The 57,671-nt window shown below is 60.8% G+C and carries 50 protein-coding genes and 2 pseudogenes (2 of these 52 running past the window's edge); 23 read left to right on the top strand and 29 right to left on the bottom strand.

Translation table 11 applies throughout. The features are described from left to right. The 8 genes from PSH84_RS06810 to PSH84_RS06775 form a co-directional block, all read right to left on the bottom strand. A protein-coding gene (locus PSH84_RS06810; RefSeq protein ID WP_305482428.1) for an AAA family ATPase crosses the window boundary here: on the bottom strand, positions 1-806 show its 5' portion. 778 nt of this gene lie to the left of the window's left edge; 806 of the gene's 1,584 nt are visible here — the first part of the coding sequence; the start codon lies at positions 804-806; the stop codon falls past the left edge of the window. 10 nt (positions 807-816) lie between these two features. Then, positions 817-1,917, bottom strand: coding sequence for a 3-dehydroquinate synthase (gene aroB / locus PSH84_RS06805; RefSeq protein ID WP_305469357.1), 1,101 nt, complete (start codon positions 1,915-1,917; stop codon positions 817-819). 148 nt (positions 1,918-2,065) lie between these two features. After that, on the bottom strand, positions 2,066-2,584 hold the full coding sequence (gene aroK / locus PSH84_RS06800) for a shikimate kinase AroK (RefSeq protein ID WP_122565305.1): 519 nt from the start codon (positions 2,582-2,584) through the stop codon (positions 2,066-2,068). Between the two features lie 4 nt (positions 2,585-2,588). After that, on the bottom strand, positions 2,589-4,676 hold the full coding sequence (locus tag PSH84_RS06795; RefSeq protein ID WP_305469355.1) for a type IV pilus secretin PilQ: 2,088 nt from the start codon (positions 4,674-4,676) through the stop codon (positions 2,589-2,591). Positions 4,677-4,689: 13 nt separating this feature from the next. Then, complete coding sequence (locus PSH84_RS06790; protein ID WP_305469354.1) at positions 4,690-5,220, bottom strand: pilus assembly protein PilP; 531 nt, start codon at positions 5,218-5,220, stop codon at positions 4,690-4,692. Further along, a complete protein-coding gene (pilO, locus tag PSH84_RS06785; RefSeq protein WP_122565302.1) occupies positions 5,217-5,840 on the bottom strand; it encodes a type 4a pilus biogenesis protein PilO in 624 nt (207 codons plus the stop codon). Before pilO ends, PSH84_RS06790 begins: the two co-directional genes overlap by 4 nt. Beyond that, on the bottom strand, positions 5,837-6,403 hold the full coding sequence (locus PSH84_RS06780) for a PilN domain-containing protein (RefSeq protein WP_122565301.1): 567 nt from the start codon (positions 6,401-6,403) through the stop codon (positions 5,837-5,839). The genes pilO and PSH84_RS06780 overlap by 4 nt, the downstream gene beginning before the upstream one ends. Further along, positions 6,403-7,467, bottom strand: coding sequence for a pilus assembly protein PilM (locus tag PSH84_RS06775; protein WP_122565300.1), 1,065 nt, complete (start codon positions 7,465-7,467; stop codon positions 6,403-6,405). Before PSH84_RS06775 ends, PSH84_RS06780 begins: the two co-directional genes overlap by 1 nt. 208 nt (positions 7,468-7,675) lie before the next feature. Between PSH84_RS06775 and PSH84_RS06770 the strand changes: the two genes are divergently transcribed. Next, positions 7,676-10,120 carry a penicillin-binding protein 1A gene (locus PSH84_RS06770; RefSeq protein ID WP_439653599.1) on the top strand — a complete coding sequence of 815 codons (2,445 nt, stop codon included), beginning with the start codon at positions 7,676-7,678 and terminating at the stop codon, positions 10,118-10,120. 556 nt (positions 10,121-10,676) lie between these two features. On the opposite strand, the gene PSH84_RS06765 is transcribed toward PSH84_RS06770, so the two are convergent. From PSH84_RS06765 to rpmE, 3 genes are all read right to left on the bottom strand, one after another. Next, positions 10,677-11,945: a malic enzyme-like NAD(P)-binding protein gene (locus PSH84_RS06765; RefSeq protein ID WP_053117649.1), complete on the bottom strand. Its 1,269-nt coding sequence runs from the start codon at positions 11,943-11,945 to the stop codon at positions 10,677-10,679. Positions 11,946-12,129: 184 nt separating this feature from the next. After that, positions 12,130-12,912 carry a thermonuclease family protein gene (locus tag PSH84_RS06760; RefSeq protein ID WP_122565298.1) on the bottom strand — a complete coding sequence of 261 codons (783 nt, stop codon included), beginning with the start codon at positions 12,910-12,912 and terminating at the stop codon, positions 12,130-12,132. Positions 12,913-12,953: 41 nt separating this feature from the next. Further along, a complete protein-coding gene (gene rpmE / locus PSH84_RS06755) occupies positions 12,954-13,178 on the bottom strand; it encodes a 50S ribosomal protein L31 (protein ID WP_122565297.1) in 225 nt (74 codons plus the stop codon). A 288-nt stretch (positions 13,179-13,466) separates the two neighbouring features. Here rpmE and PSH84_RS06750 point away from each other — a divergent pair, with 288 nt between their 5' ends. From PSH84_RS06750 to PSH84_RS06705, 10 genes are all read left to right on the top strand, one after another. Further along, entirely contained in the window at positions 13,467-15,686 is a 2,220-nt protein-coding gene (locus PSH84_RS06750; protein WP_305482427.1) for a primosomal protein N', read from the top strand. A gap of 264 nt (positions 15,687-15,950) precedes the next feature. After that, positions 15,951-17,687, top strand: coding sequence for an arginine--tRNA ligase (gene argS / locus PSH84_RS06745; protein WP_305469351.1), 1,737 nt, complete (start codon positions 15,951-15,953; stop codon positions 17,685-17,687). A 1-nt stretch (position 17,688) separates the two neighbouring features. Continuing rightward, entirely contained in the window at positions 17,689-18,393 is a 705-nt protein-coding gene (locus PSH84_RS06740; protein ID WP_030140998.1) for an SPOR domain-containing protein, read from the top strand. Between the two features lie 300 nt (positions 18,394-18,693). Beyond that, positions 18,694-19,224, top strand: a complete 531-nt coding sequence (hslV, locus tag PSH84_RS06735) for an ATP-dependent protease subunit HslV (protein WP_003196958.1) — start codon at positions 18,694-18,696, stop codon at positions 19,222-19,224. Between the two features lie 50 nt (positions 19,225-19,274). Then, positions 19,275-20,612: an ATP-dependent protease ATPase subunit HslU gene (hslU, locus tag PSH84_RS06730; protein WP_053117636.1), complete on the top strand. Its 1,338-nt coding sequence runs from the start codon at positions 19,275-19,277 to the stop codon at positions 20,610-20,612. A gap of 168 nt (positions 20,613-20,780) precedes the next feature. Beyond that, a complete protein-coding gene (locus tag PSH84_RS06725) occupies positions 20,781-21,158 on the top strand; it encodes a gamma-butyrobetaine hydroxylase family protein (protein WP_305482426.1) in 378 nt (125 codons plus the stop codon). A 278-nt stretch (positions 21,159-21,436) separates the two neighbouring features. After that, positions 21,437-23,116: a class II poly(R)-hydroxyalkanoic acid synthase gene (phaC, locus tag PSH84_RS06720; RefSeq protein WP_122565293.1), complete on the top strand. Its 1,680-nt coding sequence runs from the start codon at positions 21,437-21,439 to the stop codon at positions 23,114-23,116. Positions 23,117-23,376: 260 nt separating this feature from the next. After that, positions 23,377-24,234 (top strand): poly(3-hydroxyalkanoate) depolymerase, encoded by an 858-nt coding sequence (gene phaZ / locus PSH84_RS06715; protein ID WP_003186648.1) that lies wholly within the window; start codon positions 23,377-23,379, stop codon positions 24,232-24,234. Positions 24,235-24,346: 112 nt separating this feature from the next. Continuing rightward, complete coding sequence (gene phaC / locus PSH84_RS06710; RefSeq protein ID WP_122565291.1) at positions 24,347-26,029, top strand: class II poly(R)-hydroxyalkanoic acid synthase; 1,683 nt, start codon at positions 24,347-24,349, stop codon at positions 26,027-26,029. A 60-nt stretch (positions 26,030-26,089) separates the two neighbouring features. Next, on the top strand, positions 26,090-26,710 hold the full coding sequence (locus PSH84_RS06705; RefSeq protein ID WP_122565290.1) for a TetR/AcrR family transcriptional regulator: 621 nt from the start codon (positions 26,090-26,092) through the stop codon (positions 26,708-26,710). Between the two features lie 207 nt (positions 26,711-26,917). On the opposite strand, the gene PSH84_RS06700 is transcribed toward PSH84_RS06705, so the two are convergent. From PSH84_RS06700 to PSH84_RS06690, 3 genes are all read right to left on the bottom strand, one after another. Further along, positions 26,918-27,850 carry a phasin family protein gene (locus tag PSH84_RS06700; protein WP_122565289.1) on the bottom strand — a complete coding sequence of 311 codons (933 nt, stop codon included), beginning with the start codon at positions 27,848-27,850 and terminating at the stop codon, positions 26,918-26,920. Positions 27,851-27,860: 10 nt separating this feature from the next. Further along, the gene (locus tag PSH84_RS06695; protein WP_122565288.1) at positions 27,861-28,283 is read right to left on the bottom strand and encodes a phasin family protein; all 423 of its coding nucleotides are present in this window, start codon (positions 28,281-28,283) and stop codon (positions 27,861-27,863) included. A gap of 271 nt (positions 28,284-28,554) precedes the next feature. Then, positions 28,555-28,830, bottom strand: a complete 276-nt coding sequence (locus PSH84_RS06690) for a polyhydroxyalkanoic acid system family protein (RefSeq protein WP_092175253.1) — start codon at positions 28,828-28,830, stop codon at positions 28,555-28,557. A 155-nt stretch (positions 28,831-28,985) separates the two neighbouring features. Between PSH84_RS06690 and ubiE the strand changes: the two genes are divergently transcribed. From ubiE to PSH84_RS06635, 11 genes and pseudogenes are all read left to right on the top strand, one after another. Continuing rightward, positions 28,986-29,756 (top strand): bifunctional demethylmenaquinone methyltransferase/2-methoxy-6-polyprenyl-1,4-benzoquinol methylase UbiE, encoded by a 771-nt coding sequence (gene ubiE, locus PSH84_RS06685; protein WP_003196937.1) that lies wholly within the window; start codon positions 28,986-28,988, stop codon positions 29,754-29,756. Continuing rightward, positions 29,756-30,380, top strand: a pseudogene (locus PSH84_RS06680) (ubiquinone biosynthesis accessory factor UbiJ). Before ubiE ends, PSH84_RS06680 begins: the two are co-directional and overlap by 1 nt. Beyond that, a complete protein-coding gene (ubiB, locus tag PSH84_RS06675; RefSeq protein ID WP_122565285.1) occupies positions 30,377-31,981 on the top strand; it encodes a ubiquinone biosynthesis regulatory protein kinase UbiB in 1,605 nt (534 codons plus the stop codon). Before PSH84_RS06680 ends, ubiB begins: the two are co-directional and overlap by 4 nt. A gap of 81 nt (positions 31,982-32,062) precedes the next feature. Beyond that, positions 32,063-32,461: a phosphoribosyl-AMP cyclohydrolase gene (gene hisI / locus PSH84_RS06670; protein WP_003196931.1), complete on the top strand. Its 399-nt coding sequence runs from the start codon at positions 32,063-32,065 to the stop codon at positions 32,459-32,461. Continuing rightward, a complete protein-coding gene (locus PSH84_RS06665; protein WP_003186671.1) occupies positions 32,454-32,786 on the top strand; it encodes a phosphoribosyl-ATP diphosphatase in 333 nt (110 codons plus the stop codon). Before hisI ends, PSH84_RS06665 begins: the two co-directional genes overlap by 8 nt. 24 nt (positions 32,787-32,810) lie before the next feature. Further along, positions 32,811-33,098: a twin-arginine translocase TatA/TatE family subunit gene (locus PSH84_RS06660; protein WP_060739575.1), complete on the top strand. Its 288-nt coding sequence runs from the start codon at positions 32,811-32,813 to the stop codon at positions 33,096-33,098. A 10-nt stretch (positions 33,099-33,108) separates the two neighbouring features. Continuing rightward, the gene (gene tatB / locus PSH84_RS06655) at positions 33,109-33,528 is read left to right on the top strand and encodes a Sec-independent protein translocase protein TatB (RefSeq protein WP_122565284.1); all 420 of its coding nucleotides are present in this window, start codon (positions 33,109-33,111) and stop codon (positions 33,526-33,528) included. After that, on the top strand, positions 33,525-34,322 hold the full coding sequence (gene tatC / locus PSH84_RS06650) for a twin-arginine translocase subunit TatC (protein ID WP_060739577.1): 798 nt from the start codon (positions 33,525-33,527) through the stop codon (positions 34,320-34,322). The genes tatB and tatC overlap by 4 nt, the downstream gene beginning before the upstream one ends. Continuing rightward, positions 34,319-35,026, top strand: a complete 708-nt coding sequence (locus tag PSH84_RS06645) for a 16S rRNA (uracil(1498)-N(3))-methyltransferase (protein WP_305482425.1) — start codon at positions 34,319-34,321, stop codon at positions 35,024-35,026. Before tatC ends, PSH84_RS06645 begins: the two co-directional genes overlap by 4 nt. 124 nt (positions 35,027-35,150) lie before the next feature. After that, positions 35,151-37,067 carry a methyl-accepting chemotaxis protein gene (locus PSH84_RS06640; protein WP_122565282.1) on the top strand — a complete coding sequence of 639 codons (1,917 nt, stop codon included), beginning with the start codon at positions 35,151-35,153 and terminating at the stop codon, positions 37,065-37,067. Positions 37,068-37,413: 346 nt separating this feature from the next. Further along, positions 37,414-37,851, top strand: a complete 438-nt coding sequence (locus tag PSH84_RS06635; protein WP_122565281.1) for a bleomycin resistance protein — start codon at positions 37,414-37,416, stop codon at positions 37,849-37,851. A 143-nt stretch (positions 37,852-37,994) separates the two neighbouring features. Here the strand turns inward: PSH84_RS06635 and PSH84_RS06630 are convergent, their stop codons facing one another. Both PSH84_RS06630 and PSH84_RS06625 read right to left on the bottom strand, forming a co-directional pair. Further along, positions 37,995-38,936, bottom strand: a complete 942-nt coding sequence (locus tag PSH84_RS06630) for a 2-hydroxyacid dehydrogenase (protein ID WP_305469337.1) — start codon at positions 38,934-38,936, stop codon at positions 37,995-37,997. Beyond that, positions 38,933-40,117, bottom strand: coding sequence for an aminotransferase class I/II-fold pyridoxal phosphate-dependent enzyme (locus PSH84_RS06625; protein ID WP_205929584.1), 1,185 nt, complete (start codon positions 40,115-40,117; stop codon positions 38,933-38,935). The genes PSH84_RS06630 and PSH84_RS06625 overlap by 4 nt, the downstream gene beginning before the upstream one ends. Before the next feature lie 507 nt (positions 40,118-40,624). On the opposite strand from PSH84_RS06625, the gene PSH84_RS06620 reads away from it, so the two are divergent. Beyond that, positions 40,625-41,713 carry an RHS repeat-associated core domain-containing protein gene (locus PSH84_RS06620; RefSeq protein ID WP_305482424.1) on the top strand — a complete coding sequence of 363 codons (1,089 nt, stop codon included), beginning with the start codon at positions 40,625-40,627 and terminating at the stop codon, positions 41,711-41,713. A gap of 60 nt (positions 41,714-41,773) precedes the next feature. On the opposite strand, the gene mdoH is transcribed toward PSH84_RS06620, so the two are convergent. From mdoH to PSH84_RS06555, 13 genes and pseudogenes are all read right to left on the bottom strand, one after another. Beyond that, positions 41,774-44,344 carry a glucans biosynthesis glucosyltransferase MdoH gene (mdoH, locus tag PSH84_RS06615; protein ID WP_122565277.1) on the bottom strand — a complete coding sequence of 857 codons (2,571 nt, stop codon included), beginning with the start codon at positions 44,342-44,344 and terminating at the stop codon, positions 41,774-41,776. Continuing rightward, positions 44,337-46,109: a glucan biosynthesis protein G gene (locus tag PSH84_RS06610; protein ID WP_122565372.1), complete on the bottom strand. Its 1,773-nt coding sequence runs from the start codon at positions 46,107-46,109 to the stop codon at positions 44,337-44,339. The genes mdoH and PSH84_RS06610 overlap by 8 nt, the downstream gene beginning before the upstream one ends. Positions 46,110-46,429: 320 nt before the next feature. Further along, a complete protein-coding gene (dtd, locus tag PSH84_RS06605; protein WP_053117600.1) occupies positions 46,430-46,867 on the bottom strand; it encodes a D-aminoacyl-tRNA deacylase in 438 nt (145 codons plus the stop codon). Beyond that, a complete protein-coding gene (pip, locus tag PSH84_RS06600) occupies positions 46,864-47,835 on the bottom strand; it encodes a prolyl aminopeptidase (protein WP_003196909.1) in 972 nt (323 codons plus the stop codon). The genes dtd and pip overlap by 4 nt, the downstream gene beginning before the upstream one ends. Positions 47,836-47,940: 105 nt before the next feature. After that, a complete protein-coding gene (locus tag PSH84_RS06595) occupies positions 47,941-48,855 on the bottom strand; it encodes an alpha/beta hydrolase (RefSeq protein ID WP_122565276.1) in 915 nt (304 codons plus the stop codon). Positions 48,856-49,016: 161 nt separating this feature from the next. Continuing rightward, positions 49,017-49,964, bottom strand: a complete 948-nt coding sequence (locus PSH84_RS06590; RefSeq protein WP_305469328.1) for a choline ABC transporter substrate-binding protein — start codon at positions 49,962-49,964, stop codon at positions 49,017-49,019. 298 nt (positions 49,965-50,262) lie between these two features. Then, on the bottom strand, positions 50,263-51,066 hold the full coding sequence (gene hutG, locus PSH84_RS06585; protein ID WP_305469326.1) for an N-formylglutamate deformylase: 804 nt from the start codon (positions 51,064-51,066) through the stop codon (positions 50,263-50,265). A gap of 11 nt (positions 51,067-51,077) precedes the next feature. After that, positions 51,078-52,282: pseudogene (gene hutI / locus PSH84_RS06580) on the bottom strand (imidazolonepropionase). Between the two features lie 128 nt (positions 52,283-52,410). Beyond that, a complete protein-coding gene (gene hutH, locus PSH84_RS06575; RefSeq protein WP_122565272.1) occupies positions 52,411-53,943 on the bottom strand; it encodes a histidine ammonia-lyase in 1,533 nt (510 codons plus the stop codon). A gap of 117 nt (positions 53,944-54,060) precedes the next feature. Beyond that, entirely contained in the window at positions 54,061-55,584 is a 1,524-nt protein-coding gene (hutH, locus tag PSH84_RS06570; protein WP_305482423.1) for a histidine ammonia-lyase, read from the bottom strand. 175 nt (positions 55,585-55,759) lie between these two features. Then, a complete protein-coding gene (locus PSH84_RS06565; protein ID WP_050586211.1) occupies positions 55,760-56,590 on the bottom strand; it encodes a quaternary amine ABC transporter ATP-binding protein in 831 nt (276 codons plus the stop codon). Next, positions 56,587-57,438, bottom strand: a complete 852-nt coding sequence (locus PSH84_RS06560; RefSeq protein WP_122565270.1) for an ABC transporter permease — start codon at positions 57,436-57,438, stop codon at positions 56,587-56,589. Before PSH84_RS06560 ends, PSH84_RS06565 begins: the two co-directional genes overlap by 4 nt. 70 nt (positions 57,439-57,508) lie before the next feature. Then, positions 57,509-57,671 carry the end of an ABC transporter substrate-binding protein gene (locus tag PSH84_RS06555; protein WP_014336129.1) on the bottom strand. Its footprint extends 806 nt past the window's final position, so the window shows 163 of its 969 coding nt (coding positions 807-969); its start codon lies beyond the right edge, outside the window — the gene reads right to left on this strand; its stop codon occupies positions 57,509-57,511.

The raw sequence follows: 57,671 nt of genomic DNA, 5'->3' as shown, positions 1-57,671 counted from the left end.
GCGGAAATTGCCAATACGTGTTTCTTCGGCATGTTGAACCCCATACTTGGACGCTTCACCGCTGAGCGGCTGGCAATCATGACTTCGATCAGAGCATCGCGGGCAACCTGGTTGATGTTGCCAGGCCAGCCGTCGGAGCTTTCGTGAATCTCAGAGATCTGATCGGCGGTGAAAAGTTCGATACCCCGGCCCGCGCCTTCAAGGCGCTGGGCCAAATATTCACGCGTCTCTTCCTCGGTGTAGGGCGCCAGTTCGATGACATGGAAGCGCTCTTCCTCGAGGTTCAACTGGTCCAGGTCGGCGATCAGCGAGGACTCGCCAAACAGGAACACATGAGGGCGTCCCTCCGGCGCACCGGCCGCCAAGGCCAGCAGGGCTTCGAGGGCCGACTCGTCGAGTTGCTCGGCATCGTCCACGAGCAGATAGACTTCCTGCCCGGTCAGCGCCAGTTGCACGATCTGCTCGAGAATTGCACCAACTTCGGCCTGGGCGACGTTCAGCGCCTGGGCCACCTGGCGCAACACACCGGCGGCATCGCCGGCGCCACGGGCCGACACCACCACGCTTTGCACGGACTGTTTGTTGGTGCTGGCCACCAGGGCCTGGCGCAGCAAGGTCTTGCCGCTGCCCTGGGGACCGGTGACTACCAGAAGCAACTGGCTGTAGCGCGCCAGATGATGCAACTGGCCCAGCACCGGCTTGCGCTGGGCGGGGAAGAACTTGAAGCCCGGGACCCGTGGGGCAAAAGGGTCATGACTCAATTGGAAATGGCCGAGGAAAGCCTCGTCGGCATGCAAACTAGTCATCGGAGTCTTATTAACCTTTAAGCTGAGCCAGGGCGCGGTAGTCCGCTCCCAGCGTGGCCTGTAGAACTTCTTTCGGATAATCGTCGGTCACCACCGCTTCGCCCATGTGGCGCAGCAGCACCAGGCGCAGACGACCGTCGATCACTTTTTTGTCGATTGCCATGTGTTCAAGAAAATCCGCCTCGCTCATTTCCTCGGGCGGAACCACCGGCAGCCCGGCGCGCTGGAACAGACGAATACCGCGATCACGCTCCTGTTCGCTGATCCAGCCCAGGCGCGCGGACATCTCCAGGGCCATGACCGTACCGGCCGCAACCGCTTCACCGTGCAGCCAGACACCATAGCCCATGTGGGTTTCGATGGCATGGCCGAAGGTGTGTCCCAGATTAAGGGTGGCGCGCACCCCGGATTCACGCTCATCGGCACCGACCACGGCAGCCTTGGCGGCGCAGGAGCGCTCGATGGCGTAGGTCAGGGCCGCTTGATCCAGCGCACGCAGGCGGTCGACGTTCTCTTCGAGCCAACCCAGGAACGGTTCGTCGCAGATCAGCCCGTACTTGATGACTTCCGCCAACCCCGCAGACAGCTCGCGGGCCGGCAAAGTATTGAGGGTGGCGGTGTCGATCAGCACCACGTTGGGCTGATAGAACGCGCCGACCATGTTCTTGCCCAGCGGATGGTTGATCCCGGTCTTGCCGCCCACCGACGAGTCGACCTGCGACAGCAGCGTGGTAGGGATCTGGATGAAATCGACGCCGCGCTGATAACAAGCGGCGGCAAAACCAGCCATGTCGCCGATCACGCCACCGCCCAGGGCAATCACCGTGGTGCGGCGATCGTGCCGTGCGGTCAGCAGGCCGTCGAAAATAAGTTGCAGGGTTTCCCAGTTCTTGAAGGCTTCGCCGTCGGGCAATACCACCGAAATGACCGAAAAGGCCGACAGGCTGCGGGTCAGACGTTCCAGATACAGAGGCGCGACGGTTTCATTGGAAATGATCGCCACTTGCCGCCCGGCGATATGCGGCGCCAGCAGTTCGGGCTGGTCCAGCAAGCCTTCGCCAATATGAATCGGGTAGCTGCGCTCGCCCAGGTCGACCTTAAGTGTCTGCATGTGTCCCCACAGAGAAGATGGAATCAGGCGTCCTGCCTGCAATTAACGAAAGTCCACGGTGCTTGTTCCCACGCCAGTTAATGGCCATCCGCCACGCCCCAGCCGGGCCATGACGGGACGTCGAGGATAGCGCATTTCGCCAGGCGCATTAACGGGGCGGTAGTTGTTGAAGGCGCTCGAGGATGTCCAGCACCACCATCCGCGGCGGCCGCTCGTCGGTTTCCACCACCAGGTCGGCGATCTCCCGATACAGCGGGTCGCGCAGCGCCAGCAGGTCGCGCAGGGTCTTGGCCGGGTCGGCGGTGCGCAACAGCGGCCGGTTGCGATCCCGGGCGGTGCGGCCGACCTGCTGCTCGACAGAGGCGTGCAGATAGACCACTCGTCCGCCGGCATGCAGCGCCCGACGATTGGCTTCGCGCATCACGGCGCCGCCACCGGTGGCCAACACCACGCCCTCGAACGCGCACAATTCGGCGATCATCGCCTGCTCACGGTCACGAAAGCCCGGCTCGCCTTCCTTATCGAAGATCCATGGGATATTGGCACCCGTGCGCAATTCAATTTCCTTGTCGGAATCTTTGAACGGCAGGCGCAGCTCTTTGGCCAGCAAACGGCCGATGGTGCTTTTTCCAGCGCCCATCGGCCCAACAAGAATCAAATTTCGCACAGAATCAACGACTCACAGCAATCGCCTGGTTATTCATGATACGCGGAGTGAGGAACACCAGCAGCTCGGATTTTTTCTCCGAAACCACATCACGCCGGAAAAGGCGGCCAAGATACGGCACATCGCCAAGAAATGGCACCTTATCTACGACCTTGCTCTGAGTATTTGAGAAAACCCCGCCAATCACAATGGTCTCGCCATCATTGACCAGGACCTTGGCGTTGACTTCGTTTTTCTTGATCGGTGGCACTTCCTGCACCTTGTTCAGGTAATCAGGCTCATCCTTGGTGACCTTGACCTCCATGATGATGCGGTTGTCCGGGGTGATTTGCGGGGTCACCTCCAGCGATAGCGAGGCCTCCTTGAACGACACCGAGGTGGCGCCGCTGGAACTGGCTTCCTGATAAGGGATCTCCGTGCCCTTGAGGATCTTTGCCGTCTCCTTGTCAGATGTCACCACCTTGGGCTGGGAGACAATTTCGCCGTTGCCGGTTTTTTCCATGGCAGTCAGCTCAAGGTCCAGCAACACGTTGTCGGTGATGAACGCAATGCCGATCCCCGAGGTATTACCCGAGGCACCCAGGTCGACGAACGGCTGGTTGGTGCCGGTACTGCCCGGCGTGCCGATGGTCGTGGAGGTGCCAGTGGTCACCCCCGAGGAGTTCCAGTTGCCCTTGTTCTGTATCGACCCGCCCCAGCGCACGCCCAGGCTTTTGTCGTAGTCGACATTGGCCTCGACAATCCGCGCCTCGATCATCACCTGGCGCACCGGAATATCCAGCTGTGCCACGATCCGGCGCAGTTCGTCGAGCCGGTCCTGGGTCTGGTAGGCAATGATGTTGTTGGTTCGCTCATCGACCGTGATCGTGCCGCGCTCGTCGGCTTTCGCCTCGGCACTGGTCACCGACTGGAACAACTTGGCGATGTCCGCCGCCTTCGCATAGTTGACCTGCAACAGCTCACGCCGCAGCGGCGCCAGGTCGGCAATCTGCTTCTGCGACTCCAGTTCCTGGCGCTCGCGCGCCGCGATTTCATCGGCCGGCGCCACCAGCAGCACGTTGCCGACCTTGCGCTTGTCCAGGCCCTTGGTCTTGAGCACCAGGTCCAGCGCCTGGTCCCAAGGCACGTTCTGCAACCGCAGGGTTATGCCACCCTGCACTGTGTCGCTGGCCACCAGGTTCAGGTTGGTGAAATCGGCAATCAGTTGCAGGACCGAACGCACTTCGATGTCCTGGAAGTTGAGCGAGAGCTTCTCGCCGCTGTAGGCGGCGCGGTCGGCATTGCGTTTTTGCAAGTCGTCCACGGTCATGGGCCGGACGCTGACGGTGAGCTTGTTGTCGGTCTGGTAGGTCGAGTAGTCGAAGGTGCCGCTGGGCTCGATGCTGATGGTCGCCCGGTCGCTGCCAGCGCTGGCATTGACGAATTGCACCGGGGTGGCGAAGTCCTTGACGTCCAGGCGCACCCGCAGTGGCTCGGGCAATTGGGTCCTGGCGAAATTGAGGATGATCTTGCCTTCGCGCTCCTGGATGTCCGGGGCGATGGATGGATCGGACAAATCGATCACCACGTTGCCTTCGCCCTGGGTCCCGCGCTGGAAATCCACCCCACGAATCGCCTTGCCCGCCGGCGCACTGGCCCGCGCGGGCGCAGCGCTGGCAACCGCCGGGCGCGGGGCCTGGGCAGAGGGCTTCGAAGCAGTATTCTTCGGGGTCTGGCCCTTGCCAACCACCACGAACAGGTTATTGCCTTCGACCCGGGTTTCATACGGCGCCAGTTGGGTCAGGCCGATGATCAACCGGGTGCGATCCCCCGCCTCGACCACGGTGGCGCTGCGCGCATTGCCCCCGCCCAGGTCGTGACGCCTGTTGGTCAGTTGATTGGTCACGCCTGGCAGGTCCAGGGCAATCCGGGCCGGCTGTTCGGTGGTGTAGCCCCGGGGTGTTGGCGGCGGCCCGTCGAAGGTGAGCTTCAACTCGACACGGTCCCCCGGCAACGCCGCCACATCCAGCGTCTTCAGACTGGCCCCAAGAACCATCGGCGACAACAGCGCTATCCATAGCGAAATACCGAGGGCTGAAAAAATCCTGTTCATTGTTCGAGTTCCACTATGAATGCTCTTTCAAAGGAATGGTCCGTGGTCGCTCCAGCCAGGCACCCTCGCCATCGGGAACGATTTCGACCACATCGACCTGGGTGGCGCTGATGGCGACGATCCGCCCGTCATTGCGCCCCAGATAGTCACCGACCTTGAGCCGATGCACCCCGCCCGCGCCCCGCAGGAGCGCGAAGGAGCCACCGGCGTTGGAGATCGTACCGACCATTTCAAACTGCTCGATGTTGAAGCCTTCCAGGTATTGCTTGACCCGGTTGGGGTCGGGCCGGACGTTGCGCGAGCCGCGCTGCCGGTCGGCCTGGTCGACGCGGACCTGCCGGGAAAACGGGCTGCGCAGGTTCGCGGCGCTGTAGGTAAAGGTCTCGTAGGGTCTGAACGTCGGCGTCGGCTCGATCTTGCCGGGCGGACGCAGACGCACTTCGTTCATGTAGGCGTCCAGGTCGCTGAACCCGTTGTCGTTGTTGCAGCCCGCCAGCGCGACCAGGCCTGCCAGCAGGCAGAGGCGACACACCAGCGGCCTCATGGCTGGGCCTCCTGCTCGTTGTAGCGGTAGGTCTTGGCCTGGATGCTCATGCGCAGCTTCGTGCCTGCCTCGGGCTCCATCGGCGCAATTTCGAAATCGTGCAGCGTGACAATCCGGGGCAGCCCGGCCACCCCACTGACGAATGTCGCCAGGTCGTGATAGCCGCCGGTCACGGTGATCTGGATCGGCAGCTCGATGTAGAACGGTTGGGTGACTTCCGGCAGCAGCTTGATTTCCTCGAACTCCAGGCCGCTGCCCAGGCCGGTGCGAGTAATGTCTTCCAGCAGGCCCGGCACTTCGGTATCGCTGGGCAATTGCCGCAACAGCACACCAAAAGACGCTTCCATCTGCTTCATCTGCTCGGTGTAGCGTTCCAGGTTTGCGGCCATGTGCGCCTTGCCCGCGAATTGTGCCTTGAGGGTGTTTTCTTCCTCGCGCACCTGCTGCAGCTGGTTTTCCAGATCACTCAAGGCAAAGTTATAGCCCAGCCCCAGCACCAGGACCACCAGCAGGACGCCGGCCAGCCATTTGATCGGTGCCGGCCAGGAACCGATGTTGTTGGTGTCCAGGTCACTGATGTCGATCTTGCGCAGCGCGTCGAACCACTCTCCAGGCTTCATTGAGCGTCCTCCACTTCGACCGGGCGGGTCTGGCGAACCGTCAACTGGAAAACGTTGGCCTGGTCGAGCTGACCGGCGGTGGTGGCCTTGACCTCCGTCAAACTGGGCGCATCGAACAGGTCCGACGAGTCCAGGTTGCGCATCAGGTCCGAGACCCGGTTGTTCGATTCCGCGGCCCCCTTGATGAAGAGCGTCCGATCTTCCATCTTCACTTCGGTGAAATACACCCCGTCCGGCAAGGTTCTCACCAACTGGTCGAAGATGCGCCCGCTGACCGGTCGGTTCCCTTGCAAGTCCTGGATGATGCGCATGCGCTCCAGCAATTGCTGACGACGGGCTTTCAACTCGCTGATCTGCTTGATGCGCTCGTCCAGCACGGCGATCTGCTCGGAGAGGTGACTATTGCGGGCGACCTGGTGGTCGATGGCGCTGTCGAAGTAGCGCACGGCGACCAGGACCACGCCGACCGCCCCGACCAGCGCCCCGACCAAGGCCAGCAGAAAGCGCTTGCGCCGCTCTTCGCGCAGCTCTTCACGCCAGGGAAGCAGGTTGATCCGCGCCATCAGTCGAAACTCCTGAGGGCCAGCCCACAGGCAATCATCAGCGCCGGCGCATCACTGGCCAGGGCACCGGCATTGACCTTGCTGCTCAGGGCCATGTTGGTAAACGGGTTGGCCACCTGGGTCGGCGTGCCCAGGCGCTGCTCGATCAGCCGATCCAGGCCGGCGACCGACGCCGTGCCCCCGGCCAGCAGAATGTGGTCCACCGCGCTGTACTGGCCCGAGGCGAAGAAAAATTGCAGGGACCGCGAGACCTGCTGCACCAGGGCCTCGCGAAAAGGTTGCAGCACTTCGCTGAGATAATCGTCCGGCAACCCACCCTGCTTCTTTGCCAGGCCGGCCTGTTCGGGTGTCAGGCCGTAGCGGCGCTGAATTTCATCGGTCAACTGGCGCCCGCCGAACAATTGTTCGCGGGTATAGATGATGCGCCCGTTGTGCAGCACGCTGAGGGTGGTCATGGTGGCGCCGATGTCGATGACCGCCACCGTCAGCCGCTCCTGGGACGCGGCCAGTTGCGTGGCGAGCAGGCCAAAGGCTCGCTCCAGCGCATAAGCCTCCACATCGACCACCCGGGCCGTCAGCCCGGCGAGCGCCAACGCGGCCTCGCGAACCTCGACGTTTTCCTTGCGACAGGCCGCCAGCAGCACTTCGACGCGCTCGGCGCTGCGCGGCGAAACGCCCACCACTTCGAAATCGATGGCCACCTCATCCAGCGGATAGGGAATGTATTGATCGGCCTCGATCTTGAGCTGGTTCTCCATGTCGTCGTCGGAGAGGCCCGCGTCCATCTCGATGATCTTGGTGATCACCGCCGAGCCCGCCACGGCCACCGCCACGCTACGCAAGGGCGTCTTGGCCTTGGCCAGCAGCCGCGACAACGCCTGGCCCACCCCTTCGAGTTCGGCGATGTTCTTCTCGATCACTGCATTGGCCGGCAACGGTTCGACCGCGTAGGACTCGACGCGGTATCGCTCGCCCTGGCGACTCAACTCGAGCAGCTTCACCGACGTCGAACTGATGTCGATCCCCAGAAGTGCATGGGCTTTTTTATTGAAGAGTCGTAGCACTACCAATTCCCTATGACTATCCGTGAGTTACGGACTCTCTAATATGCATTGCGTTCAATCACCGCCGTCCGACGGACGTCCGGATGGCGTTCCCGACGAAAAAAAATGCTTATAATGCCCAGCGTTTTTTTTCGCTTTGTTGCAAGCACGGGTCCATCCCTGCACCTGGCGCCTTTTTCATTCTTTGCCTGGATATCCAAAAGCCTTGATTCGTCTGCTGAAATTTTTCGGATGGTCCATCGTCGCCGTTTTCTGCGGACTGCTCTTGGGCCTGAGCGGTGCTTTTCTTTACCTTAGTCCGGGATTGCCGTCCGTGGAGGCGCTGAGAAGTATTCAGTTGCAGATTCCTTTGCGGGTGTACAGCAGCGACAACAAGTTGATCGCCGAATTTGGCGAAATGCGCCGTACACCGATCCGTTTCGCCGACATTCCCCCCAATTTCATCAATGCGTTACTAAGTGCTGAAGACGATAACTTCGCCAACCACTATGGCGTCGATCCCGGCAGCCTGATGCGCGCTGCCAGCCAGTTGATCAAGAGCGGGCACATCCAGTCCGGCGGCAGCACCATCACCATGCAGGTGGCCAAGAACTTCTTCCTGACCAGCGAGCGCAGCTTCTCGCGCAAGACCACCGAAATTCTGCTGGCCCTGCAGATCGAGCGACAGCTGACCAAGGATGAAATCCTCGAGCTGTACGTGAACAAGATTTACCTGGGCAACCGCGCCTACGGCATCGAGGCGGCGGCACAGGTGTATTACGGCAAATCGATCCGCGATGTGAGCCTGGCGCAGATGGCGATGATCGCCGGCCTGCCCAAGGCACCGTCGCGCTTCAACCCGCTGGCCAACCCGGCGCGTAGCAAGGAACGTCGCGACTGGATCCTTGGGCGCATGTACAAGCTCGGCAAGATCAGCGAGGCCGACTACACCGCCGCGATCAATGAGCCGCTGAACGCCAGCTATCACGTGCCGACTCCGGAAGTGAACGCCCCGTACATCGCCGAGATGGCCCGTGCCGAGATGGTCGGGCGCTATGGCAGCGACGCCTACACCGAAGGTTTCCGCGTGACCACCACGGTGCCAAGCAACTTGCAGGAAATGGCCAACACTGCATTGCACGAGGGCCTGATGACCTACGACCAGCGCCACGGCTACCGTGGCCCTGAATCGCGCCTGCCGGGCAAGACCAAGGAGGCCTGGGCCCTGGAGCTGACCAAGCAGCGCACCATCAGCAGCCTGGAGCCGGCGATCGTCACCTCGGTGGACAAGGACGGCATCAAGGTGCTGACCCGCAACGGCGAGCTGGAAGAACACGTGGCCTGGGACACCATGAAATGGGCCCGTCCGTTCCTCAATACCAACAGCATGGGCGCCAACCCACGGCAGCCGTCGGACGTTGCCCAGGTCGGCGACCTGATCCGCGTCCAACGCCAGGCGGACAACACGCTCAAGTTCAGCCAGATCCCGGCCGCCCAGGGCGCGCTGGTGTCCCTCGACCCGCAGAACGGCGCCATTCTTTCGCTGGTGGGTGGCTTCGCCTTCGAGCAAAGCAATTACAACCGGGCGCTGCAGGCCAAGCGCCAGCCGGGCTCGAGCTTCAAGCCATTCGTCTACAGCGCCGCGCTGGATAACGGCTACACCGCCGCCAGCCTGGTGAACGATGCGCCGATCGTGTTCGTCGATGAGTACCTGGACAAGGTCTGGCGCCCGAAGAACGACACCAATACGTTCCTCGGCCCGATTCGCCTGCGCGAGGCGCTGTACAAATCCCGCAACCTGGTATCGATCCGTCTGCTGCAGGCGCTGGGTGTGGACCGCACCATCGACTACATCAGCAAGTTCGGCTTCAACAAGCAGGACCTGCCGCGCAACCTGTCCCTGGCCTTGGGCACCGCGACCTTGACGCCGATGGAAATCGCCACGGGCTGGAGCACGTTCGCCAACGGCGGCTACAAGATCACCCCGTACATCATCGACAAGATCGAAAGCCGCAACGGCGAGACGTTGTTCGTCGCCAACCCGCCACGGGTTCCCACGGGCGAGCAGGTCAGCGATGGTGTCGCCGCACCGTCCACCGACACGTTCACGGTCAATGCGACGCCAGGCGAAGCCACCACGCCCCCGGGCCTGCCGCAAGCGCCCGCCGTGGCGGAACGCATTGTCGATGGCCGCACCACCTTCATTCTCAATAGCATGCTGCAGGACGTGATCAAGCTCGGCACCGGCCGTCGCGCGCTGGCCCTGGGCCGCACCGACCTGGCGGGCAAGACCGGTACCACCAACGAATCCAAGGACGCCTGGTTCTCCGGCTACAACGCCGATTACGTGACCACGGTCTGGACCGGTTTCGACCAGCCCGAAAGCCTGGGTCGCCGTGAGTTCGGCGGTACCGTGGCGCTGCCGATCTGGATGACCTACATGGGCGCCGCCCTCAAGGACAAGCCGCCGCACACCCAGCCGGAACCGGAAGGCATCCTCAGCCTGCGGGTCGACCCAGTCAGCGGCCGCGCGGCCACGCCGGGCACCCCAGGGGCGTACTTTGAACTGTTCAAGAGCGAAGACACGCCGCCGTCGGTCAACGAGCTGGGCAACGGCGTCGCACCGGGTAGCCCGCTGCCGGCGGACGAAGCGGCACCGATCGATCTGTTCTGACCGCCCCCAACCCAAAAGCCCTGCCTTCGCGAGAAGTGCGGGGCTTTTTTTGGCCGCACCATTCCTGATGTGGGAGCAAGCCACAGGGGCTGGATTGACGTTCAAGCGTTGGGCTGAAAGGCCTGGGGTGAATTGAAGAATGTCATCGCAAGCAAGCTCGCTCCCACAGGGGACTTTTGGCGGTCGCACAATCAATGTCTATCGCCGGACCAATGTGGGAGCGAGCTTGCTCGCGATGGCGGCAGCCCAGGCAACCCAAACCCCGTGGCGAGGGAGCTTGCTACCGCTGACCTGCGCAGCAGGCCCCTGCATGCCTATAGACAGACCGAATTGCCCGGTTTGCGGCCGCTGCGCAGCCGAGCGGGGGCAAGCTCCCTCGCCACAGGGATTGGATTGAGGCTCAAGCGTTGGGCTGAAAGGCCTGGGGTGAATTGAAGAATGTCATCGCAAGCAAGCTCGCTCCCACAGGGGACTTTTGGCGGCCATAAAAAGTGGCGGCCAATAAAAAGCCCCGGCTCACAGGAGCCGGGGCTTTTTATTGAAGCGCTACAACGGCTTAGCCGTTGAACACGTCATCCACGCTCTTGAGCGGGTAGTTCTTCGGATACGGCAGGGTGGCCACGCCCGTCTCGATGGCGGCCTTGGCCACGGCGTCGGAGATCAGGGTGATCAGGCGGGCGTCCATGGGTTTCGGAATGATGTACTCACGACCGAATTCCAGCTTGATGCCGCCGTAGGCGTCGCACACTTCCTGAGGCACCGGCAGCTTGGCCAGTTCACGCAGGGCGTTGGCGGCCGCGACTTTCATCTCTTCGTTGATGCGCTTGGCGCGAACGTCCAGGGCACCACGGAAGATGAACGGGAAGCCCAGCACATTGTTGACCTGGTTCGGGTAATCCGAACGGCCAGTGGCCATGATCACGTCGTTGCGAGTCGCGTGAGCCAGCTCCGGGGAGATTTCCGGGTCCGGGTTCGAGCAAGCGAACACGATCGGGTTCGGCGCCATGCGCAGCAGGTTTTCCGGGCTCAGCAGGTTCGGACCCGACAGGCCAACGAACACGTCGGCACCGTCCAGCGCGTCCGCCAGGGAGCGCTTGTCGGTCGCGTGGGCGAAGACGGCCTTGTACTGGTTCAGGTCGTCACGGCCGGAGTGGATCACGCCGGTACGGTCGACCATGAAAATGTTTTCGATCTTGGCGCCCATGCTCACCAGCAACTTCATGCAGGAGATGGCCGCAGCGCCGGCACCCAGGCAAACGATCTTGGCTTCCGGCAGAGTCTTGCCGGCGATTTCCAGGGCGTTGATCATGCCAGCCGCGGTGACGATGGCGGTGCCATGCTGGTCATCGTGGAATACTGGAATGTCGCACTGTTCGATCAGGGCGCGCTCGATCTCGAAGCACTCAGGTGCCTTGATGTCTTCCAGGTTGATGCCACCGAAGGTGATGGAGATACGCTTGACGGTGTCGATGAAGGCTTGCGGGCTCTCGGAGTCGACTTCGATGTCGAATACGTCGATACCGGCGAAGCGCTTGAACAGCACGCCCTTGCCTTCCATGACTGGCTTGGAAGCCAATGGGCCGAGGTTACCCAGGCCGAGAATCGCGGTGCCATCGGAAATGACTGCAACCAGGTTGCCTTTACCGGTGTATTTGTAGGCCAGTTCAGGGTCGCGAGCGATTTCGCGGACTGGTTCGGCTACGCCGGGGCTGTAGGCCAGCGACAAGTCGCGAGCAGTAGCGGTGGCCTTGGTGAGCTCGACACTCAGCTTTCCTGGACGAGGATGCGCGTGATATTCGAGAGCGGCAGTTTTCAGATCAGACATGTGGGCATTCCGCTTTTTACTGTGTTGGACAGACGGACCGCCGAGGATACGCGCCTCGCAAAGTCCCTACAAGACTGACCAGTCACTGCTGTCAAGCGCCCTGCCCTACGACTTTGGGCCAAGAGCCGCGAAACACAAGGGCTAGATGCATACAATTCGAAAGAATAATGTCTACAATTTTTTCTTACAGAACCGCTTCCAACATGGCCGGATCGGTCAGCGGCAACATCCATCGCGCCTGTCCGGCCTTGTTGCCGCCACGCCGGGCGCGGTCGACGACCCAGCCACGGGCCTCGATTTTGCGGCCCTTGAGCCGCTCCAGGGCCGAGGCGTCGAAGCGCCTCTGCATACCGGGCGCAACGTGCAGGACAACCGGCCCCTGCAATTCAATCCAGATACCACCGCGATTGCGTCGCACGCTTTCTACACGCCCACTCGTCAGCACGAAACCGGGCGCATTGATCTGCTCCGCTCGCACGACGGGGGATTTTTTCCAGAGACCGGATCCGGTTTGCCGCGCATGACGTTCGGCCATTTGCTGGCAACTGACCAGGTCGACGTTCGGCGCGACCGCCACCAGAAACCCCAGCCCCTCGGCAATCAAGCGCTCTTCGAGGTTCTCGCCCTGGGCGTTGTAGACATGGGCCAGCGTACGGCCGTAGTCATCGCGGTCGTCCTTGCCAGGCAATACGCCCACCCGGCCATGGTTGGCGGCCACCAGGGCTTCGAGTCGCTGGCGTGCCGCCACGGCGAACGGCTCGTCGGCGCGGCCGCGCTTGCCCAACTCAGGGCTGTTCAGGCCGATCATCCGAATGCGTCGGCCATCCTCCAGGTACAAGGTGTCGCCATCCACCACGCGCTGCACCGCCACCTGGGGTAGGTTGCCCGGCGAAGGACAGGCCGCCTGGGCACCACAGAACCAAATCGCAGACACAAAAAAGGCGCCCGCAAGGGACGCCTTTTTCATCACTCTGGAGAAGCCGGAACGACTTTCCAAAATGATCAGCCTCAGGCTTTTGGAGCAACTTTGCCGAAAGCACCGAAACGATCGGCGAACTTCTGAACGCGGCCGCCGGTATCCAGAGTCTTTTGCTTACCGGTGTAGAACGGGTGGCATTCGTTGCAAACGTCGATCGCCAGGGCTTTGCCGTAGGTCGAACGCGTTTCGAACTTGTTGCCGCAGCTGCAGGTTACGGCAATTTCTGGGTATTCCGGATGGATATCGGTTTTCATGCTGTTTTCCTCAGGCTAGCGTGCCGCCACCCAACACTATTGTTGAATACCGCACGTAATTAGGCCGCGGATTCTACCAGACATCGTCGTTCGCGCAAGCTATGCCTTGTACCAACCGTCTGCTAGGCTCCCGCCCTCAGCACAATCCCTGTGGGAGCGAGCTTGCTCGCGATAGCGGCGATTCAGTCAGCATCAATGTGACAGAACTGACGCCATCGCGAGCAAGCTCGCTCCCACATTGAATCGCGCTAAGCCTTGCGAATTTGTCCGCCTACCGAGATCCCCCGCGTGCCCGACGCCATTCTGCGCCTCGCCCTGCCTTCGCCCCTGCGCCGCCTGTTCGACTACCGCGCCCCGGCCGGGATCCTGCGCGCCCAGTTGCAGCCGGGCATGCGCCTGCGGGTACCGTTCGGCCGGCGGGAAATGATCGGCATCCTGGTGGAGGTCACCGATCACAGCGAGGTCCCGGCCGACAAGCTCAAGCCAGCCCTGGCCCTGCTCGATGCCACGCCGCCGCTGCCTGCATCGCTGTTCAAGTTGTGCCTGTGGACGTCCCAGTATTACCAGCACAGCCTCGGCGACACCCTGAGCTGGGCGCTGCCGGTGTTGCTGCGCCAGGGTGAGCTGGCCGAGGCGCGCCAGGAGCGATTCTGGTCGGTGGCGCCGGGGGCTTCGCTGGACGATCCACGCATCGCCCGCGCCCCGCGCCAGCGCGAAGCCTTGGCGACCCTGGCCCAACATCCCCATGGCGTGGCTCATCAACTGCTGAGCAAACTGATGCTCAGCAAGGACAGCCTCGATCTGTTGCTGGCCAAGAACCTGGTCCAGGTGGAGGTCCGCCGGCACGCCCCCGGCGCCCGCCATGAACATTGGCTGGCCCAGCCGGAACTGCCGCTCAACGCCGAACAGCGGGCCGCTTGCGAAGCGATTCGTGCAGGTTTCGACAGTTATCACGCCTTTCTGCTGGCGGGCGTCACCGGCAGCGGCAAGACCGAGGTCTACCTGCAACTGATCCGCCAGGCCCTGGAGGCCGGCAAGCAGGCCTTGGTGCTGATTCCGGAAATCAACCTCGGCCCGCAGACCCTGGCGCGTTTCGAGCAACGCTTCAATGCGCGGATCGCCCTGGTGCACTCGGCGGTCAACGACCGCGAACGCCTGGAAGCCTGGCTCGCCGCCCGCGACGGTGAGGCCGACATCATCATCGGTACCCGCTCGGCGCTGTTCACGCCGATGAAAAACCCCGGCCTGATCATCATCGACGAAGAGCACGACGGCTCCTATAAACAGCAGGAAGGCCTGCGCTATCACGCCCGCGACCTGGCGCTGGTGCGCGCCCGCCAGGAAAACATCCCGATCGTCCTCGGCTCGGCGACGCCCTCGCTGGAAAGCTTGCACAACGCCTACACCGGTCGCTACGGCCTGCTACGCCTCAACGAACGGGCCGGCGGCGCCAAGCAACCGCGCTTCCTGCGCCTGGACGTGAAAAGTCGACCACTGGACAGCGGTATTTCCGGGCCGATGCAGCAAGCCATCGGCCAGACCCTGGCCGCCGGGCAACAGGTCCTGGTGTTCCTCAATCGCCGGGGGTTTGCCCCGACCCTGCTGTGTCACGACTGTGGCTGGATGTCTGGGTGTGAGCGCTGCGATGCGCGGATGACCGTGCATCAACGCCATGGCGAGCTGCGTTGCCACCATTGCGGCCACGCCGAACGCGTGCCAAGGCATTGCCCGCAGTGCGGCAAAGTGGACTTGCGCCCGGTCGGTGCCGGCACCGAGCGCGCTGAGGAACGGCTGGGTATCCTGTTCCCCGATTACCCGGTACTGCGGGTGGATCGCGACAGCACCTCGCGCAAGGACGCGATGAATCAGCTGTTCGCGACGATCCAGAAGGGCCAGCCATGCATATTGGTGGGCACGCAGATGCTCGCCAAGGGGCATCACTTCCCGCGAGTCACGCTGGTGTCGATCCTCGACGCCGATGGTGGGTTGTTCTCCGGCGACTTCCGCGCCAGCGAGCGCATGGCGCAGTTGATTGTCCAGGTCGCAGGCCGGGCCGGGCGGGCCGAGGAGCCGGGCAAAGTGATTATCCAGACGCACTTGGCCGATCACCCGCTGTTGATCCAATTGACCGAGCAGGGTTATTTCGCCTTCGCCGAACAAGCCTTGAGCGAACGCCGCAGCGCCGGCCTGCCGCCCTTTGCTCATCTGGCGCTGTTGCGGGCCGAAGCCCACAAGCCCGGGCAAGCCGAAGGTTTCCTCGATGAGGCCTGCAGCGAGGCCGAGCGTTTGCTGGCAGAGCAGAGCCTTACCGGCATCGAACTATTGGGCCCGGTGCCAGCTCCGATGGAGCGGCGGGCCGGGCGCTACCGGGCGCAGCTTCTATTGCAGGCCAACGCCCGGGCGCCGCTGCATCGACTGCTGAGTGCCTGGCTGCTGGTGCTGGAACAGATGCCCAGCGGGCGGGCGGTGCGCTGGTCGCTGGATGTGGATCCGGTGGATTTGTATTGAATAGACCACATGCCCGCCCCCTGTGGGAGCGAGCTTGCTCGCGATAGCGACGGCACAGCCGACATCACCGTGACTGACCCACCGCTAATCGCGAGCAAGCCCGCTCCCACAGGGGATCGCGTACATCCAGGCCACCAAGAATAATCACCACACATCCCCAACCGACCCGCTACAGTTGGCAAGCTCGCCCGCGCCACGGATAATGCCCAGTTTATCCACCAGCGCATCGAAGCGCCGCCGCGCCTGCGGTTGAAAGAGAAGACCATGAAAGACACCATTCGCCAGCTCATCCAGCAAGCCATCACCCAACTCGTCACTGAAGGTGTGCTGCCAGAAGGCCTGTCGCCGGCGATTCAGGTCGAGAACACCCGCGACAAGACCCACGGCGACTTCGCCAGCAACATCGCGATGATGCTCGCCAAGCCGGCCGGCATGAAACCTCGCGACCTGGCGGAGAAAATCATCGCCGCGCTGCCGGCCGACGAGAATGTCAACAAAGCCGACATTGCCGGCCCCGGGTTCATCAATTTCTTCCAGAACACCCAGGCCCTGGCTTCGCGCCTGGACGCAGCCCTGGCCGACGAGCGCATTGGCGTTCGCAAGGCCGGCCCGTTGCAGCGCACCGTGGTCGACCTATCGGCCCCCAACCTCGCCAAGGAAATGCACGTCGGCCACCTGCGCTCGACCATCATCGGCGACGGCGTGGCCCGGGTCCTGGAGTTTCTTGGCGACACCGTTATCCGCCAGAACCACGTTGGCGACTGGGGCACCCAGTTCGGCATGTTGATGGCCTATCTGCAGGAAAACCCGATTACCAGCGATGAGCTGTCGGACCTGGAGAATTTCTACCGCGCCGCCAAGCAACGCTTCGACGAGTCCCCCGAGTTCGCCGACCGCGCCCGTGGCCTGGTGGTCAAGCTGCAGGCCGGCGATGCCGAGTGCCTGGCGCTGTGGAGCAAGTTCAAGGACATCTCCCTGTCCCACTGCCAGAAAATCTACGAGCTGCTGAATGTCAAATTGACCATGGCCGACGTGATGGGGGAAAGCGCCTACAACGATGACCTGGCCAACGTGGTCAACGACCTCAGGGCCAAGGGCATGCTGGTGGAAAGCAACGGCGCCCAGTGCGTGTTCCTCGACCAGTTCAAGACCGCCGACGGCGAGCCGCTGCCGGTGATCATCGTCAAGGCCGACGGCGGCTACCTCTACGCCACCACCGACCTGGCGGCCGTGCGCTACCGCAACAGCGTGCTCAAGGCCGATCGAGTGCTGTACTTCGTCGACCAGCGCCAGGCCCTGCATTTCCAGCAAGTGTTCGAAGTGGCGCGCCTGGCCGGCTTCGTGACCCGCCCGATGGAAATGGAGCACATGGGCTTCGGCACCATGAACGGCGCCGACGGCCGCCCGTTCAAGACCCGCGACGGCGGCACGGTGAAGCTGATCGACCTGCTGACCGAAGCCCAGGATCGCGCCTACACCCTGGTCAAGGGCAAGAACCCGGACCTGGCCGAGGACGAACTGCGCAAGATCGCCAAGGTCGTGGGCATCGACGCGGTGAAATACGCCGACCTGTCCAAGCACCGCACCAGCGACTACAGCTTCAACTTCGACCTGATGCTCAACTTCGAAGGCAACACCGCGCCGTACCTGCTGTACGCCTACACCCGCGTGGCCGGAGTATTCCGCAAGCTCGGCAAGAGCTTCAGCGAAGTGGACGGCCAGATCGTCCTTGAAGCAGCTCAGGAACAGGAGCTGGCGGCGAAACTGGCGCAGTTCGGCGAGGTCCTGAACAACGTCGCCGACAAGGGCACGCCACACACCTTGTGCGCTTACCTGTACGATGTGGCCGGCCTGTTCTCCAGCTTCTACGAGAACTGTCCGATCCTCAGCGCACCGACCCCAGAGCAAATGCAGAGCCGCCTGCGCCTCGCCGCGCTGACCGGGCGCACGCTCAAGCAAGGCCTGGAACTGCTGGGCCTGGAAACCCTGGAGCGCATGTAAGTTGGCCGCCAAGAAAAAACCTGCACCCAAGCGCGGCGCCAGTCGTTACCAGCCTCCAGCCAAAAAACCGATTCCAGGTTGGTTGTGGATGGCCATCGGCCTGACCGTCGGCGCGTTCATTGTGTTCTTGATGAAGCTGGAGCCGGGCCAGGGCGATGACGTCAAGCGCGTCCGGCAAGAGCAGCAGAAAGCCACGCGTATCGCCGAGGCCAACAAGACCCCGCCGAGCCCGACGCAACCGGTGAAGCCGAAGTACGACTTCTACACGTTGCTGCCGGAATCGGAAGTCATCGTGCCGCCCGATGCCGTGCCGGAGAAAACCCTGCCGACGCCGCAAGTGCCACAGGTGCCCACCACGCCGGTGACCCCGGCCGAAGCGGCGAAGATCGACACCGCTCGCGCCCAGGCGGCCCTGGCCGGCATCACGCCGCCACCGGCCCCACCGGTGCAGAAAGCCGCACCGGTGACGAAGTTCTTCCTGCAGGCCGGCTCGTTCCGCAAGGAAGCCGACGCCGACAAGGTCCGCGCACAGATCATTCTGCTGGGCCAGTCCGTGTCCGTGGAGTCCGGGACGGTGAAGGACGAAACCTGGTACCGGGTACTGGTCGGCCCGTTCAGCAACCGCGAGGAACTGACCAAGGCCCAGAAACAATTGGCGGGCAGTGGTTTCAGCAACCTGTTGTTACAACAACGCCAGAGCCGCTGATCCAGGCGACACGCCCCCCCCTTGTGGCGAGGAGATTTATCCCCGCTGGGGCGCGAAGCGGCCCTAAAAACCTGCCGCCTCGGTGTGTCAGGGCCGAATACATCAAGCTTTTGGGGCTGCTGCGCAGCCCAGCGGGGATAAATCCCCTCACCACAGTAAGCTCCCCTCGCCACAAAAGCCTCTGCCAAAAAAGGCGGGGGACCGCTCATCCCCTCTGCGCCCCCGCAGTTGAAAAACCCCACGCCACCCCCATATGAGTTCCATCCGGGCATTTTCGCCCCGCTGCGTGGAGACTCTCCCTTGACCACCATCGTTTCAGTCCGCCGTCATGGCAAAGTCGTCATGGGCGGCGACGGCCAGGTTTCACTGGGCAACACCGTGATGAAAGGCAACGCGAAAAAAGTCCGTCGCCTATATCACGGCGAGGTCATCGCCGGTTTCGCCGGGGCCACCGCCGACGCCTTCACGCTGTTCGAACGTTTCGAAGGCCAGCTTGAAAAACATCAGGGCCACCTGGTCCGTGCCGCCGTGGAACTGGCCAAGGAATGGCGCACCGACCGTTCCCTGAGCCGCCTCGAAGCCATGCTCGCGGTCGCTAACAAGGACGCCTCGCTGATCATCACCGGCAACGGCGACGTCGTTGAGCCCGAAGATGGCTTGATTGCTATGGGTTCCGGCGGCGCCTACGCCCAGGCCGCGGCCAGCGCCCTGCTGAAAAAAACCGACCTGTCGGCCCGTGAGATCGTCGAGACTGCCTTGGGCATCGCCGGCGACATCTGCGTCTTCACCAACCACACCCAGACCATTGAGGAGCAGGACCTCGCCGAATAAGCCTGCCACCCGCGCACCGGCTCATTCTTGCTTGAGGACCGCCAATTATTATGTCCATGACTCCCCGCGAAATCGTCCACGAACTCAACCGCCATATCATCGGCCAGGACGATGCCAAGCGCGCCGTCGCCATCGCCCTGCGTAACCGCTGGCGCCGGATGCAGCTGCCCGAAGAGCTGCGCGTCGAAGTGACCCCCAAGAACATCCTGATGATCGGCCCGACCGGTGTCGGCAAGACCGAAATCGCCCGGCGCCTGGCCAAGCTCGCCAATGCGCCGTTCATCAAGGTCGAAGCCACCAAGTTCACCGAAGTCGGCTATGTCGGTCGCGACGTCGAGTCGATCATCCGTGACCTGGCCGACGCCGCGATCAAGTTGCTGCGCGAACAGGAAATCACCAAGGTCCGCCACCGTGCCGAAGACGCCGCCGAAGAGCGCATCCTCGACGCCTTGCTGCCACCGGCGCGCATGGGCTTCAACGCCGACGCCGCCGCGACCCAGGATTCCAACACCCGCCAGCTGTTCCGCAAGCGCCTGCGCGAAGGCCAGCTGGACGACAAGGAAATAGAGATCGAAGTGGCCGAAATGGCCGGCGTCGACATTTCCGCGCCGCCGGGCATGGAAGAAATGACCAACCAGTTGCAGAGCCTGTTCGCCAACATGGGCAAGGGCAAAAAGAAAAGCCGCAAGCTCAAGGTCAAGGAAGCACTGAAGCTGGTGCGCGATGAAGAAGCCGGCCGCCTGGTCAACGAAGAAGAATTGAAAGCCAAGGCGCTGGAAGCGGTCGAGCAGCATGGCATCGTGTTCATCGACGAAATCGACAAGGTCGCCAAGCGCGGCAATGTCGGCGGTGCCGATGTGTCCCGCGAAGGTGTACAACGCGACCTGCTGCCGCTGATCGAAGGCTGCACGGTCAACACCAAGCTGGGCATGGTCAAGACCGACCACATCCTGTTCATTGCTTCCGGTGCCTTCCACCTGAGCAAACCGAGCGACCTGGTGCCGGAGCTGCAGGGTCGCCTGCCGATCCGCGTCGAACTCAAGGCGCTGACGCCAGAAGACTTCGAACGCATCCTGAGCGAGCCCCATGCGTCCCTGACCGAACAGTATTGCGCGCTGCTCAAGACCGAAGGCCTGAGCATCGAGTTCACGCCAGAAGGCATCAAGCGCCTGGCCCAGATCGCCTGGCAGGTCAACGAGAAAACCGAGAACATCGGCGCCCGTCGCCTGCACACGTTGCTCGAACGCTTGCTCGAGGAAGTGTCGTTCAGCGCCGGCGACCTGGCCAGCGCCCACAACGAAGCGCCGATCCTCATCGACGCCGAGTACGTCAACAGCCACCTGGGTGAATTGGCGCAGAACGAAGATCTGTCGCGGTATATCCTGTAAGCCACTGACAGGTTTCCCGGAACCTGTGGGAGCGAGCTTGCTCGCGATGGCGGCATAACATTCAACCCATATGTTGACTGTCAAACCGCTATCGCGAGCAAGCTCGCTCCCACATGGACCGCGTCGCTTTTGCAGATCAGGGTGTCCTTCAGAGACGGATCACAAGCCATGACCAAACTCCCCACCGCCATCAACCTGCACAAAGCCTCCAAGACCCTGACGCTCAAATACGCGCCGGACGAGGAGTACCACCTGCCCGCCGAATTCCTGCGGGTGCATTCGCCTTCCGCCGAGGTCCAGGGCCATGGCAAACCTATCCTGCAATACGGCAAGCTCAACGTCGGCCTGACCAAGGTCGAGCCGGCCGGTCAGTACGCACTGAAACTGACCTTCGACGACGGCCACGACAGCGGATTGTTCACCTGGGACTATCTCTACCAGTTAGCGGTGCGCCAACAAGACCTGTGGAACGATTATCTCGGCGAGATCAAGGCCGCCGGAAAAACCCGCGATCCGGACGCGTCCGTCGTCAAGCTGATGCTCTAACTCAAGGGCTGGCGCTTTAGGGCGATTTTTCTAGACTCATCTGCTTGAATGCCCGCGCAGCAACGTCAATGACTGGCCTGCTTGCGAAAAAAATTAAACTCGGGTAACCAATGGAGCTGGCAAGTTCCCTGCAAAGGAACCGGCGAGTTCCTGGCATACGTTTCCTCATTGGCCCTCGATGCGGAATTAATGGTCACCCGAGCAGCGTACCTGGTATCGGCTGTGTGGCTTCATGGCACCCACCGGGTACTCGTCTGAAGGACAATGGAGCGTCGTAGATGAGCAACAAGAACAACGATGACCTGAAGTACCAGGCCTCGGAAAATACCCTGGGGTTGAATCCCGTCGTCGGCTTGCGCAGGAAAGACCTGTTGGCCTCTGCCCGCATGGTGCTGACCCAGGCCATCAAGCAACCGCTGCACAGCGTCAAGCATGTCGCCCATTTCGGCGTCGAACTCAAGAATGTCCTGTTCGGCAAATCCGAGCTGCAACCGGCCGGCGACGACCGTCGCTTCGTCGACCCGGCCTGGAGCCAGAACCCGCTCTACAAACGCTACCTGCAAACCTACCTGGCGTGGCGCAAGGAGCTGCACGCCTGGATCGACGACAGCAGCCTCTCGCCCGCAGACATCAGCCGCGGGCATTTCGTGATCAACCTGATGACCGAAGCCATGGCCCCGACCAACTCGGCGGCCAACCCGGCGGCGGTCAAGCGCTTCTTCGAAACCGGCGGCAAGAGCCTGCTGGACGGTCTGTCCCACCTGGCCAAGGACCTGGTGCACAACGGCGGGATGCCGAGCCAGGTGAACATGGGCGCGTTCGAGGTCGGCAAGAGCCTGGGCGTGACCGAAGGCGCCGTGGTGTTTCGCAACGACGTGCTGGAGCTGATCCAGTACCGGCCCATCACCGAGCAGGTCCACGAGCGACCGCTGCTGGTGGTGCCGCCACAGATCAACAAGTTCTACGTATTCGACCTGAGCCCGGACAAGAGCCTGGCGCGCTTCTGCCTGCGCAGCAACGTGCAGACCTTCATCGTCAGTTGGCGCAACCCCACCAAGGAACAGCGCGAGTGGGGCCTTTCGACCTACATCGAGGCGCTCAAGGAAGCGGTGGATGTGGTCACGGCCATCACCGGCAGCAAGGACGTGAACATGCTGGGCGCCTGCTCGGGCGGCATCACCTGCACCGCGCTGCTGGGCCATTACGCCGCCCTCGGCGAGAAAAAGGTCAATGCCCTGACCTTGCTGGTGAGCGTACTCGACACCACCCTGGACACCGACGTGGCGCTGTTCGTCGACGAGCAGACCCTGGAAGCGGCCAAGCGTCACTCCTACCAGGCCGGCGTACTCGAAGGCCGCGACATGGCCAAGGTCTTCGCCTGGATGCGCCCCAACGACCTGATCTGGAACTACTGGGTCAACAATTACCTGCTGGGCAACGAGCCGCCCGTGTTCGACATCCTGTTCTGGAACAACGACACCACGCGGCTGCCGGCGGCGTTCCACGGCGATCTCATCGAGATGTTCAAAAACAACCCGTTGATCCGCCCCAATGCACTGGAAGTGTGCGGCACGCCCATCGACCTCAAGCAAGTCACCGCCGACATCTTTTCCCTGGCGGGCACCAACGACCACATCACACCTTGGAAGTCCTGCTACAAGTCGGCGCAGCTGTTCGGTGGAAAAGTGGAATTCGTGCTGTCGAGCAGCGGTCATATCCAGAGCATCCTCAACCCGCCTGGCAACCCCAAGTCGCGCTACATGACCGGCGAGGACATGCCGGCCAAGGCCGAGGACTGGCAGGAAAACTCCACCAAGCACACCGACTCCTGGTGGCTACACTGGCAAGCCTGGCAGGCCGAGCGCTCGGGCAAACTGAAAAAAGCCCCTACTGTGCTGGGCAACAAGGCCTACCCGGCCGGTGAAGCGGCGCCCGGCACCTATGTGCATGAGCGGTAAGGGATGCAACTCGTCTGCTGCGGGAGTGGGCTTGCTCACGAATACATCCCGCCAGCCGACACTGAATGCAAGGCCCACAGCGCTGGCGAACATAAAACTCATGTTCACGGCAGATCCCCTGTGGGAGCGAGCTTGCTCGCGATGACGGTGTGTCAGCCAACATTGATATTGGATGTATCGCCGTCATCGCGAGCGAGCTCGCTCCCACAAGGGATCGGGGAAAAATGAAAGACAGCGACCCAACCCACAGGGCTTGAAGCATGCCGCAACCGTACATCTTCCGTACCGTCGACCTGGATGGCCAGACCTTGCGCACCGCGGTACGTCCCGGCAAGCCTCACTTGACGCCCCTGCTGATTTTCAACGGCATCGGCGCCAACCTCGAGCTGGTATTCCCGTTCATCCAGGCCTTGGACCCGGACCTGGAAGTCATCGCCTTTGACGTGCCCGGCGTCGGCGGTTCATCGACGCCCAACCGACCGTATCGCTTTCCGGGCCTGGCCAAACTCACCGCGCGGATGCTCGACTACCTCGACTACGGTCAGGTCAACGTGATCGGCGTGTCTTGGGGCGGCGCCCTGGCCCAGCAATTCGCCTACGATTACCCGGAGCGCTGCAAGAAGTTGGTACTGGCGGCCACGGCGGCCGGGGCAGTGATGGTACCGGGCAAACCGAAGGTGCTGTGGATGATGGCCAGCCCCCGGCGCTACGTTCAGCCTTCCCATGTGATGCGTATCGCACCGCTGATCTACGGCGGCTCGTTCCGCCGCGACCCGAGCCTGGCGGCCAGCCACGCGGCCAAGGTGCGTTCGGCGGGCAAGCTCGGTTATTACTGGCAACTGTTCGCCGGCCTCGGCTGGACCAGCATCCACTGGCTGCACAAGATCCACCAACCGACCCTGGTGCTGGCCGGCGATGACGACCCGCTGATTCCACTGATCAACATGCGCATGCTGGCTTGGCGCATTCCCAACGCCCAATTGCACATTATCGATGACGGCCACCTGTTCCTGATCACCAGGGCCGAGGCGGTGGCGCCGATCATCATGAAGTTTCTGGAGGAAGAACGTCAGCGTGCCGTGATGCATCCGCATCCCTCGCCGTTGGGCGGCGGCTGAAACCGCCCATTCGCGCCTGGCAGGACGCCGGATTGCGCAGCGACCCGAAACAGCGACTATGTTGTCTGGTTCGGTGTGTTTGTTTTTAGCCTGATGACGAAGGAGTTGACTCATGCGCGACAAACCGGCGAAGGGTTCCATGCCCGCCCCTGCCAGCTTCATCAACGCACAAAGTGCGGTCACTGGCCTACGTGGCAGGGACCTGCTGTCCACCTTGCGCAGTGTGGCCGCACACGGCTTGCGCAACCCGGTGCACAGTGCCCGGCATGCATTGAAACTGGGCGGTCAATTGGGCCGTGTGCTGCTGGGCGAGACCCTGCACCCCACCAACCCCAACGACTCGCGTTTCGCCGACCCCACCTGGCAGCTCAATCCGTTCTACCGCCGCAGCCTGCAGGCCTATCTGAGCTGGCAAAAACAGGTCAAGAGCTGGATTGACGAAAGCGACATGGGTCAGGATGACCGCGCCCGCGCCCACTTCGCCTTCGCCCTGCTCAACGACGCCGTAGCGCCGTCCAATACCTTGCTCAACCCGCTGGCGGTCAAGGAGCTGTTCAACTCCGGCGGCTCCAGCCTGGTTCGAGGCATCAGCCACCTGGTGGACGACCTGCTGCACAACGACGGCTTGCCGCGCCAAACCACGCCCCATGCCTTTGAAGTTGGCAAGACCCTGGCGACCACGCCCGGCGCGGTGGTGTTTCGCAACGAATTGCTCGAACTGATCCAGTACCGGCCCATGAGCGAAAAGCAGTACGCCAAGCCATTGCTGATCGTGCCGCCACAGATCAACAAGTTCTATATTTTCGACCTCAGCCCCTCCAACAGCTTTGTCCAGTACGCCCTGAAAAACGGTTTGCAGGTGTTCATCATCAGTTGGCGCAACCCTGACGTACGCCACCGCGAGTGGGGCCTGTCCAGCTATGTCGAGGCTACGGAAGAGGCCATGAACGTCTGCCGGGCGATCACCGGCGCCCGGGAGGTCAACCTGATGGGCGCCTGTGCCGGTGGCATGACCATCGCCGCCCTGCAAGGCCACCTGCAAGCCAAGCGCCAACTGCGCCGGGTCGCCAGTGCCACGTACCTGGTAAGCCTGCTGGACAGCCAGATCGACAGCCAGGCCACGTTGTTCATCGACGAGCAGACCCTGGAAGCCGCCAAGCGCCGCTCCTACCAGAAGGGCATCCTCGATGGTCGCGACATGGCCCGGGTGTTCGCCTGGATGCGTCCCAACGACCTGATCTGGACCTACTTCATCAACAACTACCTGCTGGGCAAGGAACCGCCGGCCTTCGACATCCTCTACTGGAACAACGACTGCACCCGGCTGCCGGCGGCTTACCACGGCGATCTGCTGGACTTCTTCAAGCACAACCCACTGACCCACCCCGGCGGCCTGGAAGTGTGCGGCACACCCATCGACCTGCAGAAAGTGACGGTGGACAGCTTCAGCGTGGCCGGCATCAACGACCACATCACGCCCTGGGACGCGGTTTATCGCTCGACGCTATTGCTCGGTGGCGACAAACGCTTCGTGCTTTCCAACAGCGGCCATGTCCAGAGCATTCTCAACCCGCCGGGCAACCCCAAGGCCAACTACATCGAAAGCGCAAAAATGAGCAGCGACCCCCGGGCCTGGTACCACGATGCCACGCACGTCGAAGGGAGTTGGTGGACGCAATGGCTGGGCTGGATCCAGGAACGCTCCGGCGCCCAGCACGAAACCCAGATGACCTTGGGCAACGCCAACTACCCGCCTCTGGACGCCGCCCCCGGCACCTATGTTCGCGTGCGCTGAAGGCCCTATTCCACGGCCAGGCGCTTGGCCGTGACACGACTTGACCATTAAGAAGACCGGATGAAAACCCGCGACCGCATCCTTGAATGTGCCCTGCAATTATTCAACGAAAAGGGCGAACCAAACGTCTCCACCATGGAAGTTGCCAATGAAATGGGCATCAGCCCAGGCAACCTCTACTACCACTTTCATGGCAAGGAACCGCTGATCCTCGGGTTGTTCGAGCGCTTCCAGAACGAACTGGCACCGCTGCTCGACCCACCGGCGGACGCGCAGTTGGCGCCGGAAGACTACTGGCTGTTCCTGCATTTGATCGTCGAGCGCCTGGCCCAGTACCGGTTTCTGTTCCAGGACCTGTCGAACCTGGCCGGACGCCTGCCGAAGCTGGCCAAGGGCATCCGTCAATTGCTCAATGCCCTGAAGCGAACCCTCGCCTCACTGCTGGCGCAGCTCAAGGCCCAGGATTTGCTGGTCAGCGATACCCAGGCCCTGGGGCAACTAGTGGAGCAGATCACCATGACCTTGCTGTTCTCCCTGGACTACCAGCGCATCCTCGACCGCGAGGGCGAGGTTCGACTGGTGGTCTACCAGATCATGATGCTGGTGGCCCCGCACCTGCCACCCGCGACCAAGGTGGCGACCGAACGATTGGCGCTGCGATACCTGGAAGAACACGACTAACCGCCGACAGTGGTAGATCCATTGTGGGAGCGAGCTTTGTGGGAGCAAAGCTTGCTCGCGATCCAGGCGCTACAGTCCTCAAGAGACCGCGGCGTTTTCATCGCGGGCAAGCCTTGCTCCCACAAAGCTCGCTCCCACAGGTTGACCTGCGTACAAACAAAAACGCCCGACCTTCACAGGCCGGGCGTTTTTGCATGTCCCGCAGAATCAGGACTGGGTGGTAGGCGTCGATGGAGCCTGCGCCGGTGCTGGAGTGGCGACCGCCGTTGGAGCGGCGGCGGAGTTCGCCGTGCTCGCCGGGGTTGCCGGTTTGGCGGCCGCGGTGGGTGCGGTGGACGCCTTCGGTGCGGCAGCTTTTGGCGCGGCCGGTTTTTTCACGGCAGGCTTTTTCGCCGCAGCGGGTTTGGCCGCCGCTTTTGCCGCAGGCTTGGCTGCAGGCTTAGCGGCTGGTTTGGCCGCAGGTTTAGCCGCAGCGGGTTTAGCTGCAGCCGTCTTGGCCGCTGGCTTGGCAGCCGGTTTGGCGGCGGGCTTGGCTGCTGCTTTCGCCGCTACCGGTTTAGCCGCCGCCTTGGCAGCAGGTTTGGCCGCTGCGGTTTTAGCCGCCGGCTTGGCCGCTGCTTTCGCCGCAGGTTTGGCGGCGGGTTTTGCCGCAGCCTTGACCAGTGGCTTGGCTGCCGTTTTAGCGGCCGGCTTGGCCGCCGCCGTCTTGGTCGCCACGGGTGCGACTTTGGCGCCGGTGAGTTTTTCGATCTGCTTGGTCAGGGTGTCGACCTTGCTGTGCAGCGCCTTGACTTCATTGCGGCTCGGCACGCCCAGGCGCGAGATCGCGCTGTTCAGGCGCTTGTCGAAAGCCCCTTCCAGCTCGTCCCATTTACCCAGGGCACGATCCTTCACGCCGCCGATGCGCGACTTGGCGGAATCGACGGTTTCCTTGGTGGCATCGACTTGTTTGCCGACTGCCGTCTTGGTGAGTTTTTCGGCCTTTTCGCCGTCCTTAACCAGGGACTCGAAGAGCTTGCTGCCGTCAGTGTCGATCTTCGAGTACACGCCTAAACCAGCAAGCCAGATTTTGCGGGAATATTTTTCAATCTTCCCGGCCCACGAGCTGCCCTCTTTTTCTGTGATTTTTTTGCCAGCCATCCCGTTCTCCTTAATGTTTACGCGCGACACGTTCGAGCAATGCTGTCAGCTCATCGAGCTTAGCAGAGAGTGTCTCAACGTCATGTTTAGACGGAATGCCGATACGATTCAAGGCACTTGCAACACGGGCATCGAATACCTTCTCGACTTTATCGAGTTGTACTTCAACCCGGGCCTTGAAAGTATTGACGTCGGTCTTGGCTTCAATCAATTCGCTGTTGGCCGCTTCAAGTTTCCCGGCAATTTTCTTTTTGCCTTTGGTTTCAATAACTTCGCCCGCTTTTACCAACTCCTGGAAGTATCCGCTGCCTTCCTGGCCGACCTTCGTGTAGGCGCCCAGGCCCGCCAGCCAGATCTTGCGCGCGTACGTTTTCACGTCGCTGAGCGTGGAAGATTCAACGTCGGTTTTTTTCTTCAGAATAACTTTGGCCATGGTGCACCTCACTCGAAAAAAGGTTTGAGGAACTGCCCGCACATGGACGGGCTCAGGCACAAAGTAGTGACAATAATTAGAAACGGCACCCTAACAACTGACACAAAACCTGAAGGCGATGACTTCCCTTGTGGGAGCGAGCTTGCTCGCGATGGCGGAGTGTCAGCCAACCTTGATGCGACTGAAACAATGCAATCGCGAGCAAGCTCGCTCCCACAGTTGGATAGGTGGTGAACTTGAGTCATGTAATCCCACCCACCCTTCCGGTCGATCAGGCCAGCGCCTTATCCAGCGCCTTTTCGATTTCCGTCTTTATCGTGCCGCTCATGGCCGACATCAACATGCCCAGTTCCACGTCGACGCGGATCGAATCCTCGCCCACATGCACTTCGCCCTTGACCCCGGAACGCTTGAGCTTCAGGGTATCGCCCACCCACTGCGGCTCCAGGCCATAGCTGTCGGACAGCTTCTGCGCCAGCTTGTCGGCTTTCTCTCGCGCCACTTCCTTGCCCAGGCCATGGGCACGCTCAACAGTTATACGGGCCATCGGGTGACTCCTGTTTTATCGGGACTTGCCTGAACGTTTCAGACCCTGGCTGCGTCAAAACGTCCCGGCGGTAGCCCATCTTACCTTCAGCCTTGCCAAGACAAAGCCCTCCACCGGGATTAGAATGTCCCGCATTCTTTTTTGGTGACCGCGATATGACTGATCAGCGCAAAGGCAGCGATGCCGAACCCACCACTCACTTCGGCTTCAAGAACGTGCCGGAAAGCCAGAAAGCGGAAAAAGTCGCTGAGGTTTTCCACTCCGTAGCCGCCAAGTACGACTTGATGAACGACCTGCTCTCGGGCGGCATGCACCGGCTGTGGAAGCGTTTCGCGATCGAGCTGTCGGGCGTGCGCAGCGGCAATCGCGTGCTGGACATCGCCGGCGGCACGGGCGACCTGACGAAGAAGTTTTCCCACATCGTCGGGCCGACCGGCCAGGTGGTGCTGGCCGACATCAACGAATCCATGCTCAAGGTCGGCCGCGACCGCCTGCTGGACCTGGGTGTGGCCGGCAATGTCGAGTTCGTCCAGGCCGACGCTGAAAAACTGCCGTTCCCCGACAACCATTTCGACTGCGTGACCATCGCCTTCGGTCTGCGCAACGTCACCCACAAGGAAGACGCCCTGCGTTCGATGCTGCGGGTGCTCAAGCCCGGCGGCCGCCTGCTGGTGCTGGAGTTCTCCAAGCCGACCAACGCGCTGATGTCCAAGGCCTATGACGCCTACTCGTTCGCCTTCATGCCGCTGATGGGCAAGCTGATCACCAACGACTCGGAAAGCTATCGCTACCTGGCCGAATCGATCCGCATGCACCCGAACCAGGAAACCCTGAAGTCGATGATGGTCGAGGCCGGTTTCGACCGCGTGACCTACCACAACATGACCGCCGGTATCGTCGCCCTGCATCGCGGTATCAAACCCTGATGTTGCTCACCGGCCTGCTCGCCAGCGTCGAACTCGGCCTCAACCGGGTATTGCGCCTGGACAGCACGGCGCTCGCGCGCCTGGCGCACTTGAGCGGCAAGGTGATCGCCGTCGACTGCCGCAGCCCGGCGTTGCAGTTGTTCATTCTGCCCAGCGACGAAGGCCTGATGCTCGCCGCCCACTGGGAAGCCGAAGCGGATTGCACGCTGCGCGCTCCGGCGTCGAGCCTGGTGAACCTGGCCCTGGGCAAGGACAAGAGCGCGGTACTGCACAGCCCCGACGTGGAGCTCGATGGCGACAGCGGCGTGCTGCTGGAGCTGGCGGCGATTCTCCAGAACCTGGAACTGGACTGGGAATACGAAGTGTCCCGCTGGATCGGTCCGGTGGCGACCCAGTTGCTCAGCGGCCATTTGCGCAGCCGCCGCCACTGGTATCGCCAGGGTTTCGCCAGCCTGGGACAGAATCTGAATGAATACCTGGCCGAAGAATCGCGTACCCTCGTAGGCCAACGCGAGGCCCAGGCCCGTTTTGATGAACTGGACCAGGTCAAACTTGACCTGGAACGTCTCGAGGCGCGTTTCGAGCGCCTTTCCCGATCCCTTGAAACCAAGCGATAACGCATGAAGCTGCTTGCCGTCCGCCGTTTGTTGCGCATCCAGCGCGTCGTGATCCGCTACCGCCTCGATGACCTGCTGTTCGCCCTGCCGCTGCCGTGGTTTCTCCTGGCGCTGCGCTTCGTGCTGCCGTGGCGTTGGTTCCCTCGACGAACCCTGGACCTGCCGCGTGGCGCGCGCCTGCGCCTGGCCTTGCAGGACCTGGGGCCGATCTTCATCAAGTTCGGGCAGATACTCTCGACCCGTCGCGACCTGTTGCCCGAAGACATTGCCGATGAACTGATGCTGTTGCAAGACCGCGTGCCACCGTTCGATTCCAAGCTGTCGGTGGCGCTGATCGAGGAACAACTGGGCAAAAAGATCAGCGAAGTCTTCAGCCGCTTCGACGTCGAGCCCCTGGCCTCGGCCTCCGTGGCCCAGGTTCACGCCGCGCAACTCAAGAGCGGCGAAGAGGTGGTGGTCAAGGTCATTCGCCCGGGCCTCAAGCCCATCATCGCCCAGGACCTGGCGTGGCTGTTCATCCTCGCCCGCGCCGCCGAACGGTTGTCGGCCGATGCCCGTCTGCTGCACCCGGTGGACGTGGTCCAGGACTACGAAAAAACCATCTACGACGAACTCGACCTGCTGCGCGAGGCCGCCAACGCCAGCCAGCTGCGCCGCAACTTCGAAGGCTCGCCGCTGCTCTATGTGCCGCAAGTCTATTGGGACTGGTGCCGGCCGAAAGTGTTGGTGATGGAGCGCATCTACGGCATCCAGGTCACCGACCTGGCGACCCTGGCCGACCAGCGCACCGACATGAAACTGCTGGCCGAGCGCGGCGTGGAAATCTTTTTCACCCAGGTGTTTCGCGACAGCTTCTTCCACGCCGACATGCACCCGGGGAATATCTTTGTCAGCACCGTGCAGCCTTGGAGTCCGCAATACATCGCCATCGATTGCGGTATCGTCGGCAGCCTGACCCCCGAAGACCAGGACTACCTGGCCCGCAACCTGTTCGCCTTCTTCAAGCGTGACTACCGCCGTGTCGCCCAACTGCACATCGATTCGGGCTGGGTGCCGGCCGAGACCAAGCTCAACGAATTCGAAGCGGCGATCCGTACCGTGTGCGAACCGATCTTCGAAAAACCGTTAAAAGATATTTCCTTCGGCCAGGTACTGATGCGCCTGTTCCAGACCGCGCGACGCTTCAACATGGAGGTTCAGCCCCAGTTGGTGCTGTTGCAGAAAACCCTGTTGAACATCGAAGGCCTCGGCCGTCAGTTGTACCCGGACCTGGACCTGTGGAACACCGCCCAACCGTTCCTCGAGCGCTGGATGCGCGAGCGCGTCAGCCCCAAAACCTTGCTGGGCAACGTGCAGAGCCAATTCGAGCAGATCCCGCACCTGGCCAACATGACCCGCGACCTGCTCGAACGCATGTCCCAACCCCACGCCCATGACCCGGCACCGCCGTGGCACCGACGCAAGGATGACTGGTTCCTGCGCTTGCTCGGCGCCGCTCACCTGGGAGGCGGCGCCATGCTGGCGGCTGGTGGACCGTTGAGCGATTTGGGCCATTGGCCCGCCGCAATCATGGTGATCGTTGGTTTGTATCTGGTCGTTCGCCGATAGCCAGCACCGGCTCGCGCTGGCACACTGTTTCAACGCTGGGCCCGCCGACGTCAGGTGCGCGGTCCATGGTCGGAGTCGAAGATGAAAAACTGGCAGGACGAGATCAAGTGGGACGCTGACGGCCTGGTGCCGGCCATCGCCCAGGATCACAAGACCGGGCGCGTGCTGATGATGGCCTGGATGAACCGCGAAGCGCTGGCCCTGACCGCCGCCGAGAACCGCGCCATCTATTGGTCACGTTCTCGTGGCAAGCTGTGGCGCAAAGGTGAAGAGTCCGGGCATGTGCAGCACCTGCATGAGATGCGCCTGGACTGCGACGGCGACGTCATCATCCTGATGGTCGAGCAGGTCGGCGAGATTGCCTGCCACACCGGCCGTCAAAGCTGCTTCTATCGCGTCTTCGAGAACGGCGACTGGAAAACCGTCGACCCGGTGCTCAAGGACCCGCATGCCATTTATTCAGGACATACCCATGAGTGACACCCTGACCCGCCTGGCCCAGGTGCTGGAAGAGCGCAAGGGCGCCGCCGCCGACAGTTCCTATGTCGCCAGCCTGTACCACAAGGGCTTGAACAAGATTCTGGAAAAAGTCGGCGAAGAGTCGGTCGAGACCATCATCGCCGCCAAGGACGCCGCCATCAGCGGCGATTGCAGCGACGTGATCTACGAGACCGCCGACCTGTGGTTCCACAGCCTGGTCATGCTGGCCCAACTGGGGCAGCATCCGCAGGCCGTACTGGATGAACTGGACCGTCGCTTCGGTCTGTCCGGGCACGTCGAGAAAGCCTCGCGCCCGTCCGCCTGATCAATTTTTGAGAGGAGTAGCCACATGGGTATCTTTGACTGGAAACACTGGGTCGTCATCCTGGTCGTCGTGGTGCTGGTGTTCGGTACCAAGAAACTGAAGAACCTCGGCACCGATGTCGGCGAGTCGATCAAGGGTTTTCGCAAGGCCATGAACGATGACGAGAAACCGGCCGATCCGACGACCAACCAGGCTCAGCCCGCACAACCGACCCAACCGGTACACCCACAGGCCACTCAGCCGGTGAATGCGCCGAACACCATCGACGTGCAGGCCCAGAAAGTCGAAGAGCCCATTCGCAAAGACTCGTGAGCACTGACTAATGTTTGGGATCAGCTTCACTGAACTGCTGCTCGTCGGCCTCGTCGCCCTGCTGGTATTGGGCCCCGAGCGTCTGCCGGGCGCTGCGCGCACCGCCGGTCTCTGGATCGGGCGCCTGAAGCGCAGCTTCAATGCGATCAAACAGGAAGTTGAACGTGAAATCGGCGCCGACGACATCCGTCGGCAACTTCACAACGAACACATTCTGTCCCTGGAGCAGGAAGCGCGGAAAATCTTCACGCCGACCCAGCAGGAACCGACGCCAGTCCAGCCTGTGGCCGAGCCGATCGTGGCTTCCCAAGCGCCAGAGAGTGGCACGCCGGTGGCTGAACCGGCGCCCGTGACACCGACGGCAGCGGATACAGCGCCCCACGCTGTCCCTGCGCCTAACGATCCTACTTTGCCGCCGCGAGCCCCATGAGCGATATCCCTGAAAACGACCAGCCGATGCCGCTGGTATCGCACCTCACCGAGTTGCGCACCCGCCTGCTGCGTTGCGTCGCGGCGGTTTTCATCATCTTCGCCGGGCTGTTTTCCTTCACCCAGCAGATCTACACCTTCGTCTCCACGCCGCTGCGCCAGTACCTGCCGGTAGGCGCGACGATGATCGCCACCGACGTGTCGTCGCCGTTCCTGACGCCACTGAAGCTGACGATGATGGTCTCGCTGTTCCTGGCGATCCCGGTGATCCTGCACCAGATCTGGGGTTTCATCGCCCCGGGCCTGTACAAGCATGAAAAACGCATCGCCGTACCGCTGTTGGTATCCAGCATCCTGCTGTTCTACACCGGCATGGCCTTCGCCTATTACCTGGTGTTCCCGCTGATCTTCAAGTTCTTCGCCGCCGCCACCCCGGCGGGCGTGGAGATGATGACCGACATCAGCAGCTACCTGGATTTCGTCATGACGCTGTTCTTCGCCTTCGGCGTGGCGTTCGAAATCCCCGTGGCCGTGGTGCTGCTGGTGTGGATCGGCGTGGTCGACGTCGCCTACCTGAAGAAGATCCGCCCCTACGTGATCATCGGCTGCTTCGTGGTCGGCATGATCCTCACCCCGCCGGACATTTTCTCCCAGACCCTGCTGGCCGTGCCGATGTGGCTGCTGTTCGAAATCGGCATCCTGTTCGGTGGCCTGGTGCGCAAGCGCCGGGAAGAAGAACCCGAGGACCAGCCGGTCGATGACCACAACGACCAGCCGCCAGCGACCCAAGCGTGAACCTGCTGCTGCTCGAAGAGGCCGACTTCATTGGGCCTGACCGCGTGATCCTGAGCGATCGCCGGTTGACCCACATGCAGGAAGTCCATCGCAGTGCCGTCGGTGACAGCCTGCGGGTCGGGCGCATCGGCGGGTTGATGGGCTCGGCCCAGGTGCTGCGCCTGGAGGCTCGCGAGGCCGAACTGCAAGTGACCCTCGACCAGGCGCCGCCGGCCAAGTTGCCGTTGACCCTGGTGCTGGCGCTGCCGCGCCCGAAAATGCTCCGGCGAGTGTTCCAGACCATCGCCACCATGGGCGTGCCGCGGGTGGTGCTGGTCAACAGCTATCGCGTGGAAAAGAGCTTTTGGCAGACGCCGTTCCTCGAACCCGAGGCCATTCGCGAGCAACTGATCTTGGGCCTGGAGCAGGCCCGGGACAGCGTGTTGCCCGAGGTGGTTATCGAGAAACGCTTCAAGCCTTTTGTCGAGGACCGCCTGCCGGCCATCACCAACGGCACCCTCGGACTGGTCGGCCACCCTGGCAACCACCCACCCTGCCCGCGAGCACTCACGGAGCCGGTGACCTTGGCCATCGGCCCCGAAGGCGGTTGGATTCCCTACGAGATCGACCTACTGGGCAAGGCCGGCTTGCAACCGGTACAACTGGGCGAGCGGATTCTGCGGGTCGAGACCGCGGTTACCGCATTGCTTGCAAGGTTGTTCTGAAAGGCATCTCTGCTTCGCCACAAATAAGCCACTCGGAGAATCCTGAGCTCATTTCTACAGATCCCGTCAAAGCCGCCGATACAGTGCCCATAAAACCAATTCAGCGCTCCAAGGGAGTATCAGCATGTTCCGGTGGCTTGCCCAGGGTCTGGGAAATGTAAGCGTTAATCGCAAACTCGGTGCAGGCTTCGGCCTGGTGCTGTTCCTCACCTTGATGATCGCATTCACCGGTTGGTCCGGCCTGGGCAATGTCATCAGCCGGGGCGATAAACTGGGGTTCATTGCCAGTCTCAACGACTTGAGCAAAGACTTGAATCTGGCCAGCATCGACTACAACAGCACGCGGGGCGAGAAAGGGCCGCAACAGGTCAACGACCTGCTGGGCAAGCTCGAAGAGGGCCTGAAGACTGCTCGCCAGTTGATCGAACAACCGGCCGATGTGGCGTTGATCGATGCACAGCTGGCCGCCGTTGCCGAATACAAGAGTGCCTTCGCCCAGATGACCAGCGCCACCGTCAGCCGCGAAGACGCCCGCAGCAAGCTCGGCGCCAGCGCCGACAACGCCGTGGCCCGCGTTGCCGAGGTGGAAAAAGCATTGCTGCAAAGCGGCGACGTTACTCAATTCAACAACGTGGTGGCCCTGAGCAAGGCGATCCAGCAGGCCCGCTATCAGGTTCGCGGCTACACCTACAGCGGAAAAAGCGAGGCCCAGCAGCCCGCCATCGATGCAATCACCGATGTCCTGAAACTGCTGGCACGCTTGCCGGCCCAGCTACCCGAGGAGTTCGCCGATAGTCTTCAGCAGGCCAGCGACTCGATGAACGTCTATCGCGCGGCGGTCAGCCAGTTCCGCGACTCCCAGATCGATAATGGCGCCGCGTTGCAGCGCATGAGTGAGCAAGGCCACGTACTGATCGATTCCAGTCAGAAGCTCACCGTGTCCCAGACGGCGGTGCGAGACCACGATACCGCCCAGGCCAAGACCGTTCTCATCGCAGCGGCTGCGCTGGCCCTGCTGTTCGGCGTGATTGCAGCGCTGCTCATCACCCGGCAGATCGTCGGCCCACTCAACGACACCTTGAAGGTTGCCGAACGCGTAGCCGCTGGCGACCTGACCCACAACCTCACTTCTGACCGTCGCGACGAACTGGGCCAACTGCAACGCGCCATGCAAAGCATGACCGTGGGCCTGCGGCAATTGATCGGTGGCATCGGCGAAGGTGTCACGCAAATCGCCAGCGCCGCCGAACAGCTCTCGGCCGTGACCGAGCAGACCAGCGCCGGGGTCAACAGTCAAAAGGTGGAAACCGATCAGGTCGCCACCGCCATGCATGAAATGACCGCCACGGTGCAGGAAGTCGCCCGCAACGCCGAGGAAGCCTCCGAAGCCGCCGTCGCTGCCGACCAACAGGCCCGCGAAGGCGAAAAAGTCGTCGGTGAAGCCATCGCCCAGATCGAACGCCTGGCCCTCGAAGTGGGCAACTCCACCGCGGCGATGGGCGACCTGAAGCGTGAAAGCGACAAGATCGGCAGCGTGCTCGACGTGATCAAGTCCGTAGCCCAGCAAACCAACCTGCTGGCCCTCAACGCCGCCATCGAAGCGGCCCGTGCCGGGGAAGCAGGGCGTGGTTTTGCAGTGGTCGCCGATGAGGTTCGCAGCCTGGCGCAGCGCACCCAGAAGTCCACCGAAGAAATCGAAGAGCTGATCGTCGGCCTGCAATCGGGGACCCAGCAGGTCGCGACCATCATGGACAACAGCCGCAACCTGACCGATAACAGCGTCGAACTGACCCGCCGCGCGGGGGGCTCGCTGGAGAACATCACTCGCACGGTTTCGGCGATCCAGTCGATGAACCAGCAGATCGCCGCTGCGGCCGAGCAGCAGAGCGCTGTGGCTGAGGAGATCAACCGTAGTGTGCTGAATGTACGTGATGTTTCGGAGCAGACGGCGTCGTCCAGTGAGGAGACTGCCGCTTCGAGTGCGGAATTGGCCCGGCTAGGCGTGCACTTGCAGACGCTGGTAGGGCGGTTCAAAGTTTAGAGGCATAGGCGCTTTTGTCACCAACGGCCGCTTAACGAGTTGCTCCAAACACATAACGTATGAAGCAGTGTTTCAGTCCCTATTGGAGCTGAGACACTGCTCTACCAATATGTGATGTTCGACATGCGTCTCTGCAGATTTATCATCCTTAAATAACCTCGCTGCTTGGCCACCGGCCTACTTTAACTTTCAGACATAATTTATAACTGCGGCATTATCGTCAAACGATCGCAGCCAACATAAATAATGACAAAAGCATCAGAAAAATTGATTGGACTTTTCTAGAGCTCACGACAGAATGGCACCTCCATTAACTATACGAAACATTCTTCACGGAAGAGGAATTATGGTCACCTTTAACAAGCTTATACCTGAACTGATTGTGTCCGACATCAAGGCAAGCTCAAGATTTTATTGCAAGATCATTGGGTTCAGCGTTGAGTATGAAAGACCGAACGACGGCTTCATGTTCATCTCCTATCACGGTAGCCAGTTAATGCTGGAACAAGACGATCACGAAGAGTCACCGTGGCGAGTAGGCCCGCTACAAAAACCTTATGGACGCGGAATGAACCTCTCAATTGATTGCCCCGATGTCAGAGCGTTAGCGAAAACATTGATCGGTTCGGGATACGAGCTGCATAAACCAATAGAAGAATGCTGGTACAAAGAGAACAACCTGCTTCAAGGTCAAAGCAATTTTCTCGTATTAGACCCGGATGGTTATTTACTTAGGTTCGCTCAATACTTAGGCTCCAAGTCCAGCCGCAATGAACTAAGGTAAGCAAATGCTTGACTGAACACTCACCTTCTTGGAGAAGGTGAGCGTTTGTCACTCAAACGCCAAAAGGCCAATGATTAGGCAATAACCAATACAGCGCATGCCAATTTTTTTCGATAAACCTTTCGAATGAAAACCCATTGATCTTAACGCCCACTGACACCATGAAGGGTTTTCACAGCCTGAAGGAAAATGTTTTTAACGGTTACTTCCTCCTGTGCCGCCAAATGCGAGGTAACCACTAACTTTTTTGCGGGCAATGAGAGCAAACCATAGGGATCATCATGTTGTCCTTTGTTATCCACCCATTCGCTGTAATAGCCATCGATAAAACAAAATGCATCCGTATTGCGATTGAGGTAGGTCTTGAGCGCACGCGGGCAGATAATTTTTGGGTTGGACAAGTTCAATATCATCAGCTCCGTTGACGCGCGGGCCAATACAGATTCATCGATAAGATTGAAGGTTTCGGCACAACCACTAAGATGAATACATAAAACATCAACGGTGTTAACCAGATCACCGAGTGAGGTATATTGCAGGCCCAATGACTTTTCCAGAGACTCCTTTCGATTCCGGGACCAATAGCACATATTTTCAGATCCACGCATATGAAGCTGATATGCCACCTCTCCCGCAATCGATCCCATGCCAACAAAGCCAACTTTAAGATTCAACAATGATCGCCTGGGCGTCTGTATCCAAGCGTTACCCGCCCTTACACTTTCAGCGCTTTCAAAAACCCTTGCCGAACAGAGGAGAATCATTGCCAACGTAAACTCAGCCACCGCCTGCACGTTTAGGTTGGGCGTATTGGCTAATTTTATGCCTTTATCGGTAACACACTGCACGTCCACAAAACTGGAGGTACCTGTTCCCATCACAACTATATTCTCTAACCGAGTGGCGGCTTCAATCAGCTCCGCAGACAGGTATTCCGGCCCACCCAAAATATAGTCGTGCACATCGGGTAATACCTCTAAAATTTGCCGCTCATCAATAGGACGTCTAATGTGAATGAGTTCAATACTGTCTGGGAATACCGCCTTGTCAATATCAAAATCCCCAGTTACCAGGAGCTTTCTCATTGCGAAATCATCTCTACAGAATCATTGTAATCTTTGGCCGATTCAAGCTCGAGTAGGGCTTGTCTCAAGCGAGAGAGCGAAAACTCGAATTGGTCATCAGGTTTCAAAAGCGCAATTCTTATACGGTCGTGCCCTGCAACCTCATGACTATTCCAATAGAAATACCTCCCCGGCAACACGGCCACATCATAAGTTGCAAGATAATTAGTTAATTCAAGGTCCGATAGCCCAGTTCGTTTTATGTCAAGCCACATGACTGTCATGCCCGAATGCGAATGTGGCGAATCAACACAAACCTGTGTTCCTACGAGCTGGGATCGGACTATTTCTGCATTTTTGGTAATAATCGAATGCACATAAGTGAGCCCCCCTCTTTTTAGAGTCGCCTCAATAAATGCAATGATCACCCTCAGTACAAAATTGGAACAGCAAAGATAAACTTCTTCGTAGATGGCTCTGATTTCCTGTGCCAAATTTTTGCTATATGACAGCAGACTGGCCTTGGCATCCAACGTTGGCCATTGCTTACCGGTATCCTCCAGCACGATAAATGACGCGCCCTTTTCAACCAGGAGTGCATACTCGTCGATAGCGGTTTTATGGCAGAACCGAAAAGAGGTATCGAGGATTAAAATTATATTGAGCCGACAGCATAGCACCACAATATTTTTCATCATGGCTGCATCAATGACGAAACCTGTCGGGTTATTGGGATTGACCATGAACAAAGCGTCAAGTTTTTTGTTCTGAATAAACCTTTCTAGCAAACACAGGTCCGAAAACATGCTTTCTGGAACAGCTTCAAGCTCGACTTCCCTACGCCGAAGTAACTGGGCGAGGTTGTCAAATGTGGGTTCGACAAGGCCTATTTTCAACTGCTTTGATCGCGCCCACGCTCCCACTATGTCTATGCTGTTTGATGCGGTAGGGCAGATCGAAAAATGCTGGTGTTTTTTTAAACCAGGAAGCGCGAAATAATCTGCAAAAACATCTTTGAAAGCCATTTCCATTTGCGGAATAGGCGTCTCGGCCGCCGAACCCCATAAGTCAGGCAACTCAGACAACACACCTCTAAAATGCGCTATCGCGGAAATGTAACTATGACCATCGGCAAGATTATATTTTGCCGACAATCCAAAAACTTCATGTTCAGTCAGGCTCTGGCTTTGGTAATCAGGCATAAGGCTCATCGGGTTTCCAATCGGCTAATTTTATATTTAGTTCGACCTTGATCCAAGACTGCCTTCCATGACGAACCAAACCTTAATAACCAGGCACCTGCATGTAAAGTTGATATACCCACAACTAGTTATCTAGATATTTCCCACGCTTAACCGACAGACAAAGCTGATACTTACGACAGGAAATTTTGTAACGTAGATATTCGACAAACCATCGACTTTATAGGCTAAAGTATTGTTACCACGACATGCCTACTAGCGTACCTACTCGCAACACACCCAATAACTTATCCCGCATTTCAAAATATCTCACAGTAATAATTTGTATGCCTTTGGCAAGCATAGGGTGGACATTAAAAATGTTACAATCTGTCACCTTTCAGTGAAAGCGCTTGACCTGCCATCTCCCACGCTGAGCACTCTCAAAAACCTATCAGTTCTGATAGTAGACAACATTTCCATTCCGGCCGAGACTGAGTTAATTGTCTGTTTCCTGGAAAACGATCGATGTCGAACACTTCTGACAGACTATTAATTCAATATCGATACGATGCTCTCGATCTTCTGGTCAGCTACGTGCCTACCAACCAACCCCGGTGTGACCGGTTCTATCTATTAGATCGGCTCGCTACAGAAATCCAAGGATCCATTCAGTATCAGGTTTTTCAGACCATGGATGTCTTGCTGGCGGAAAACTACAGAGGGAACAACCCGCGTACGTCACGCCTGCTGACCGACAAGCATCGCTCGGTGCTGCAGAGCAGCGACGGCACCTCAATCTATACGCCTTACGGTCATCGCACCGCTCAAGGGGGCCTGAGCAGTCTTCTGGCTTTCAACGGCGAAAGGAACGATACAATCACGGGTTACTACTTGCTGGGAAATGGGCACCGTGCGTTCAATCCTGTTCTGATGCGTTTTAACAGCCCTGACAGCTTGAGCCCCTTTGGGGACGGAGGACTGAACTGTTATGCATATTGCCAGGGAGACCCCATTAATCGTACGGTTCCCACGGGACGGATTCCGCACGGGTTGCTGTGGTTTGCAAATGGGCTGATGGAGTTCGGCGGGAGCTATGTACTTCCGTTTCTTGCTCCTAAAGCGCTGGCACGACGGCTTCCATTTGTCGCTGGCGCCAAATTCGGGCGCACCACCAAAGTAGTGGCGGCCAGCAGCGCCTTCGCAGGGACCGTCAGCTATATAGTGCTGAACCGAATGGAGGCGCATCATCCTGAATCACCCGTCAATGACCCGCTCCTGATCGCCCTGGTGGCGCTGGCGGCGATTGGCATGGTGAGTGGTTTTGGTGCTTTGCTGCATAAACGAGCTCAACTGCCCCGAATTTTGCTGCATAAACGAGCTCAACTGCCCCGAGCTCTGAATCCATTGAACCCACGCCGCCCTGGTCACTATCTTATTGCCAAACGCCCTAGCCATTCATCAATACCTACCGCCCCCCGAGAATCTCTAGTCTCCTCACCTGTTTCCTCGACGACTCCACGAAATTCAGGTTTTAACGAACGAAGGAGAATATTTGATCAGGGCGAGTTCAGGTTTACGCTAAAAGCTTTGGATATCCGAAGAAATTCCCGTTAGCAATGACCCTATGAATGGCGCACACAAACAAAAAGCCCCGCTAGTTAGCGGGGCTCTTCGTCATGCAACTTGAGGCTGAACGCTCACCGGCTGTAGCGGCAGCAACGGTGCATGAGGGTCGGCCTTGACCGACTCACGCCACGCCGCCAGCCACTCTGGATGTGCCTCGCTCCAGACCTGCTCGTGCAGGCGAGACAAGGCCACCGGGTCGCTCAGCAGGGCCAGGCGCTCGGCATTGCTGAGACCGGCAGGGCCGACCTTCAGGGCGTGCCGAACACGCTCGACCCGCAGCCATTCAATCGGCTCGGCCTGGCCGTGACGCGAGGTGGCCAGCGCATACGCCAAGGCGTTCTGTTGTGGATCGACCACTGCCCGGATGAAACCGTCGTTCAGTGCATGCCAACGGTTCTCATGGGTGTACTGGTCCGTCGACAACAGTTCCTGCGGCGGTGCGTATTCCTCGGGAATCAGGAACAGGCTTTCGTCACGGGACTTCAAGCCCAGGCCCACGCGGCTGGAGATAACCGACACCGGGATCGACAGCATCAGCGAACCAACGATCGGCACCAGCCACCAGAGGAAGCTTGGGTTCAGCCAGATCACCAGCAAAGCCCAGAAGAAGCCCAGTAAGGTTTGTGGGCCGTGGCGCTTGACCGCTTCGCTCCATGGCGTGGAGTCGTCGTCACGTTTCGGCGAGTTCCAGGTCGCGGCCCAGCCCAGGAAAGCGGCAAGGACGAAACGAGTGTGGAAGATCATCCGCACCGGCGCCAGCAGCATGGAGAACAGCATCTCCAGCAGCATCGACATGGTCACCTTGAACTTGCCACCGAATTCCTTCGCGCCTTTGGCCCAGATCAGGACGATGCTCAAGAGCTTGGGCAGGAACAGCAGCACGATGGTCGTCGAGAACAGCGCGATGGCTTTTTCTGGATGCCATTGCGGCCACAGCGGATACAGCTGGCGTGGCTCGAGGAAGTACTGCGGCTCCATCAGCGTGTTCACCGCCAGCAGCGCGGTGGACAGCACCAGGAAGAAGAACCACAGCGGCGCCGATAAGTAGGACATCACGCCGGTCAGAAACACCGCACGGTGCACCGGGTGCATGCCCTTGACCAGGAACAGGCGGAAGTTCATCAGGTTGCCGTGGCACCAGCGACGGTCACGCTTGAGTTCGTCCAGCAGGTTCGGTGGCAGCTCTTCGTAGCTGCCCGGCAGGTCATAAGCAATCCACACGCCCCAGCCGGCACGGCGCATCAGCGCGGCTTCGACGAAGTCGTGGGAGAGGATCGCGCCCGAGAACGCACCTTTACCCGGCAACGGCGCCAAGGCGCAGTGATCGATGAACGGTTTCATGCGGATGATCGCGTTGTGACCCCAATAATGGGATTCGCCCAACTGCCAGAAGTGCAAACCAGCGGTGAACAACGGGCCATACACCCGCGTGGCGAACTGCTGCATGCGCGCATACAACGTGTCCATGCCCGAAGCCCGTGGCGCGGTCTGGATGATGCCGGCATCCGGCGTGGCTTCCATCAGGCGCACCAGGCTGGTCAGGCATTCGCCGCTCATCACCGAGTCCGCGTCGAGCACGACCATGTACTTGTAATCACTGCCCCAACGACGGCAGAAGTCGTCGAGGTTACCGCTCTTGCGCTTCACGCGACGGCGACGACGGCGGTAGAAGATCTTGCCGAAGCCCCCGGCTTCACGACAGACATCCAGCCAAGCTTGCTGTTCGGCCACGCAGATGTCGGTTTCGTTACTGTCGCTGAGCACGAAGAAGTCGAAACGATCCAGGTCACCGGTGGCGGCCACCGACTCGAAGGTCGCGCGCAAACCGGCGAATACCCGCGGCACGTCTTCGTTACAGATTGGCATCACCAACGCGGTGCGGGCGTCCTTGGGAATCGGCTCGTTGCCGGCGCTGGCGCCGGAAATGCGGTATTTGTCATGGCCGGTGAGCAATTCGAGAAAGCCCATCAGCGCCGTCCAGAAACCCGCCGACACCCAGCAGAACAGGATCCCGAACAGAATCAGGATGCTGGTTTGCAACGCATACGGCAGCACTTGCGTAGCCGTCTGCAGCAACGGTTGGTGCAGGACTTCGTCCAGGTCCACCAGCGACCAGCCCTGGTACGGCATGATGCCTTTCATGTACCAACCAGCCACGATGGTCTGGCCGAGCATCAGGATCAGCAGGATGTAGCGGCGGATCGAACCCACGGTACGCCAGCGTGCATGGGGCAGCACGCGCTCATCCTTGGGCGGCTTCGGCGGGTTGGTACGCCCGGTCAGGCGCCGCCAACCGCGCACCAGGATATTGGTGCGCCACGGTTCCGGCACGACCTTGGTCCGGCGAATCGGCGGAGTCGCCTTCAAGCACACCCGGCCGTTGGCATCGAGGGCCAGCATTTCGGCGTCCTCGAGTTCCTCGGCGGTGCTCAGCGTCAGGCGACGGCCCACCGAGGCTTGAGCCGCCTCGTTGGGTGCGTCGAATGTCGAAGAAGCCAGGCGCTTGTGCAACTCGCTGAATGACGAGCAGCCCGCCAGCTCGGCGCGCTGCTCGTCGGTCATCGGCAAATGGGCCAGATACTCACTGAGAGATTCTGGTTGTACGGACGTATTACTCATCGGCAGGCAACTGGTAGCTCCAGGTCTCGGTCAGGACTTGTTCAGTCTGTTCCGGTTCCTGTGGGGTTGGGGTCGGCTCGGCGGCGGCGGCGGACGCCTTGACGGCCTTGGCTTCTTTCTGCTCGCCGGCTTGCTCGTTGGCTTTCTCTTTTTCGCTCTGCTGCTTGGCGACCTTGTCGGCCTTGGCCAGTGTGGTCACGGAATGCCCGCTGGCTGGCAACTCGACAGGAACCAGCGGCCTGACCAATGCGGCACGCATCTCGGTCGCTTTGCTCGGGTCCTTGATCTTCAGGCGCAGCGTCAGGCGCCAGCCTTTGGTATCAGGGTTGTAGCGCACGCTGTTCTCGACGATCTCGCCGTTGTCGCCCACGCTCACCTGGCTACGCACCTCGGCGTCTTCAGGCAGCGCTTGCAGGGACGGCCCCTCGAAATCCACCAGGTAGGCCACACTGCCGTCCGGTTGACGGATCAGGTTGGACTGCTTCACGTCACCGGTGGAACGCAGGGTCTGTTTGACCCAGGCGCTGTCCGGCGAGTGTAGGTTGGCTTCGTCGAGGGTCCAGTGCAGACGGTAGGCGAAGTCCAGCGGCTGGCCTGGCTCAGGCAGCTTTTCCGGGCTCCAGAACGCAACGATGTTGTCGTTGGTTTCGTCGGCGGTCGGGATTTCAACCAGATCGACAGTACCTTTACCCCAATCGCCTTTCGGTTCGATCCAGGCGCTTGGACGTTTTTCGTAACGGTCATCCAGGTCTTCGTAGTGGCTGAAGTCACGACCCCGTTGCAGCAGGCCGAAACCACGCGGGTTTTCTACCGAGAAGTTGCTCACGGCCAGGTGTTTCGGGTTGTTCAGCGGACGCCAGATCCACTCGCCGTTGCCGGCATGGATGGACAGGCCGCTGGAATCGTGGAGTTCACGACGGTAGTTCAGCACCTTGGACGGCTGGTTGGCGCCGAACAGGAACATGCTGGTCAACGGAGCGATGCCCAGTTTGTTGACGCGATCACGCAGGAATACGCGTGATTTCACGTCGACGACGGTGTCGGTGCCCGGACGCACGGTCAGGCGATAGGCGCCAGTGGCCCGTGGCGAATCCAGCAGGGCGAAGATCACCAAGTGCTTGTCGGTCGGTTTCGGACGCTGGATCCAGAACTCGCGAAAGCGCGGGAATTCCTCACCGGATGGCAGCGCGGTGTCGATGGCCATGCCACGCGCGGACAAGCCGTAGACCTGGCCCTTGCCGATAACGCGGAAATAACTCGCGCCCAGCATGGTCATGATTTCGTCTTGCTTGTCGGCCTTGTTGATCGGGTACAACACGCGGAAACCGGCGTAGCCCAACTGTTCGGTAGCCTTGGGATCGAACTTCACATCACCGAAATCGAAACGTGTCGGGTCGTACTTGATCTCGTCGACGGTGGTCGCGGTGATTTCGTTGATCTTCACCGGCGTGTCGAAATGCATGCCCTGGTGATAGAAGGACAGCCGGAACGGGGTCTTCTGGTCGGCCCATTCAGCTTTTTCGGTGCGGAAACGGATTTTCTGATAATCGGCGAATTTCATTTCGCGGAATTCGTTCGGCAAATTGCTGCGCGGGGCTTCGAACTTCTGCCCGGCCAATTCTTGTGCCTTCGCCGATACATCATCCAGGCTGAATGCCCACAGTTGGCCCGCGCCGAACAGGCACAACAGGGCCGAGCCCGTTACCAGGGCGCTTCTCAACCGTTTGGCAGTCATTTTTGGTGCATTACAGGGACTAACAATCACGAGCAACCCTCGCCGAAAACTGATCAAAAAACCAACGGCCAGATAAAGTATCTGCACGGTAACGGTGCTGAAAAACCGTTCCTGCGGACCACTCTTGCCAAGTTGGCGAGCATTGTTCCGACTCCGACGGGGCAAAATGATTCCCCAAACGGTCCAGGACAACTCTCTACCTAAGTCAAATGGATCAGCGAACGCTGATCCCCCGTAGCGCGCGATTATCTAGTAGGCCGCGTGACAACGCATCAGGGGTAGCAAAGTATTTATCGAGAAAACTCCCTGTTTGACCTCGAAACAGAACCGAAAAGATGTTTCAAACGCTTTCAGGACTGTAACAGGAAGGTTACCGGGCCATCATTGACCAGATGAACCTGCATGTCGGCGCCGAATCTACCTGATGCCACAGTGCCATGCACCTGTTTCGCCTGGGTCAGCAAATAGTTGAACAACTCTTCGCCCAAGGCCGGTGGCGCGGCCGTGGAAAAACTCGGGCGCAAGCCGCTTTTGGTGTCGGCCGCCAAGGTGAACTGCGACACCAGCAGCAACCCACCACCGACATCCACCAAGGACAGGTTCATCTTGCCCTCGGCGTCGCTGAACACTCGATAGTTAAGCAGTTTGTGCAGGAGTTTGTCGGCGCTGGCCCGGGTATCCCCGGGCTCAACGGCCACCAACACCAGCAAGCCCTGGTCCACGGCCCCGACGATCTCGCCCGCCACTTCGACCCGGGCGCCACGCACCCGTTGCAACAGCCCCTTCATGCTTCTTCGGGCGGCAGATCAAGCAGGCGCCGGGCCATTTGCGCGGCGGCGCGCACCAGTGCATCGGTAATCCCCGGCTCCGAAGCGGCGTGACCGGCGTCGCGGATCACCTGCAGCTCGCTGTTGGGCCAGTTCTGATGTAGCTCCCAGGCATTGTCCAATGGGCAGATGACGTCGTAGCGGCCGTGCACGATGACGCCCGGCAAATGGGCGATCTTGCCCATGTCGCGAATCAACTGGTTGGGTTCGAGGAAGGCGTTGTTGGTGAAGTAGTGGCATTCGATCCGGGCGATGGACAGCGCCCGTTGCGGCTCGGAGAAGCGATCGACCACCAGCGGGTTCGGACGCAGGGTCGCGGTGCGACCTTCCCAGGTGGACCAGGCCTTGGCCGCGTGCATCTGGGCGATCTGGTCGTTGCCGGTCAGGCGTTTGTGGAAAGCGCTGAGCAGGTCATCGCGCTCGTCCAACGGGATCGGTGCGATGTAGTCCTGCCAGTAGTCGGGAAACAGGCGACTGGCGCCAGCCTGATAGAACCACTCGATTTCCTGCGGACGGCAGAGAAAGATCCCACGCAGGATCAGGCCATGCACCCGCTCCGGATGGGTCTGGGCATACGCCAGGGCCAGGGTCGAACCCCAGGAACCGCCGAACAGCACCCATTTCTCGATGCCCAGGTGCTTGCGGATGCGCTCCAGGTCTTCGACCAGATCCCAGGTGGTGTTGTTTTCCAGGCTGGCGTGGGGGGTGGACCGACCGCACCCGCGCTGGTCGAAGGTGACGATGCGGTACAGGTTCGGATCGAAGTAACGACGGCTCTGCGCATCGCAGCCGGCACCCGGGCCGCCGTGAATGAACACCACTGGCAGGCCTTCCGGGGAACCGCTTTCATCGACATAGAGCGTGTGGGTGTCATCGACAGCCAGATCGTGCCGGGCATGGGGTTTGATCTGCGGGTACAAAGTCTGCATTGCGCGCTCCGTAAGGGGTCGAGTCATCCCTGTAGGGACTTCTATTTAGTCTGCCGTTCGGCATCATAAACCCGAATGACCTTAATGAGCATGCCCCCTGCGCAGTCAAAGCATGTCAGCCAGGTACGCCAACAGCGTGCGATACATCCGATCGACCTCTGGCACCTGGCCCCGGCCACGCAGGCAACCGTGGACCAACCCTTTGCCGAGATACAGCACGGCGTCGCCTCCTGCGGCGTTCAGCCGCTCGCTGTAACGGACGCCATCGTCGCGCAGCGGGTCCCATTGCGCGACGGCGACCAGGGCTGGCGGCAAGCCGCTCAAGTCGGCGGCAAGTAGCGGCATGGCATAGGGCGAGGGCCGAGCGCCACCCAGGTACAGCGCCTCATAACGTGCCAGGTCGCGGCTGCTCAGGAGTGGGGCATCGAAGCACTCGTGGCGCGAGGGCAGATCCGCGGGGCCGCCGAGCGCCGGATAAATCAAGACCTGGGCCCGGGGTAATGGTTGTCCAGCGTCGCGCAAGGCCAGGCATAACGCGGCGGCGAGATTGCCGCCGGCACTGTCACCAACCACCAGCCGACGACGCGGGTCGATGGCAAACGGGGCGTCCGTCAGGTGACGCCACACTGCGAGGCAATCTTCGAAACCGGCCGGAAATGGATGTTCCGGGGCCAGCCGGTAATCCACCGCCACCACCAACGCGCCCAGCTCAGCCGCCAGCGCCATGCAGATGAAGTCATGGGAGTCCAGGTCCCCCACCACCCAACCGCCACCGTGCAGGTAAAGAAGGCATGGCCAGCCGGCAATCGGTGCCGCGCGCTGCGGGTAATAGGCCCGCACCGCCACGCCGGCCAGCTCGAAATCCTCGATGGCCAGCGTCGGCGGACATGGGGGACTGAACGCCCGGCACATTCGGCTGTAGGCCTGGCGCGAACCGGCGAGGCTGTCGTCCGGGCTGGTGAAGCTCAGGGTCTGGTCGATGAAGGCTGATATCTGTTTAGAGAGTGGATATGAGGCCATGATGAACACCACCTATTAAAATGTGGGAGCAAGGCTTGCCCGCGATGGCAGTGGTACATCCAATCGTTATTTCGGCTGACACATCGCTATCGCGGGCAAGCCTTGCTCCCACAGATAAATCATTCCACCACAGATAAATCACCCCGCCGCAGCTAGGTAGGTCATTTTTTGAGACTGGCCTGCACCGCCGCTACGCCATCCTTGCCATCAAAGCTCGTGACGCCAGCCAGCCAGCGCTGCAAATCCTCGGGATGCTCGCGCAGCCATTGCCGGGCGACATCCTGGGGTGTCTTGCGCGCCATGATCGGCACCATCAACTGACTCTCCTGGGCAGCGGTGAAGGTGAGGTTTTCCAACAGCCGGTTCACATTCGGGCACCGCTGTGCATAGTCCGGGGCTGTTACGGTGGACACGGTCGCGGCGCCTTCGTTCGGGCCGTAGACGTCCTCGCTGCCAGTCAGGTACGTGATATTCATATTGATGTTCATCGGGTGCGGGGTCCAGCCGACGAAGACCACGAACTCCTTGCGGTTCACCGCCCGCTGCACCGCCGCCAGCATCCCCGCTTCACCGGACTCGATCAGTTTGAAGTCCTTGAGGCCGAAGTGGTTGGTTTCAATCAGGGTCTTGATGGTGGTGTTGGCGCCGCTGCCCGGCTCGATGCCGTAGATCTTGCCGCCGAGCTGATCCTTGAACCGGGCGATGTCGGCAAAGGTCTTGAGCCCCGCCGCCGCCACGTAATCCGGTACGGCCAATGTAGCCTGGGCGTCGGCCAGGCTTGGTTTGTCCAGCACCTTCACCTGGTTGGCCGCCAGGAACGGCGCGATGTTCTTGTCCATCGCCGGCTTCCAATACCCCAGGAAGATGTCGAGCCGCTTGTCGCGGATGCCGGCGAAGATGATCTGTTGCACGGCGCTGGTCTGCTTGCTGTCGTAGCCCAGTCCGGTGAGCAGCACATCGGCCATGCCGCTGGTGGCGATCACATCGGTCCAGTTGACCACGCCCATGCGCACGGTCTGGCAGGACGCAGGCTCGGCGGCCATCGCGCCGGTGCTCAAGATAGCGGTACCGCAGAGGATCGACAGACAGCCTTTGAACAGTCTTTTCATCGGGGGAGGTCTCGTGCGGCAGCGGATTATTGTAGGTCGGTGTCTTGGCGCACCGTGACCGGAACATTACGCAGCGTTGAGGGGGCGAAGGTGAACTGTGGCGACGCGGTTTTGCACGGTGGCGACAGTTTCCGCCCGAGGCTCAAGAACAACACAAACCTGTAGCGAGAGGATCTGTGGGAGCAAGGCTTGCCCGCGATGAAGACACCGCGGTTCCCCTGAAACCGAGGCGCCTGTATCGCGAGCAAGCTTTGCTCCCACAGGTAAGTCCCCTCGCTCCAGGAGTATTGGTAGGCCTTTATTTCTTGTAAGCCTGCTGCCCCCACGCCAACAAACCTTCCAGCAATTCCCTGAGCACCACCTGGGTCGGCGCCGCCAGATCCGGGCGGTAGTTGAACGGTTCGAACTCTTCCATGTAGGTGCTCTGGCACAGTTCCAGTTGCACCGCATGGATGTCTTCGGCCGGGTTGCCATAGTGCCGCGTGATGTGGCCACCCTTGAAACGCCCGTTGAGCACGTGGGTGAACTGACCATGGCGGGCGCAGATGGCTTCGAGTTTACTGGCCAAGGTCGGATCGCAACTGGCACCGTTGAACGTTCCGAGGTTGAAGTCCGGCAGTTTGCCGTCGAACAGGTGCGGGATCATCGAGCGAATCGAGTGGGCATCGAACAGCAAGGCATAGCCGAACTCGGCCTTGAGCCGTGCCAGTTCCTGCTGCAGTGCTTGGTGGTACGGCATCCAGACCTGTTGCAGATACGTCGCCCGTTCCTCGGCCGACGGTTCCAGCCCTTCGCGAAACAACGGCACGCCATCGAACAGCGTCGCCGGGTACAACCCAGTGGTGGCGCCGACGTACATCGGTTTGTCATCGGAGGGGCGATTCAGGTCGACGACGAACCTCGAGTACTCCGCGGCCAGGGTGCTGGCGCCCAACTCATTGGCGAATTCATAGAGCTTGGGAATGTGCCAGTCGGTGTCCGGCAGGCTCTGGGCTTCGGGAATCAACCCGGCCTGTACCGCCGGCGTCAGGCGCAGGCCGGCGTGGGGCATGCTGACCAACAGCGGCACACGCCCTTGCTTGAAATTCAGGACCTTCTCCACAACCGTTCTCCTCAATCGATTTCCACGCCGTGACGCACGACGCGTTTTTCCAGATCGCCACCGAGCCAGTACGCCAGGTCGGCCGGGCGGTCGATGTGCCAGGCGACAAAGTCCGCGACTTTGCCGACTTCCAGCGAACCGTGGGTGTCAGCCATGCCCAAGGCCTGGGCCGCATGAATCGTCGCCCCCGCCAAGGGCTTCTTCCGGGGTGATGCGGAAACAGGTGCAGGCCATGTTCAACATCAAGCGCAATGACAATGCCGGCGAGGTGCCGGGGTTGAGGTCGCTGGCCACGGCGATTTTCACCCCGTGCTTACGCAGGGCATCCATAGGCGGCAGTTGAGTTTCGCGCAGGAAATAAAACGCCCCCGGCAGCAACACTGCCACGGTGCCGGACTCGGCCATGGCCTTGGCATCGTCCTCGGTCATGAACTCCAGGTGATCGGCCGACAGCGCCTGGTAACGCGCCGCCAGGCTGGAACCGTGCAGCGACGACAGTTGTTCGGCGTGCAGCTTTACCGGCAGCCCCAGTTGTTGTGCGGCGATGAACACGCGCTCGACCTGGGCCGGGGAAAACGCCAGGTATTCGCAAAAGGCATCCACCGCATCCACCAGCCCCTCGGGCCGCCAGGGCCGGCAGCATCTCGGTGCAGATGTGTTCGATGTAGTCATCGGCGCGATCTTTGTATTCCGGCGGCAAGGCGTGGGCCGCCAGGCAGGTGCTGCGTACGCTGACCGGCAACTCGGCGCCAAGGCGACGGATGACTCGCAGGATCTTGCGTTCGCTGGCCAGGTCGAGGCCGTAGCCGGACTTGATTTCCACTGTGGTCACGCCGTCGTGCATCAGACTCTGCAGGCGCTTGGCGGCACTGGCGAACAGCTCGTCTTCACTGGCGGCGCGGGTGGCGCGCACGGTGCTGGCGATGCCACCGCCGGCCGCCGCGATCTCGGCGTAGCTGACGCCTTGCAGGCGCTGTTCGAACTCACCGCTGCGGTTGCCGCCAAACACCGTGTGGGTGTGGCAATCGATCAACCCCGGCGTGACCCAGGCGCCCTTGAGGTCGTTGACCGCTGGATAGTCACCCGTCGGCAGTTCGGCACGCGGACCGATCCAGTGAATGTGCTCGCCCTGGGTGACAATGGCCGCGTCTTCGATGATCGAGTAGACGCCCTGGGCCATGGTGGCGGCGTGGCAGTTTTGCCAGAGGGTTTTCATCCCGAGTCTCCTCGTCTCATTCAAAATCGATTCGCGAGCAGGCTCGCTCCCACAAGGGCCAGGGTGTATCCCAAATGAATGTTCAACCCCTACCCCTGTGGGGAGCGAGCTTGCTCGCGATGAGGCCCTTACAGGCTCGGCAACAACTGCGCCGTGACCAGCTCATTCAGGCAACGACTGGCCAACAATTCAGTAGCCGCATTGATGTCCGGCGCAAAGAACCGGTCCTTCTCATAAAACGGTACTTCTGCACGCAGCAGTGCCCTGGCCTGCTCCAGTTTGGCGGAGGTCTTCAAACCGCCGCGCAGGTCCAGCCCCTGGCACGCCGCGAGCCATTCCACCGCCAGAATCCCACGGGTATTTTCGGCCATTTCCCACAGGCGCTTGCCAGCAGCCGGGGCCATGGAGACGTGGTCTTCCTGGTTGGCCGAGGTCGGCAGGCTGTCCACCGAATGGGGATGGGACAGTGCCTTGTTTTCGCTGGCCAGGGCGGCAGCGGTGACCTGGGCGATCATGAAGCCGGAGTTCACCCCGCCATTGGCCACCAGGAACGGCGGCAGTTGCGACATGTGCTTGTCCATCATCAACGAGATACGACGCTCGCTCAGGGAGCCGATTTCGGCAATCGCCAGGGCCATGTTGTCGGCGGCCATCGCCACCGGTTCGGCGTGGAAGTTGCCACCGGAAATCACGTCACCCTCGGCGGCGAACACCAGCGGGTTATCCGACACCGCGTTGGCCTCGATCACCAGCACCTCGGCGGCCTGGCGGAACTGAGTCAGGCAGGCGCCCATCACTTGCGGCTGGCAGCGCAGGGAGTACGGGTCCTGGACCTTGTCGCAGTTCTGGTGCGAATCGGAGACTTCGCTGCGCTCGCCCAGCAGATCGCGGTAAGCGGCGGCGGCATCGATCTGGCCTTTCTGGCCGCGCGCGGCATGGATGCGCGCATCGAATGGCGAACGCGAGCCGAGCACCGCTTCCACCGTCAGGCTGCCCAGGGCCAGGGCGCCGGCAAACAGGTCTTCGCCTTCGAACAGGCCACGCAGGGCAAACGCGGTGGACACCTGGGTGCCGTTGAGCAGCGCCAGGCCTTCTTTGGCAGCCAGGGTCAGCGGCGCGAGGCCAGCGACTTTCAGGGCATCGACAGCCGGCAGCCATTCGCCTTTGTAGCGGGCCTTGCCTTCACCCAGCAGCACCAGGGACATGTGGGCCAGCGGTGCCAGGTCGCCGGAAGCACCGACCGAACCTTTCAGCGGAATGTGCGGATAGACCTCGGCATTGATCAGCGCAATCAGCGCATCGATCACCTGCCGGCGAATGCCCGAAAAACCCCGGCTCAGACTGTTGACCTTGAGCACCATGACCAACCGCACCAGCGCATCGCTGATCGGCTCGCCCACACCGGCGGCATGGGACAGCACCAGGGAGCGCTGCAGGTTCTCCAGGTCTTCGCTGGCGATGCGGGTCGAAGCCAGCAGGCCGAAACCGGTGTTGATGCCGTACGCAGTACGGTTCTCGGCCAGGATCTGCTCGACACAGGCGACGCTGGCTTCGATCTGCGCCGACGCGCTGGCGTCGAGGCTGAGGGTCACGGGTTGCTGATAGATGTCACGCAATTGAGCCAAGCTCAATTGGCCGGGAATCAGGTTTAAGGCAGTCATGTATTGCTCCTTTTGAGAGTTTTGTTTTTTCACCCGCCAGTCGCTCCGGAATGTTCCGTTATCCGTCACCCTCGCCTTTTGGGCGATGGATGCCTTGGCACGCCGGCGGTTTTTTGATCAATTCAAATTCGGTAAAGCATCGTGCAGCACGGTTGGATCTTTAAGCAGCGCCGCAGCACTGGCGATGTCCGGCGCCAGCCAGCGGTCCTGGTCGTAGGCCGGTACGCGCTCGCGCAGCAGCTTCCAGGCGATGTCGGTGCCGGCGCCGAAGCGCTGGGCCTTGAGAAACTCAAAGGCCTGAGCCGCCAACAGGTATTCGATGGCGAGGATCTGCGTGCAGTTTTCCAGCGCCCGGTGCAGCTTCAGGGCCGCGTTGGTGCCCATGCTCAGGTGATCTTCCTGCAAACCGGAGGTGACGAAGTTGTCCAGCACCGCCGGTTGCGCCAGTTGCTTGTTCTCCGCGCACAGCGACGCGGCGACATATTGCACAATCATCATCCCCGAGTTCACGCCGGGGTTGGCCACCAGGAAGGCTGGCAGGCCGCTGACGTGGGGGTTGATCAAGCGGTCGAGGCGACGCTCGGCGATGGAACCGATCTCTGCCATGGCAATCGCCAACAGGTCCGCCGCCAACGCCATCGACTGGCCGTGGGGATTGGCCTGGGACATGACCCGGAAATTCTCCGGCGTACCCAGCAGCAGCGGATTATCGGTGACCGCGTTGAGTTCGGTTTCGATCTGTTGCCGGGCGTGGGCCAACTGATCGCGAGCGGCGCCATGCACCTGGGGAATCGAACGGATGCTCAAGGCGTCCTGGGTACGGATGCCCAGGCTCGCGGCGATGACCTCGCTGCCGTCGAGCAATGCCCGCAAATTCACGCCGACCTGCTGCATGCCCGGGTGCGGCTTGAGGGCAATGACGTCGGCGTCGAACGCGGCAATCTGGCCGCGCTGGGCCTCGAAGCTCATGGCGCCGATCACGTCGGCCCATTGCACCAGGCGCGTCGCATCGGCCAGGGCCAGGCAGCTCAGGCCGGTCATGCACGGCGTGCCGTTGACCAGGCACAAACCGTCCTTGGCCCCCAGTTGCACCGGTTGCAAACCCTCTGCCGCCAAGGCCTGTTGCGCCGGGACTATTTGTCCGCGGTAGCTGACCTGGCCGACACCCAGCAGTGCGATGCCGATGTGGGCCATGTGGGTCAGGTAACCCACCGACCCCTGGGACGGCACTTGCGGCGTGATACCGCGATTGAGCAGCGCCAGCAACGCCTCGACCACTCGGCGATGGATGCCGGATTTGCCGTGGCTGTAGTTGAGAATGGCGGCGCAGATAATCGCCCGGGTCTGCTCATCGCAAAGCACCGGGCCGACGCCACAGGCATGGCTGAGCAGGGTGTTGCGCGACAGCTGGCTGAGTTGTTCGTCCTTGAGCGAGACATTGCACAAGGCCCCCAGGCCGGTGTTGACGCCATAGGCGCGCTCGCCGCTTGCGACGATGCGCTGGACGATGGCCTGGGCATTGTCGATCCGCGCCCAGGTCTGGGTCGACAACTCGAGCACAGCGCCGAAGCGGGCGACAGCGACGACGTCCTGCCAACGCAATGGAGCGCCGGTGATGATGATTTTTTCAGCCTGGGACATCTAAAGCCTCATGCACATAAAGTTGCCAATAACATTTGTGGCAAGGAGCGGACATCTGTGGGAGCAAGGCTTGCCCGCGATAAAAACAACGCGGCCTCTCTGGAACCGAGGCGCCTGTATCGCGAGCAAGCTTTGCTCCCACAGATAAATCCCCTCGCCACAACTGAGTTCAGCCTTACACCACCGCAGCCCTACGCTGCACAAACCGATCGACATACTCATCCGCCGGCGAGTGCAGGATCTCTCTCGGCGTGCCGACCTGGATCAGCTTGCCGTCCTTGAGAATCGCAATACGATTGCCGATGCGCACGGCCTCGTCGAGGTCGTGGGTGATGAAGACGATGGTCTTGTGCAGGGTCTTTTGCAGTTCCAGCAACTGGTCCTGCATTTCCGCGCGGATCAACGGGTCGAGGGCGCTGAAGGCTTCGTCCATCAGGATGATGTCGGTGTCCGCCGCCAGGGCCCGGGCCAGACCGACCCGTTGGCGCATACCGCCGGAGAGCTGGTGCGGGTATTTGTTCTCGTAGCCTTTCAGGCCCACGGTGTTGATCCAATGTAGCGCACGCTCGGCGCACACCTGCTTGCTCTCACCGCGCACTTTCAAACCATAGGCGACGTTGTCCAGCACGCTCTTGTGGGGCAACAGGCCGAAGCTCTGGAACACCATGCTGATCTTGTGCCGGCGAAACTCGCGCAGGGCATCCATATCCAGTTGCAGGATGTCTTCGCCGTCCACCAGGATCGCGCCACTGGTAGGGTCGATCAGCCGGTTGAAGTGGCGCACCAACGTGGACTTGCCGGAACCGGACAGGCCCATGATCACGAAGATCTCACCGGTGCCGATGCTCAACGACAGGTCGTTCACACCGACCACGCAACCGGTTTCCGCCAGCACCTGGTCCTTGGTCTTGTTCTGGCGGATCAGCTCCAGGGCTTCCTTGGAGCGATTGCCGAAAATCTTGAAGACGTTCTTGACTTCGATCTTGCTGATGGCTGCGTTGCTCATTTGCTCACCTCATGCCGAGGACGACCATAGGCCTGGGTAATGCGGTCGATGACCACGGCGAGAATCACGATGGCCAGCCCCGCTTCCAGGCCGCGTCCAACGTTGAGGGTCTGGATGCCCACCAGTACGTCTTCACCCAGGCCTCGGGCGCCGATCATCGAAGCGATGACGACCATCGACAAGGCCATCATGGTGGTCTGGTTGATCCCGGCCATGATGCTCGGCAGGGCCAGGGGCAGTTGCACGCCGAACAGCTGTTGCCAGCGGTTGGCGCCAAAGGCGTTGATGGCTTCCATCACTTCGCCGTCCACCTGGCGGATGCCCAGGTCGGTCAGGCGAATCAACGGCGGCGCGGCGTAGATCACCGTGGCGAAAATCGCCGGGACCTTGCCCAGGCCGAACAGCATCAACACCGGAATCAGGTACACGAAGCTCGGCATGGTCTGCATGATGTCCAGCAACGGCATCAGCACCGAACGCAGGCGATTGCTGCGCGCCGAGAGGATGCCCAGGGGAATGCCGATCAACACCGAGATCAGCGTCGCCACCAGCATCAACGCGAGGGTCTGCATCAGCTTGTCCCACAGGCCCACCGCGCCCACCAGGAACAACAGGCCGACGATCACCGCCGTGGTCACGACCTTGCGGGTGGCGTGCCAGGCAACGCCGCCGACGATGGCCAGCATCAGCCACCAGGGCGCCATGCGCAGCACACCTTCGAGGTTGACGATGGCCCACAGCAGGGTGTCGGAGATATGCCGGAACACATCGCCATAGTTGGTCACCAGGGAGTCGACCCAACCGTTGACCCAATCGGCGATGGAGAAGGTAAAGCTTTCGGGAAACATAAGAGACTCTCGATCAAGTGGATGCGGTGAACGTCCCGGCCAGCCCTAAGGTTGGCCGGGGGTATTCGACCTACAGAGCCGCGTCGATTTTCTTGGCAGCGTCTTCACTGACCCAGGCGTGCCAGACTTCAGGATGTTCCTTCAGGAAGATCTTCGCCAGTTTCGGCGACTCGATCCGCTCCTTGGCCATACGCCCGAGGTTCTGGTTCAGGATATCGATGGGCAGGTTGACC

Source organism: Pseudomonas beijingensis, assembly GCF_030687295.1.
In the GTDB taxonomy this organism is placed as follows: Bacteria; Pseudomonadota; Gammaproteobacteria; order Pseudomonadales; family Pseudomonadaceae; genus Aquipseudomonas; species Aquipseudomonas beijingensis.
The sequence above is the reverse complement of the archived record's forward strand: the minus strand, read 5'-3'. Positions and strand labels throughout refer to the sequence as shown.

Bases quoted from the DNA above. Each gene is read 5' to 3' on its own strand.
- pip (WP_003196909.1), bottom strand. From the start codon at position 47,835: ATGCAGACTTTGTACCCGCAGATCAAACCCCATGCCCGGCACGATCTG.
- hutH (WP_305482423.1), bottom strand. From the start codon at position 55,584: ATGTCCCAGGCTGAAAAAATCATCATCACCGGCGCTCCATTGCGTTGG.
- phaC (WP_122565293.1), top strand. From the start codon at position 21,437: ATGAGCAACAAGAACAACGATGACCTGAAGTACCAGGCCTCGGAAAAT.
- PSH84_RS06590 (WP_305469328.1), bottom strand. From the start codon at position 49,964: ATGAAAAGACTGTTCAAAGGCTGTCTGTCGATCCTCTGCGGTACCGCT.
- ubiB (WP_122565285.1), top strand. From the start codon at position 30,377: ATGAAGCTGCTTGCCGTCCGCCGTTTGTTGCGCATCCAGCGCGTCGTG.
- PSH84_RS06765 (WP_053117649.1), bottom strand. From the start codon at position 11,945: ATGTCTGATCTGAAAACTGCCGCTCTCGAATATCACGCGCATCCTCGT.
- ubiE (WP_003196937.1), top strand. From the start codon at position 28,986: ATGACTGATCAGCGCAAAGGCAGCGATGCCGAACCCACCACTCACTTC.
- argS (WP_305469351.1), top strand. From the start codon at position 15,951: ATGAAAGACACCATTCGCCAGCTCATCCAGCAAGCCATCACCCAACTC.
- hutH (WP_122565272.1), bottom strand. From the start codon at position 53,943: ATGACTGCCTTAAACCTGATTCCCGGCCAATTGAGCTTGGCTCAATTG.
- PSH84_RS06790 (WP_305469354.1), bottom strand. From the start codon at position 5,220: ATGAGGCCGCTGGTGTGTCGCCTCTGCCTGCTGGCAGGCCTGGTCGCG.
- PSH84_RS06640 (WP_122565282.1), top strand. From the start codon at position 35,151: ATGTTCCGGTGGCTTGCCCAGGGTCTGGGAAATGTAAGCGTTAATCGC.
- PSH84_RS06630 (WP_305469337.1), bottom strand. From the start codon at position 38,936: ATGAGAAAGCTCCTGGTAACTGGGGATTTTGATATTGACAAGGCGGTA.
- tatC (WP_060739577.1), top strand. From the start codon at position 33,525: ATGAGCGATATCCCTGAAAACGACCAGCCGATGCCGCTGGTATCGCAC.
- PSH84_RS06780 (WP_122565301.1), bottom strand. From the start codon at position 6,403: ATGGCGCGGATCAACCTGCTTCCCTGGCGTGAAGAGCTGCGCGAAGAG.
- rpmE (WP_122565297.1), bottom strand. From the start codon at position 13,178: ATGAAAACCGATATCCATCCGGAATACCCAGAAATTGCCGTAACCTGC.
- PSH84_RS06560 (WP_122565270.1), bottom strand. From the start codon at position 57,438: ATGTTTCCCGAAAGCTTTACCTTCTCCATCGCCGATTGGGTCAACGGT.
- PSH84_RS06795 (WP_305469355.1), bottom strand. From the start codon at position 4,676: ATGAACAGGATTTTTTCAGCCCTCGGTATTTCGCTATGGATAGCGCTG.
- PSH84_RS06565 (WP_050586211.1), bottom strand. From the start codon at position 56,590: ATGAGCAACGCAGCCATCAGCAAGATCGAAGTCAAGAACGTCTTCAAG.
- PSH84_RS06620 (WP_305482424.1), top strand. From the start codon at position 40,625: ATGTCGAACACTTCTGACAGACTATTAATTCAATATCGATACGATGCT.
- phaZ (WP_003186648.1), top strand. From the start codon at position 23,377: ATGCCGCAACCGTACATCTTCCGTACCGTCGACCTGGATGGCCAGACC.
- PSH84_RS06635 (WP_122565281.1), top strand. From the start codon at position 37,414: ATGGTCACCTTTAACAAGCTTATACCTGAACTGATTGTGTCCGACATC.
- PSH84_RS06595 (WP_122565276.1), bottom strand. From the start codon at position 48,855: ATGGCCTCATATCCACTCTCTAAACAGATATCAGCCTTCATCGACCAG.
- pilO (WP_122565302.1), bottom strand. From the start codon at position 5,840: ATGAAGCCTGGAGAGTGGTTCGACGCGCTGCGCAAGATCGACATCAGT.
- PSH84_RS06700 (WP_122565289.1), bottom strand. From the start codon at position 27,850: ATGGCTGGCAAAAAAATCACAGAAAAAGAGGGCAGCTCGTGGGCCGGG.
- PSH84_RS06760 (WP_122565298.1), bottom strand. From the start codon at position 12,912: ATGAAAAAGGCGTCCCTTGCGGGCGCCTTTTTTGTGTCTGCGATTTGG.
- tatB (WP_122565284.1), top strand. From the start codon at position 33,109: ATGTTTGGGATCAGCTTCACTGAACTGCTGCTCGTCGGCCTCGTCGCC.
- hisI (WP_003196931.1), top strand. From the start codon at position 32,063: ATGAAAAACTGGCAGGACGAGATCAAGTGGGACGCTGACGGCCTGGTG.
- PSH84_RS06725 (WP_305482426.1), top strand. From the start codon at position 20,781: ATGACCAAACTCCCCACCGCCATCAACCTGCACAAAGCCTCCAAGACC.
- PSH84_RS06625 (WP_205929584.1), bottom strand. From the start codon at position 40,117: ATGCCTGATTACCAAAGCCAGAGCCTGACTGAACATGAAGTTTTTGGA.
- PSH84_RS06705 (WP_122565290.1), top strand. From the start codon at position 26,090: ATGAAAACCCGCGACCGCATCCTTGAATGTGCCCTGCAATTATTCAAC.
- aroB (WP_305469357.1), bottom strand. From the start codon at position 1,917: ATGCAGACACTTAAGGTCGACCTGGGCGAGCGCAGCTACCCGATTCAT.
- phaC (WP_122565291.1), top strand. From the start codon at position 24,347: ATGCGCGACAAACCGGCGAAGGGTTCCATGCCCGCCCCTGCCAGCTTC.
- dtd (WP_053117600.1), bottom strand. From the start codon at position 46,867: ATGAAGGGGCTGTTGCAACGGGTGCGTGGCGCCCGGGTCGAAGTGGCG.
- PSH84_RS06695 (WP_122565288.1), bottom strand. From the start codon at position 28,283: ATGGCCAAAGTTATTCTGAAGAAAAAAACCGACGTTGAATCTTCCACG.
- PSH84_RS06665 (WP_003186671.1), top strand. From the start codon at position 32,454: ATGAGTGACACCCTGACCCGCCTGGCCCAGGTGCTGGAAGAGCGCAAG.
- hslU (WP_053117636.1), top strand. From the start codon at position 19,275: ATGTCCATGACTCCCCGCGAAATCGTCCACGAACTCAACCGCCATATC.
- mdoH (WP_122565277.1), bottom strand. From the start codon at position 44,344: ATGAGTAATACGTCCGTACAACCAGAATCTCTCAGTGAGTATCTGGCC.
- PSH84_RS06660 (WP_060739575.1), top strand. From the start codon at position 32,811: ATGGGTATCTTTGACTGGAAACACTGGGTCGTCATCCTGGTCGTCGTG.
- PSH84_RS06690 (WP_092175253.1), bottom strand. From the start codon at position 28,830: ATGGCCCGTATAACTGTTGAGCGTGCCCATGGCCTGGGCAAGGAAGTG.